The sequence below is a fragment of the Roseburia sp. AM59-24XD genome (genome assembly GCF_003478445.1).
Taxonomy (GTDB): domain Bacteria; phylum Bacillota; class Clostridia; order Lachnospirales; family Lachnospiraceae; genus Jutongia.
Genome location: NZ_QUET01000020.1, coordinates 1 through 57,671, shown reverse-complemented (window position 1 = coordinate 57,671; position 57,671 = coordinate 1). Strand labels below are relative to the sequence as shown.

44 protein-coding genes and 3 pseudogenes (1 of these 47 running past the window's edge) are annotated in these 57,671 nt (G+C 47.7%); 42 read left to right on the top strand and 5 right to left on the bottom strand.

Going from position 1 to position 57,671, the window contains the following annotated elements; all coding sequences use genetic code 11:
• Both DXA20_RS10705 and DXA20_RS10700 read left to right on the top strand, forming a co-directional pair.
• Nucleotides 1-1,486, top strand: partial view of a GH36-type glycosyl hydrolase domain-containing protein gene (locus tag DXA20_RS10705; RefSeq protein WP_118560701.1) — the 3' portion only. Its footprint begins 917 nt before the window's first position; 1,486 of the gene's 2,403 nt are visible here — the last part of the coding sequence; the start codon falls outside the window, past its left edge; its stop codon occupies nt 1,484-1,486.
• Nucleotides 1,487-1,610: 124 nt separating this feature from the next.
• A complete protein-coding gene (locus DXA20_RS10700; protein ID WP_147403740.1) occupies nt 1,611-2,123 on the top strand; it encodes a hypothetical protein in 513 nt (170 codons plus the stop codon).
• Between the two features lie 231 nt (nt 2,124-2,354).
• Here the strand turns inward: DXA20_RS10700 and DXA20_RS10695 are convergent, their stop codons facing one another.
• On the bottom strand, nt 2,355-3,137 hold the full coding sequence (locus tag DXA20_RS10695) for a PocR ligand-binding domain-containing protein (protein WP_118560697.1): 783 nt from the start codon (nt 3,135-3,137) through the stop codon (nt 2,355-2,357).
• Between the two features lie 186 nt (nt 3,138-3,323).
• On the opposite strand from DXA20_RS10695, the gene galA reads away from it, so the two are divergent.
• The 16 genes and pseudogenes from galA to DXA20_RS10615 all read left to right on the top strand — a co-directional run bounded on the left by galA (nt 3,324) and on the right by DXA20_RS10615 (nt 24,405).
• Complete coding sequence (galA, locus tag DXA20_RS10690; protein ID WP_158577211.1) at nt 3,324-6,080, top strand: beta-galactosidase GalA; 2,757 nt, start codon at nt 3,324-3,326, stop codon at nt 6,078-6,080.
• 17 nt (nt 6,081-6,097) lie between these two features.
• Nucleotides 6,098-7,416: pseudogene (locus DXA20_RS18435) on the top strand (L-aspartate oxidase).
• Complete coding sequence (nadC, locus tag DXA20_RS10680; RefSeq protein ID WP_022305545.1) at nt 7,409-8,263, top strand: carboxylating nicotinate-nucleotide diphosphorylase; 855 nt, start codon at nt 7,409-7,411, stop codon at nt 8,261-8,263. Before DXA20_RS18435 ends, nadC begins: the two are co-directional and overlap by 8 nt.
• A 65-nt stretch (nt 8,264-8,328) precedes the next feature.
• Nucleotides 8,329-9,285 (top strand): quinolinate synthase NadA, encoded by a 957-nt coding sequence (gene nadA / locus DXA20_RS10675; protein WP_022305544.1) that lies wholly within the window; start codon nt 8,329-8,331, stop codon nt 9,283-9,285.
• 22 nt (nt 9,286-9,307) lie between these two features.
• Nucleotides 9,308-10,353: pseudogene (gene hydE, locus DXA20_RS10670) on the top strand ([FeFe] hydrogenase H-cluster radical SAM maturase HydE).
• Between the two features lie 173 nt (nt 10,354-10,526).
• Nucleotides 10,527-13,379, top strand: coding sequence for an excinuclease ABC subunit UvrA (uvrA, locus tag DXA20_RS10665; RefSeq protein WP_022305542.1), 2,853 nt, complete (start codon nt 10,527-10,529; stop codon nt 13,377-13,379).
• Nucleotides 13,380-13,409: 30 nt separating this feature from the next.
• The gene (yfbR, locus tag DXA20_RS10660) at nt 13,410-13,994 is read left to right on the top strand and encodes a 5'-deoxynucleotidase (protein ID WP_022305541.1); all 585 of its coding nucleotides are present in this window, start codon (nt 13,410-13,412) and stop codon (nt 13,992-13,994) included.
• Nucleotides 13,995-14,080: 86 nt separating this feature from the next.
• Nucleotides 14,081-14,845: a class I SAM-dependent DNA methyltransferase gene (locus tag DXA20_RS10655; RefSeq protein ID WP_022305540.1), complete on the top strand. Its 765-nt coding sequence runs from the start codon at nt 14,081-14,083 to the stop codon at nt 14,843-14,845.
• A 113-nt stretch (nt 14,846-14,958) separates the two neighbouring features.
• Complete coding sequence (gene hslO, locus DXA20_RS10650; protein ID WP_022305539.1) at nt 14,959-15,837, top strand: Hsp33 family molecular chaperone HslO; 879 nt, start codon at nt 14,959-14,961, stop codon at nt 15,835-15,837.
• A gap of 15 nt (nt 15,838-15,852) precedes the next feature.
• The gene (locus DXA20_RS10645; protein ID WP_118560693.1) at nt 15,853-18,114 is read left to right on the top strand and encodes a hypothetical protein; all 2,262 of its coding nucleotides are present in this window, start codon (nt 15,853-15,855) and stop codon (nt 18,112-18,114) included.
• Between the two features lie 44 nt (nt 18,115-18,158).
• Entirely contained in the window at nt 18,159-19,148 is a 990-nt protein-coding gene (locus DXA20_RS10640; protein ID WP_118560691.1) for a hypothetical protein, read from the top strand.
• A 17-nt stretch (nt 19,149-19,165) separates the two neighbouring features.
• Nucleotides 19,166-21,607 carry an ATP-dependent Clp protease ATP-binding subunit gene (locus DXA20_RS10635; protein WP_118560689.1) on the top strand — a complete coding sequence of 814 codons (2,442 nt, stop codon included), beginning with the start codon at nt 19,166-19,168 and terminating at the stop codon, nt 21,605-21,607.
• A gap of 72 nt (nt 21,608-21,679) precedes the next feature.
• Complete coding sequence (locus tag DXA20_RS10630) at nt 21,680-22,093, top strand: hypothetical protein (RefSeq protein ID WP_022305535.1); 414 nt, start codon at nt 21,680-21,682, stop codon at nt 22,091-22,093.
• 3 nt (nt 22,094-22,096) lie between these two features.
• Nucleotides 22,097-23,466: pseudogene (radA, locus tag DXA20_RS10625) on the top strand (DNA repair protein RadA).
• A gap of 66 nt (nt 23,467-23,532) precedes the next feature.
• Nucleotides 23,533-23,892: a hypothetical protein gene (locus DXA20_RS10620; protein WP_118560687.1), complete on the top strand. Its 360-nt coding sequence runs from the start codon at nt 23,533-23,535 to the stop codon at nt 23,890-23,892.
• A 36-nt stretch (nt 23,893-23,928) separates the two neighbouring features.
• Complete coding sequence (locus DXA20_RS10615) at nt 23,929-24,405, top strand: pyridoxamine 5'-phosphate oxidase family protein (protein ID WP_118560685.1); 477 nt, start codon at nt 23,929-23,931, stop codon at nt 24,403-24,405.
• A 158-nt stretch (nt 24,406-24,563) separates the two neighbouring features.
• Here DXA20_RS10615 and DXA20_RS10610 read toward each other — a convergent pair whose 3' ends face one another.
• Complete coding sequence (locus DXA20_RS10610; RefSeq protein ID WP_118560683.1) at nt 24,564-25,721, bottom strand: THUMP domain-containing class I SAM-dependent RNA methyltransferase; 1,158 nt, start codon at nt 25,719-25,721, stop codon at nt 24,564-24,566.
• Between the two features lie 140 nt (nt 25,722-25,861).
• Between DXA20_RS10610 and DXA20_RS10605 the strand changes: the two genes are divergently transcribed.
• The 5 genes from DXA20_RS10605 (at nt 25,862) to DXA20_RS10585 (ending at nt 31,350) form a co-directional block, all read left to right on the top strand.
• Complete coding sequence (locus DXA20_RS10605) at nt 25,862-26,527, top strand: response regulator transcription factor (protein WP_022305530.1); 666 nt, start codon at nt 25,862-25,864, stop codon at nt 26,525-26,527.
• Entirely contained in the window at nt 26,524-27,555 is a 1,032-nt protein-coding gene (locus DXA20_RS10600; protein WP_118560681.1) for a sensor histidine kinase, read from the top strand. Before DXA20_RS10605 ends, DXA20_RS10600 begins: the two co-directional genes overlap by 4 nt.
• Before the next feature lie 195 nt (nt 27,556-27,750).
• Complete coding sequence (locus tag DXA20_RS10595; protein WP_118560679.1) at nt 27,751-28,506, top strand: CPBP family intramembrane glutamic endopeptidase; 756 nt, start codon at nt 27,751-27,753, stop codon at nt 28,504-28,506.
• A 5-nt stretch (nt 28,507-28,511) separates the two neighbouring features.
• Nucleotides 28,512-29,294, top strand: a complete 783-nt coding sequence (locus tag DXA20_RS10590) for an ABC transporter ATP-binding protein (RefSeq protein WP_118560740.1) — start codon at nt 28,512-28,514, stop codon at nt 29,292-29,294.
• Nucleotides 29,269-31,350 carry an ABC transporter permease gene (locus DXA20_RS10585; protein ID WP_118560677.1) on the top strand — a complete coding sequence of 694 codons (2,082 nt, stop codon included), beginning with the start codon at nt 29,269-29,271 and terminating at the stop codon, nt 31,348-31,350. Before DXA20_RS10590 ends, DXA20_RS10585 begins: the two co-directional genes overlap by 26 nt.
• 4 nt (nt 31,351-31,354) lie before the next feature.
• Here the strand turns inward: DXA20_RS10585 and rsmH are convergent, their stop codons facing one another.
• The gene (rsmH, locus tag DXA20_RS10580; protein ID WP_118560675.1) at nt 31,355-32,413 is read right to left on the bottom strand and encodes a 16S rRNA (cytosine(1402)-N(4))-methyltransferase RsmH; all 1,059 of its coding nucleotides are present in this window, start codon (nt 32,411-32,413) and stop codon (nt 31,355-31,357) included.
• A gap of 317 nt (nt 32,414-32,730) precedes the next feature.
• On the opposite strand from rsmH, the gene DXA20_RS10575 reads away from it, so the two are divergent.
• From DXA20_RS10575 to DXA20_RS10560, 4 genes are all read left to right on the top strand, one after another.
• Entirely contained in the window at nt 32,731-34,491 is a 1,761-nt protein-coding gene (locus DXA20_RS10575) for an ABC transporter ATP-binding protein (RefSeq protein ID WP_118560673.1), read from the top strand.
• 3 nt (nt 34,492-34,494) lie between these two features.
• Nucleotides 34,495-36,255 carry an ABC transporter ATP-binding protein gene (locus tag DXA20_RS10570; RefSeq protein WP_118560671.1) on the top strand — a complete coding sequence of 587 codons (1,761 nt, stop codon included), beginning with the start codon at nt 34,495-34,497 and terminating at the stop codon, nt 36,253-36,255.
• Nucleotides 36,256-36,287: 32 nt separating this feature from the next.
• The gene (locus DXA20_RS10565) at nt 36,288-37,130 is read left to right on the top strand and encodes a Cof-type HAD-IIB family hydrolase (RefSeq protein WP_118560669.1); all 843 of its coding nucleotides are present in this window, start codon (nt 36,288-36,290) and stop codon (nt 37,128-37,130) included.
• 73 nt (nt 37,131-37,203) lie between these two features.
• On the top strand, nt 37,204-38,049 hold the full coding sequence (locus DXA20_RS10560) for a glycosyl hydrolase (protein WP_243100620.1): 846 nt from the start codon (nt 37,204-37,206) through the stop codon (nt 38,047-38,049).
• Between the two features lie 201 nt (nt 38,050-38,250).
• On the opposite strand, the gene DXA20_RS10555 is transcribed toward DXA20_RS10560, so the two are convergent.
• Nucleotides 38,251-38,991: an AraC family transcriptional regulator gene (locus DXA20_RS10555; RefSeq protein ID WP_118560667.1), complete on the bottom strand. Its 741-nt coding sequence runs from the start codon at nt 38,989-38,991 to the stop codon at nt 38,251-38,253.
• 168 nt (nt 38,992-39,159) lie between these two features.
• Here DXA20_RS10555 and DXA20_RS10550 point away from each other — a divergent pair, with 168 nt between their 5' ends.
• The 3 genes from DXA20_RS10550 to DXA20_RS10540 all read left to right on the top strand — a co-directional run bounded on the left by DXA20_RS10550 (nt 39,160) and on the right by DXA20_RS10540 (nt 41,237).
• On the top strand, nt 39,160-40,191 hold the full coding sequence (locus DXA20_RS10550) for a glycoside hydrolase family 5 protein (protein ID WP_118560665.1): 1,032 nt from the start codon (nt 39,160-39,162) through the stop codon (nt 40,189-40,191).
• Nucleotides 40,192-40,380: 189 nt separating this feature from the next.
• Complete coding sequence (locus tag DXA20_RS10545; protein ID WP_118560663.1) at nt 40,381-41,046, top strand: helix-turn-helix domain-containing protein; 666 nt, start codon at nt 40,381-40,383, stop codon at nt 41,044-41,046.
• Nucleotides 41,043-41,237, top strand: a complete 195-nt coding sequence (locus DXA20_RS10540; RefSeq protein ID WP_118560661.1) for a hypothetical protein — start codon at nt 41,043-41,045, stop codon at nt 41,235-41,237. Before DXA20_RS10545 ends, DXA20_RS10540 begins: the two co-directional genes overlap by 4 nt.
• Nucleotides 41,238-41,448: 211 nt before the next feature.
• Here the strand turns inward: DXA20_RS10540 and DXA20_RS10535 are convergent, their stop codons facing one another.
• Nucleotides 41,449-44,418, bottom strand: a complete 2,970-nt coding sequence (locus tag DXA20_RS10535) for a sugar-binding domain-containing protein (protein WP_118560659.1) — start codon at nt 44,416-44,418, stop codon at nt 41,449-41,451.
• Nucleotides 44,419-44,654: 236 nt separating this feature from the next.
• Here DXA20_RS10535 and DXA20_RS10530 point away from each other — a divergent pair, with 236 nt between their 5' ends.
• The 12 genes from DXA20_RS10530 to proB all read left to right on the top strand — a co-directional run bounded on the left by DXA20_RS10530 (nt 44,655) and on the right by proB (nt 57,280).
• A complete protein-coding gene (locus DXA20_RS10530; protein WP_118560657.1) occupies nt 44,655-45,452 on the top strand; it encodes an N-acetylmuramoyl-L-alanine amidase in 798 nt (265 codons plus the stop codon).
• 55 nt (nt 45,453-45,507) lie between these two features.
• Nucleotides 45,508-46,068, top strand: a complete 561-nt coding sequence (rdgB, locus tag DXA20_RS10525) for an RdgB/HAM1 family non-canonical purine NTP pyrophosphatase (protein WP_199877071.1) — start codon at nt 45,508-45,510, stop codon at nt 46,066-46,068.
• A 79-nt stretch (nt 46,069-46,147) separates the two neighbouring features.
• Nucleotides 46,148-46,657 (top strand): metallophosphoesterase family protein, encoded by a 510-nt coding sequence (locus DXA20_RS10520; protein WP_158577210.1) that lies wholly within the window; start codon nt 46,148-46,150, stop codon nt 46,655-46,657.
• Nucleotides 46,658-46,750: 93 nt separating this feature from the next.
• On the top strand, nt 46,751-47,143 hold the full coding sequence (locus DXA20_RS10515; RefSeq protein WP_158577209.1) for a MarR family transcriptional regulator: 393 nt from the start codon (nt 46,751-46,753) through the stop codon (nt 47,141-47,143).
• A gap of 124 nt (nt 47,144-47,267) precedes the next feature.
• A complete protein-coding gene (locus tag DXA20_RS10510) occupies nt 47,268-48,677 on the top strand; it encodes a citrate/2-methylcitrate synthase (RefSeq protein ID WP_022305411.1) in 1,410 nt (469 codons plus the stop codon).
• A 15-nt stretch (nt 48,678-48,692) separates the two neighbouring features.
• Nucleotides 48,693-49,523, top strand: coding sequence for a deoxyribonuclease IV (locus tag DXA20_RS10505; protein WP_118560649.1), 831 nt, complete (start codon nt 48,693-48,695; stop codon nt 49,521-49,523).
• Between the two features lie 149 nt (nt 49,524-49,672).
• Nucleotides 49,673-50,365 carry a response regulator transcription factor gene (locus DXA20_RS10500; protein ID WP_330420811.1) on the top strand — a complete coding sequence of 231 codons (693 nt, stop codon included), beginning with the start codon at nt 49,673-49,675 and terminating at the stop codon, nt 50,363-50,365.
• Nucleotides 50,355-51,539, top strand: a complete 1,185-nt coding sequence (locus tag DXA20_RS10495; protein ID WP_118560645.1) for a sensor histidine kinase — start codon at nt 50,355-50,357, stop codon at nt 51,537-51,539. The genes DXA20_RS10500 and DXA20_RS10495 overlap by 11 nt, the downstream gene beginning before the upstream one ends.
• Nucleotides 51,536-53,890 (top strand): DUF4350 domain-containing protein, encoded by a 2,355-nt coding sequence (locus tag DXA20_RS10490; RefSeq protein ID WP_147403739.1) that lies wholly within the window; start codon nt 51,536-51,538, stop codon nt 53,888-53,890. Before DXA20_RS10495 ends, DXA20_RS10490 begins: the two co-directional genes overlap by 4 nt.
• A 2-nt stretch (nt 53,891-53,892) precedes the next feature.
• Nucleotides 53,893-54,813 carry an ATP-binding cassette domain-containing protein gene (locus DXA20_RS10485; protein WP_118560641.1) on the top strand — a complete coding sequence of 307 codons (921 nt, stop codon included), beginning with the start codon at nt 53,893-53,895 and terminating at the stop codon, nt 54,811-54,813.
• Nucleotides 54,814-54,869: 56 nt separating this feature from the next.
• Nucleotides 54,870-55,832: an ABC transporter permease gene (locus tag DXA20_RS10480; RefSeq protein WP_158577208.1), complete on the top strand. Its 963-nt coding sequence runs from the start codon at nt 54,870-54,872 to the stop codon at nt 55,830-55,832.
• 659 nt (nt 55,833-56,491) lie between these two features.
• Nucleotides 56,492-57,280, top strand: coding sequence for a glutamate 5-kinase (gene proB, locus DXA20_RS10475; protein ID WP_118560637.1), 789 nt, complete (start codon nt 56,492-56,494; stop codon nt 57,278-57,280).
• Nucleotides 57,281-57,671 lie beyond the last annotated feature (391 nt).

Genomic DNA, 57,671 nt, shown 5'->3' with positions numbered 1-57,671 from the left:
AAAGCTGGACAACTTCAAAATCAATACACCAAGCCCTGCTTTTAACAGCATGGTTAATACATGGAATGCATATCAGTGCTTCCTGACATTTACATGGTCAAGAGCAGCATCCTTCATCTACTGCGGTGAGCGTAACGGATATGGTTACAGAGATACCGTTCAGGATATTCAGGGTGTCATTCATACGGATCCGGAGGCTGCACTGGACAAGATCCGTTTCATGCTGTCTGCACAGGTAGACAACGGTGGCGGACTTCCACTGGTACGTTTCGATCACGATGAGCGTGCCGGTCATGAGGGGACACCGGATGATCCGGATTATGTAAAGGAGACAGGACATCCTGCATATCGTGCAGATGATGCACTGTGGCTCTTCCCTACTGTATTTAAGTATGTTTCAGAGACAGGTAATCTTGCATTTATGGATGAGGAGATCACCTGGTCTAACGTGCCGGAGAAGGCAACCGTATATGAGCATTTACAGAGAGCGATCGACTTCTCTATGAATCATCTGGGACCACACGGTCTGCCGGCCGGTCTTCATGCTGACTGGAATGACTGTCTGCGTCTTGGTGCACAGGGTGAGTCATCCTTCGTTGCGATGCAGTTATACTATGCATTCTCTATTATGCGTCTCTTCGCACAGAAGAAGAACGATACCGATTATATCGCTTATCTGGACAAGACCCAGAAGGAGATCGGGGACAAGATCAATGAGCTGTGGTGGGAGGATGACCGTTTCAACCGTGGCTTTAAGGATACAGGAGAACTGATCGGTTCCAAGAAGGATCCGGAGGCAAGTATGTGGCTGAATCCACAGTCATGGGCTGTTATTTCCGGTCTTGCTACAAAGGATCAGGCAGAGAAGGCTCTGGAATCTGTTGACCGCGAGCTGAACACAGCATATGGTGCAAAGGTAATGGCTCCATCTTATGTGGATCATTATTTCGATGGCGCACTGGCTGGTCTGTTCCCTCCATCAACAAAGGAGAACGGTGGTATCTTCTCTCAGACACAGGGATGGATCATTCTTGCAGAGTCTCTGATGGGACATGGTAATAAGGCATTCCAGTATTTTGAGGAGAGTTCACCATCCTCTCAGAATGATAAGGCTGAGATCCGTAAGCTGGAGCCATATGTACACGGACAGTACACAGAGGGTGATGAGAGCCCATTCCATGGACGTTCTCATGTACACTGGCTGACCGGTACAGCATCTACCTGTATGGTAGGCTGCGTAGAGGGTATTTGTGGTATCCGTCCTGATCTGGATGGTATCCGTATTGCACCTTCTATTCCAAGCGATTGGAAGGAATTTACCATGGAGAAGAATTTCCGTGGAAGCAAGCTTGAGATCAAGGTTGAGAATCCAAACGGCGCAGAGAGCGGTTTCAAGGAGTTCTATGTAAACGGCGAGAAGTTCGAGGATAATTATATCCCGGCTGACAAGCTGACTCCTGTTACCGAGGTTCGTCTGGTAATGTAATTGATATATTTGAGTGATAGAGACTTCACACATGGCATCTGTTGTGTGTGAAGTTTTTCGTTATTTAGGAAAATGTTCGAAATGAGGAGAGATATTTTGCTATATAATATTGAGGAGAAAGTGTATGAAACAACCTAAGATACAAATGTGGGAGCATGTGATCTGGACCGGCTATCCATTATTGCTGCTTGGAATGTTCTTCCTGCCGGTGCTGAGCCTGCAAGGCTGCTTTTCATGTATCCTTTGGACCGGGTTTAAGCTGGCAGCAGGACTTCTACAACGGAAGAATGTTCCTTCGCAGTTTATTGCTGTCGTATGTCAGGGGATGATCGTGGTTCTTTTCATGCTGGTGACCCTTCAGATCCGGAATATATTCCGGTGCAGAAAAGGGAAATATCAGTGTAAAGGGACTCTGGCTGTTCGCGGTGGTTTGGTGATGATCTATCTGATATTGTCCGTTATCTGTGTTTGGCGTGTAAAATATATGCAGAATACTTATACGATAGATCTGCAGACCTGCCATAGCGGAAAATGGTGTAGTATTGCTCCTGCTAGTGGAGGGATTTTTCTTTTGTTATATGTGTGTTCGCTGTTTGCTTATCGGAGAGTCAGGAAACGGTCGGAGAACAGTGAATAAAGAACGCACACTTCGCATATCAACGGTTCAAATGCAATGAGCGCATCTACATATTATTGAATACATGAAGCTTGGGGAATAAAAAAGGGATGCCTGTATCGTCTCAACGGGTTCGTTATAAAATCGAACGATCGGAGCGGTACAGACGTCCCTGTTTGTTTTGAATATTTAATGATGTGCGCCAAGAATTTACGGAAGCGTTGCAAATTCCGAAACTCTTACCGGAATGATCTACTCTTCGAATAATGCGGCAACTTCGTTGATCGACTTGGTTACCTCGGCAACGGACTTCTCGATGTCGCCGTAGATCGTAGCAGACTGGGAAGAAAGTTCACCCATGCTTTTTGCAACAACGGCAAAACCAACGCCGGCTTCGCCACTGCGGGCAGCTTCGATGGATGCGTTGAGTGAAAGCATCTTCTGCTTGTTAGCGATGGACTTCAGAGAATGTGTGTTGGAGTTGATATCCTGAATGATCTCTGTGGTATGCATTACTTCAGTGTGTAACTGTGAAAAACGGTCTCCGTTGATGTGACGGAAATATTCCAGATTAACAAGCTGGTTGACGATGTCACCAAGAAGCTCTGCTGCGGCACGAATCCGCTTCTCGGAACTGATCGGAACCTGATGGAGTGCGGCAACATAAGCGTCCTCGTCAATGCCAAGCTCTCTTGCCGTCTGACGGAACTGCTCATCGTCCGGCTCGGAAGGAAGTACCTGACCACCGATGATCGCACCGACCTTCTCATCGTTTAACATAATGTCGAAGGCGAAATCCATAAGACCGGCATGACAGTAATAGGTGCCGGTACATTCGTTGTCACACTTTACACAACGACGGTTGCCCTCAACGGAGTTGCGGGTATATTTCATGCAGAAATCCGTGAAATTGCTTCCTTCCGTGATGTATTCCCCGTTCTTGCCGACTGCGATCGCAGCGAGTCCGGTGGCATCGGAAAAAGCATCCTGAATCTTCTGCAGCTTGCTTAAATCCATAAAATCTTTTAATTCCATATGTATTCTCCTTTTCTCATTTATTTGCCGGTTACGGGCATTCAATGATAATTTAGATCACTAAATCTATTCTACTACAAATGGAGGATAAATGCAATTATTTACTGTCCGGAATCCTCTGTTTTCCTTGACGTTACAGTGGTGGTATGTTTTAATGATTAGAAGAAGATGCGGAGGTGTTTTTATATGAGTACAAGAGTTGCTTTGTCGATGGACAAGGACTGGAGTTTCCATCTGGGAGACGTGGATGAACCGGTCGAAAAAACTCATAGTTATATATATAATACTTCGAAAGCAGGAGCTTGTCCGGGTGTTCCGCAGGAGGACTTTGACGCAAGAGACTGGGAGACGGTCAATGTGCCTCATGACTGGGCGATCCGTCAGCCTTTCTCAGAGGACGGTGCTGCCAACTGGGGATATAAGCCGGGAGGAAAGGCGTGGTACCGAAAGGTGTTTGCAATTCCGGAGAAGTACAGGGACAAGGAGCTTACGATCGAATTTGAGGGGATTGCCTCACATGCAGTCGTGTATTTTAACGGATCTGTGATCCATCGCAGTTTTTCCGCATACACACCTTTTCAGATCGATATTTCGGACCGGGCGCATTTTGGGACGAGACCGAATGTGCTTGCGGTATTTGTAGATGCTGATGTCTGGGAGGGCTGGTGGTATGAAGGTGCCGGAATATACCGGCATGTATGGCTCAACATCAAGAATCCGATCCATATTCCGCAGTATGGTCTGTCGATCCGGATGGAGGAGATCGAGGAGAATACATGGAAGGTGAATCTGTTTACCAATATCTGCAACCAGACAGAGAAGGATACCGAGGTGCGGATTTCCACAACGCTGGTTGACCCGGATCAGGAATTAGAGGTCAATATCAATAACGAAGGCGTTGTCTGCGAAGCCGGGGAGGAGTCACAGGTTGAGACGGAATTTACGATTGAGGATCCGAAGGTATGGGATATCGAGGAACCTAATATATATGAAGTGATCACGAAGGTGTTTGTGGAGGATGAACTGGTTGATTCGGACAAGACGATCTGCGGCTTCCGCACGATCGCAATGGATACGAAAAAGGGTTTTCTGCTGAACGGACGTCCGGTGAAGCTGTTTGGAACCTGCAACCATCAGGATTTTGGAGGAATCGGTGTTGCAGTGCCGGATGCACTTCATGAATATCGGATCGAACGGTTGAAGGCGATGGGTTCCAACGCATATCGCTGCGCCCATGGCATGCCTCACAAAGAGTTGCTTGACGCGTGTGATAGAATGGGAATGTTAGTGATTGATGAGAACAGAAATTTTGAGACATCGGAGGAGGGGCTGACACAGCTTCGTACAATGGTTTTAAGAGACCGGAATCATCCGTCAGTGATCATGTATTCGATCTTTAACGAGGAGCCGCTGCAGGGAACAGAGGAAGGCAGGAGAATGGCACAGACCATGCGGGATGAGATCCGTGCGCTGGATGATACCCGTTTTGTGACCGGTGCGATGCATGGCGGGCTGGACGCGGAGGAAAGCGCCGTGGATTCTCTGGATGTGTGTGGCATCAATTACCAGACAGATCAGTATGACTCGTTTCATGAGAAGCACCCGGACATGCCGGTGTTTGCAAGTGAATCGACATCTGCTTTTTCCGTGCGCAGCTGTTATGAGGAGGATGATGAACGCCACCTGATCAGCTGCTATGATGAGCGGTGTGCAGACTGGGGAAGTACCGTGCGTCAGACCTGGAAGGATATCATGGCGCGTGATTTTATGGCGGGGGCATTTATGTGGACCGGTTTTGATTACCTGGGAGAGCCGACACCGTATACATGGCCGTCCGTATCTTCCTATTTTGGCATGATGGATACCTGTGGCTATGCGAAGGATGCGTTTTACATGGCGAAGGCGATCTTTTCCAGAAAACCCGTGTGTCATGTGCTGCCGCACTGGAATCACCGGGGCAGAGAGGGTGAAATGATCCGTGTGATGTCTCACACTAACTGTGATGAGGCGGAACTGATCGTGAACCGTAAGTCCTACGGCCGCAAGAAGATCGATCTGTACGAGCAGGCAGAGTGGGAGGTTCCATATCAGCCGGGCTACATTGAATTGATCGGTTATAAAGATGGCGTGAAAGCTGCCCATGATGTGAAGATCACAACCGGGGAGCCGGTGCGTCTGAAGATCGTGCCATGGCACAGAGGCATGTATAATGATGGAAGAGATGCCATGCCGGTTAATATTTATGCAGTGGATGAGAAGGGCAGAGGAGTGCCGGATGCTTCCTTTGAGATAGATATCTCGGTGGAGGGCGGTGTGATCCTTGGAACCTGCAATGGAGATCCGACCTGTCATGAAGATTTTGGATCCGGTCACAGAAGCTTGTTTAACGGACGGTGTCAGGCAATTGTGCAGGCGGAGGAGGGAGCCGGTCAGATGGTGATCTCTGCAGTTGCGCCGGAGGTTGAGTTTGGAAGCTTGATGATCCCTCTTTCCACAAGGAAAACGGAGCCGTTTGTAGAGAGCATCCGTCAGCAGTATCTGACCGGTTGGAAGATGACCTCAGAGTTGTTTGCCGAGAAGCCGGATGTCAATATGCATGTGGATGAGTTTGATATGAATACCTGGATGGATGTGCAGGTCGATGAGAAGTCGGGAACACCTGCAATCTTTGAGGATCAGGAAGGCAAATACGGCATTTACCGGATCCGCACGAAGATCCCGGAATCGATCAACGGAAGACTCCCGGTGCTGCATTTTGAGAGTGTCTGGGGGGAATGCAGTGTGTATATCAATGGTGAGCTTCGTGGGGAAACGGCACGGGAATGGCCGGGACCGCTGGATGTGGAGCTTAGGGAAAAGGATACCGGAACAGCAGAGATACGTGTTCTGGTCAAGAGCCTGAATTTTAATGCAGGGCTGCATTCCATGGTAGTATTTCGATAGAGAAGAATGAAAAAGAAATGAACCTGAGAAAGGAATATTTAATAAAAATGAACAGACAGACAGATGTTGTGATAGTTGGAACAGGTGCGGCAGGATTATTCTGTGCACTTAAGCTGCCGGTGGAGTATCAGATCCTGATGATCACCAAGGATGACGTGGATCAGAGCGATTCCTTTCTGGCACAGGGCGGTATGTGCATGCTGCGCGGCGAGGAGGACTATAACAGCTATTTTGAAGATACTATGAAAGCAGGACACTATGAGAATAATAAGGCATCCGTCGATGTCATGATCCGTTCCTCCAACCGGATCGCAGAGGATCTGCTGGGCTATGGTGTGGATTTTGAACGGAATGGCGATGAGCTTGCATTTACAAGAGAGGGTGGTCATTCCAGACCGCGTATCCTGTTTCATGAAGATATCACCGGCAAGGAGATTACAAGCAAGCTTCTTGCGAGAGCACAGGAGAGGGACAATATTACGATATTGGATCATACGATGATGCTCGATATCATTGACGGAGAAAACGGCTGCGAGGGACTTGTGATCCGCGAGGCGGACGGCAGCCTCGGCACGGTACAGGCGGGCTATACGGTTCTGGCGTGCGGAGGTCTTGGCGGACTGTATCAGCACTCGACGAATTTTCGGCATATCACGGGAGATGCGCTGCGATCGCAATTCGTCACGGGATTGAGATGGAGCATATCGATTATATTCAGATCCACCCGACGACATTATATTCGGAGAAACCGGGACGACGTTTTCTGATCTCTGAGTCTGTGAGAGGCGAGGGGGCGATCCTTCTGAATAAGAACGGAGAGCGGTTTGTGGATGAGCTTTTGCCGAGAGATGTTGTTACGGCGGCAATCCATAAGCAGATGGCGGAGGATGATATGCCGTATGTGAGACTTTCGCTGGAGCGTATTCCGGAGGAGGAGATCCGCAGTCATTTTCCGAATATTTGCCAGAGATGTCTGGAGGAAGGCTATGATGTAACGAAGGAGCCGGTTCCTGTAGTGCCGGCACAGCATTATTTCATGGGAGGTATCAAAGTTAATCTTTCGAGCAGAACCTCCATGGATCGGTTGTACGCCGTCGGGGAGACCTCCTGCAACGGTGTTCACGGAGCAAACCGTCTGGCAAGCAATTCCCTGCTTGAGTCGATGGTATTTGCAGACCGCTGTGCGAGTGAGATCACGTCGTCTGAGCTTCCGGTGGCAAAGGATGTTACGGACCGTGTTGACTGGAGCCTGTATCAGAATTTGGAGCAGTTAAAGGAACAATACAAGAACATTGTTTTAGAGGAAATAGAAAAGGAGAAAAAGAGACATGAGTGATACAACATTTATGAAGATGAATGCGGACAGATATATCCGTATGGCGTTGGAGGAGGACATCACCAGCGAGGACATTTCTACGAACTGTGTCATGCCCGAATATCAGAAGGGACAGGTTGATCTGATCTGCAAGCAGGACGGAGTGATCTGTGGTCTGTGGGTATTCCAGCGTGTTTTTGAACTTCTGGATGATACGGTGACATTTGATATGAAGGTAAAGGAGGGCGATTTCGTTCACGCAGGAGATCTGATGGCAGTCGTGACAGGAGATATCCGCACTCTGTTATCCGGTGAGAGAACAGCACTGAATTATCTTCAGAGAATGAGTGGTATCGCTACTTATACTCATGAGATCGCACAGCTTTTAGAGGGCAGTCACACAACACTTCTGGATACCAGAAAGACGACGCCGAATATGCGTCTGTTTGAGAAATATGCTGTTAAGGTTGGCGGAGGAAGCAACCACCGTTACAATCTGTCGGATGGTGTGATGCTCAAGGACAATCATATCGGTGCAGCAGGAAGTATTACAAAGGCAGTCAGAATGGCGAAAGAGTATGCGTCCTTTGTACACAAGATTGAGGTCGAGGTGGAGACACTGGAGCAGGTTAAGGAAGCGTGCGAGGCGGGTGCGGATATTATCATGCTGGATAACATGACACCGGATAAGATGAAGGAAGCGGTCAAGCTGATCGCTGGACGAGCGCTGACGGAGTGCTCCGGGAATGTGACAAGAGAGAATATCAAGAACATGATCGATGTGGGAGTGGATTATGTATCCAGCGGTGCGCTGACACATTCCGCACCGATCATGGATATTTCCCTGAAGAATCTTCATGCGGTTTAAGGAGACGGCATGAAAGGCATATGTTAATGGAGAGGCTTAAGATAAGCGTGTAGAGCAGGAGACGAATGACAGCATTCGGCCGGAAAGAGGAAAAGATGCAGGAGACAAATGTAGAACAGTTAAAAAAAGAGATACTTGAGTTAAAGGAAAAGCAGGATGCAGTTATCCTTGCGCATTATTATGTGGATGGGGAAGTACAGGCGATTGCGGATTATGTGGGAGATTCTTATTTCCTAAGCAAGCTGGCGATCGAGCTGAAGGAGCAGACGATCATTTTCTGCGGCGTATCCTTTATGGGAGAGAGTGCCAAGGTTTTAAATCCGGGCAAAAAGGTCGTTATGGCAGATGAATTTGCAGACTGTCCGATGGCGCATATGGCAGAGGTGGCAAAGATCGAGCAGGTCCGCAGTGAGTGGGATGATGTGGCAGTTGTATGTTATGTCAATTCAACCTCGGAGTTAAAGGCACATTCGGATGTCTGCGTAACCTCCTCCAATGCGATCAAGGTGGTAAGCAATCTCAAAGAGAAGAATATTTATTTCATTCCGGATGAGAATCTGGGACGTTATGTGGCAAAGCAGCTTCCGGAGAAGAATTTTATTTTCAATGACGGCTTCTGTCATGTACACAAGAGCATTCATGCTGATGAGCTTTTGAAGGCGAAGGCAGCACATCCTAAGGCGGAGGTGTTGACACATCCGGAGTGTACCGGAGATGTTCTGGAGCTTTCTGATTTTATCGGAAGCACTTCTCAGATCATTGATTATGCAACGCAGAGCGAGGCGCAGGAATTTATTATCTGTACCGAGATGGGTGTTTTCTATGAGCTGGGTCAGAAGAATCCGCAGAAGCGTTTTTATTCCGTGGGACACCGTCAGTTCTGTCCGAATATGAAGAAGATTACACTCGAAAAGGTCAAAAAGGCACTGGAGACATTGCAGCCGGAGATGATCGTGGATCCGGATATTGCAGAAAAGTCCTGCAGACCACTTGAGAAGATGTTGGAATTGGCAGCAAAGTAAAGGGACAGTGGAGGTTTCCGATATGTTTGATCTGATTGATAAGCTGGAAGATAAGGAGACTTTGGAGCGTGAGGAATGGATCACGCTCCTTTCTGCGTATCAGGACGATGCGCTCAGAGATTATGCCGCACAGAAGGCGAGAGCCGTGGCGCAGTCTGTTTACGGGCATGATGTATATGTCCGTGGACTGATTGAGTTTACCAATTACTGCAGGAACGACTGTTATTACTGCGGGATCCGCCGCAGTAATCCGGATGCGGACCGGTACCGTCTGACGAAGGAGGATATTCTTGCCTGCTGTGAGGAGGGCTGGGAGCTTGGTTTCCGGACCTTTGTCCTGCAGGGAGGCGAGGATGGATATTTCCGGGATGAATGGTATGAGGAGTTGATTCATGAGATTAAGCAGCGTTATCCGAAGTGTGCGGTGACGCTGTCAGTGGGAGAGCGTTCCGGGGAGACATACCGCAGATGGTATGAGGCGGGGGCAGACCGTTATCTGCTGCGCCATGAGACGGCGGACGATGTGCATTACCGTTCCATGCATCCGCAGGAAATGTCGCCGGAGCATCGGAAGAAATGTCTGTATACGCTGCGTGAGATCGGTTATCAGGTGGGCTGTGGCTTTATGGTAGGCTCGCCGGGACAGGGACCGGAGCAGCTTGCACAGGATATGGAGTTTATTTATGAACTGAAACCGCATATGGTGGGGATCGGACCGTTTGTGCCGGCGGCGGGGACACCGTTTGCCGATAAGGCGCAGGGAAGTCTGGAACTGACACTGTTTCTGTTAAGTTTGCTGCGTTTACAGGAGAAGAAGGTACTTCTTCCGGCGACAACAGCACTTGGAACAATCCATCCGCTGGGACGTGAGATGGGGATCCGGGCGGGTGCTAATGTTGTAATGCCGAACCTCTCTCCGGTTGCCGTACGAAAGAAATATGCGCTGTATGATCACAAGATCTGTACCGGCGAGGAGGCGGCAGAGTGCCGTGCTGCCTGAACCGCCGTATGGAATCGATCGGATACCGGATCGTGACGGACAGGGGCGACTCTCCGTATATCAGATAATGTGTGCGAAGGCAAAATGAAGCTTTTTCGATTTTTGCCGAAGCGTTGTGATGTTTTGATTGACAAAATATACCGGATTTGGAAAATCGAACATATGTACTTGAAAAACGATTTAAAACATGCTATCATCGGCTTATGCAAAATGTGATGGATATAGAAAGGCATGGTTTATTATGGCAAAGCATGAACAGTTAAAGAAATATATAAAGATACGAAAGGCAGCAGAGCACAATCTGAAGGAGATCGATCTGGACGTGCCGAGAGACGAGTTTGTTGTATTTACCGGACTCAGTGGTTCCGGGAAGTCTTCTCTGGCATTTGATACGATCTACGCAGAGGGGCAGAGACGTTATATGGAGTCACTGTCTTCTTATGCCCGCCAGTTTCTGGGACAGATGGAGAAGCCGAATGTGGATGCCATTGAGGGACTGCCGCCGGCGATCTCGATCGATCAGAAGTCGACGAACCGTAACCCGCGTTCCACGGTTGGTACGGTGACGGAGATTTACGACTATTTCCGCCTTCTGTATGCGAGGATTGGTATTCCGCATTGTCCGAAGTGTGGGAAGGAGATCTATGCGCAGACGGTCGATCAGATGGCAGATGAGATCATGGAGCTGCCGGAGGGGACGAGGCTTCAGCTTCTGGCTCCGGTTGTGCGTGGGCGCAAGGGACAGCATGTCAAGGTGTTCGAGTCTGCCCGCAAAAGCGGCTATGTCCGTGTTGTTGTCGATGGTCATTTGTATGAGTTATCTGAGGAGATTTCCCTCGAAAAGAATAAAAAACACAATATCGAAGTGATGGTGGATCGTCTTGTGGTTCGCGATGGTATTCAGAAGCGTCTGGTGGATTCCATCGAGAATGTACTGAAGCTGTCTGACGGGCTGATGATCGTGGATATCCCGGGAGGGGAGCAGATGAGCTTCAGCCAGAGCTTTTCCTGCCCGGACTGCGGAATCAGCGTTGACGAGCTGGAACCGCGTACCTTTTCATTTAATAATCCGTTTGGTGCCTGTCCGGTCTGTCACGGTATCGGTGTGAAGATGGAGTTTGATGAGGCGCTGATGATACCGGATCCATCGCTGAGTCTGGCGGATGGTGCGCTGACAGTGCTTGGCTGGCAGTCGGCAAAGGATACGACAAGCTACTGCAGATGTATTCTGGATGCGCTGGCAGATTCCTATGGATTTGACATCAATACGCCGTATGAGGAACTGCCGAAGGAGATACGCCACATGCTCATGCATGGAACCGATGGACGTGTTGTCAAGGTTAAGTACCGCGGTCAGCGTGGTGTCGGTGTTTATGATGTCGCATTCGAGGGCGTGATCAAGAATGTGCAGAGACGTTACCGCGAGTGTGGTTCCGAACGTATGAAGAAGGAGTACGAGAGCTATATGCGTATCACTCCGTGTGCAGAGTGCGGCGGTAAGAGACTGAAGCCGGAGGCTCTGGCAGTGACGGTCGGAGATAAGAATATTGCAGAGGTAACAGAGCTGTCGATCAGCCGTCTGATGGAGTTTATGCAGGGGCTGGAGCTGACACCGCATCAGCTTGCGATCGGTAAGCTTGTTCTCAGAGAGATCAAGGCACGTTTGCAGTTCCTGCTGGATGTCGGTCTGGAATATCTGACACTGGCGAGAGCGACCGGCACCCTGTCTGGTGGTGAAGCACAGAGAATACGTCTGGCGACACAGATCGGCTCCGGTCTGGTCGGTGTTGCATATATATTGGACGAGCCTAGTATCGGTCTGCATCAGAGAGATAATGACAAGCTGATCCAGACACTCAAGAAGCTAAAGGATCTTGGCAATACCCTGATCGTGGTAGAGCATGATGAGGATACGATGTTTGCGGCAGATTATATCGTGGATATCGGACCGGGAGCCGGAACGCACGGTGGTGAGGTGGTTGCTGCCGGCAGCGTAAAGGATATTATGAAATGCAAGGATTCCGTGACCGGTGCTTATCTGAGCGGACGGATCCGGATTCCGGTACCATCTGAGAGAAGAGAGCCGACCGGCTGGATCACAGTGCGGGGAGCAAGAGAGAATAATCTGAAGAATATTGACGTGTCCTTCCCGTTAGGTGTCATGACGTGTGTGACCGGTGTTTCCGGCTCCGGTAAGAGTTCGCTTGTCAATGAGATCCTGTATAAGGAGCTGGCAAGAAAGTTAAACCGCGCCCGCTTTGTGCCGGGCAAGCATGACTGCGTGGAGGGGCTCGCACAGTTAGACAAGGTTATCAATATTGATCAGTCACCGATCGGCAGAACGCCGCGTTCCAATCCGGCAACTTATACCGGTGTGTTTGATATGATCCGTGATCTTTTTGCATCCACCCCGGAGGCGAAGGCACGCGGTTACAAGAAAGGTCGTTTCAGCTTCAATGTCAAGGGTGGTCGCTGCGAGGCATGTCAGGGCGATGGTATCATCAAGATCGAGATGAACTTCCTGCCGGACATCTATGTGCCATGCGAGGTCTGCAATGGCAAGAGGTATAACAGAGAGACGCTCGATGTGAAGTATAAAGGGAAGAGTATCTTTGAGGTGCTCGACATGACGGTGGAGGAGGCACTTGGCTTTTTCGAGCCGATTCCGTCTATCTATCGTAAGATCAAGACGTTGTATGATGTCGGACTTTCTTATGTGAAGCTGGGACAGCCATCGACAACTCTGTCCGGTGGTGAGGCACAGCGTATCAAGCTGGCAACCGAGCTGAGCCGCAGAAGCACAGGTAAGACCGTGTATGTGCTGGACGAGCCGACGACAGGACTTCATTTTGCGGATGTCCATAAGCTGATCGATATTCTGCATCGTCTGGCAGAGGGCGGCAATACCGTGATCGTGATCGAACACAATCTGGATGTGATCAAGACGGCAGATTATATCATTGATATCGGTCCGGAGGGCGGTGACCGCGGAGGTACTGTGATCGCACAGGGGACGCCGGAGGAGGTGGCAAAGATGCCGCAGTCCTACACCGGAATCTACATTCAGAAGATGTTAGATAAAGCTCGGGAATGATCGAAGGATACAAAGAAGGGGGAGGAGACAATGGGATTGGAGAATACGTTTTTTGCAATTGTCACACGAATGAAGTTTATCAGCCGATGGTCTGTGATGCGTAATTCCTACACGCAGAATGATAGTGAGCATTCGATGGAGGTGGCGATGATCGCCCATGCGCTTGCCATCATAGGCAATAAGAGACTTGGAAGGGACTATCATCCGGAGCGGATCGCCGTGATGGGGCTGTATCATGATTTTACAGAGATCATCACCGGCGATCTGCCAACACCGGTCAAGTACCGCAATGATAAGATCAAGTCAGCTTTCAAGGAGATCGAGGAGGAGGCTGCTCAGGAGCTTTTGGAGCGTTTGCCGGAGGATTTGCGCGGAGAGTATGCCCCTTATCTGCAGGAATCTGAGTGGACACCGGAGGAGTACAAGTTAGTCAAGGCTGCTGATAAACTGTCGGCACTGATCAAGTGCATTGAGGAGCAGAAGGCAGGCAATCAGGAGTTTCAGAAGGCGAAGGAGGCGTCAGAGGCATATCTGAGGGATATGAACTGTCCGGAAGCAGATATTTTCTGTCAGGAATTTCTGCCGCATTATTATAAGACTTTGGACGAATTGTAGGTTGCGGGAACCATGCATGTATGCTAAAATTAAATTAACTATCTGGAATTTCAGGTGAAACAGCGACAGTGAGTGGAGACGAGAAGATGAGTGATAATTCATACAACGAAAATGCCTATAACGGATTTGCTTATTGTTATGATCTGTTTATGGATAATATTCCGTATGACATGTGGGCAGAGTATCTGTATAGCATCCTTACGGAATATGGTATTACCGAAGGAACACTTCTGGAGCTGGGCTGTGGTACGGGAAGCATGACGGAATGCATGATAGCAAAGGGCTACGATAGTATCATAGGTCTGGATTCTTCTGAGGACATGCTGATGATGGCGAGAGAGAAGAATCTGCCGGGTGTATTGTTGATACAGCAGGACATGAGAGAACTGGAGCTGCCTGACGAAGTTGATGCCGTTTACTGTGTGTGTGACGGAATGAATTATTTATTGGAACCACAGGATCTGCAGAGAGTGTTTACACGGGTGAAGCGCTTTTTGAAAGCCGGTGGTGTTTTTGTATTTGATATGAAAACAGACTATTTCTACCGGGAGATATTAGGAGACCGTATGATCGCAGAGAACCGGGACGATGCCAGCTTTCTCTGGGAGAATGAATATCATCAGGATACCGGTATTAATGAGTATCTTCTGACGGTATATCAGTTGGAGGATCCGGACAACGATCTGTTCTCAAGATGTGATGAACTGCATTATCAGAGAGCATATGCTACGGAGCTGGTTCAGAGCTTGGCAGAGGAGGCAGGTCTTACCTGCAAGGCAGTGTATCAGGCATTTACACGGGAACCGGTGAAACCGGACAACGAAAGGATTTACTATATTTTTCAAAATTAACCATATGATGCGTGGATCAAAAGCAGACAGCAGTGATGTGATCCGGGGCATCCGTTGGGGAGAAATAATATCATTTGCCCCAATACATTATATAAACAGGAGTGACTAAAGAGATGACAGAATCAAAGGATTATATTGTTAGAGCGACAGCGGCGGATCAGCAGCTTCGTGTGTTTGCCTGTACAACAGGCAATCTGGTCGAGGAGGCAAGAAAGATTCATGACCTGAGTCCGGTGGCGACAGCCGCTTTGGGAAGACTTCTGACAGCCGGCAGCATGATGGGCTGTATGATGAAGGGAGATAAGGACGTTCTGACACTTCAGATCGAATGTGGGGGACCGATCGGTGGAATTACAGTGACGGCAGATTCAGCAGCCAATGTAAAGGGCTATGTCAAGAATCCGCAGGTAATGCTTCCTCCGAACAGCAAGGGTAAGCTTGATGTGTCAGGGGCAGTCGGACCGGGATTTCTGAATGTAATCCGTGATATCGGACTCAAGGAGCCATATAATGGACAGACCCATCTGGTGTCCGGTGAGATTGCAGAGGATCTGACTTATTACTATGCAGCCAGTGAGCAGGTGCCGTCTTCGGTAGGACTTGGCGTGCTGATGAATAAGGACAATCATGTCAGACAGGCGGGAGGATTTATTATTCAGGTTCTTCCGAATGCGGAGGATGCGGTGATCGATCGTCTGGAGAAGCGTCTGGGCGAGGTTGACTCCGTGACGAAGCTTTTGGAGGACGGAATGTCTCCGGAGGATATTGTACGATATCTGATGGACGGCATGGATGTGGATTTTCTGGATACGATACCAACCCAGTATCATTGTAACTGCTCCAGAGAGAGGGTATCCCGTGCAATTGCAAGTATTGGACGTAAGGATCTTGAGGAGATGATAAAGGATGGGGAGCCGGTAGAGGTCAACTGTGATTTCTGCGGCTCACACTATCTGTTTGATACAGAGGATTTAAAGCAGATGCTGAAATAAGAAATGAGGGAGAACATGGACAGAAGGTATAAGGGACTGATTATTGCCGGTGTGTTTTTGTTGGGCGTTGTCACATTCTGCAAGATACAGCAGAGAGGAGATATCACATATGCCACAGCAGTGGGAACCGTGCGCACGGGAAAGACTCTGGATGTCCGGAAAGGACCGGGAACTAAGTATGCCTGTGTCAAGAGTGGCAGTACAAAGGTCAGCCTGAAGAATGAAGAGCGGGTGACGATTCTTGCACAAAACAAAACCTGGTATAAGATACGCGTGAAAAAGGGCAGCCGGAAGACAACCGGTTATGTGCCGATGAAGAATCTGGCAGTCATGAGCGGTGACATGGAGACAGAGGTATACGGTAAGGCATATCCTTCGGCTGTGCTGGTCAGAAGCCGGGCAGTGAAAAGCGGCAGTCTGATGCGTGTGAATGGGGCAGCAGTCCGTCTGTCCAAGAATAAAAAGGTTCGGATCCAATCTGAATCTGTGATGTACGGCGTGAAGTATTACAAGGTATCCTTCAGCTATGATGGAGATCAGATGCAGGGCTATGTGCCGGCGGATTCGATCCGTGCCGAGTACAAGTCTGCTATGCAGGGAGTGATCACCACATCCAGACAGGTTACACTCCGCCGTAAAGCAGGATCTACAGAGATCGTGAAGGCAGTAGACGGCACTTCGATCGTTATGACGAATGGAACAGAGGTGCTAATGCTTTCCGAGAAGATCATTTCCGGTGTGAAGTACATATGCGTTGACGTGACCTACAACAAGAAGACGTACCGCGGCTATGTGACAGCGAATCTGGTGCGTTTCCTGACGATCAAGAGAGAAGATGTCGTAAATGGCGAGCAGGAGAATCTGTTTGTTGAGAAGACGACGCCGACTCCGGCAACAGCAGCTCCGGCAACAGCAGCTCCGTCAGGAGAGTCCTCTTCAGATTCCTCCTCCGGAAGCACCAAGGTGCTGACTGATACCGAGTTTAAGAAGGAGATGGTTAAGCAGGGCTTCCCAAGCAGTTATATTACGGCACTGCAGGCATTGCATGACAAGTATCCGAAGTGGTCGTTTAAGGCTTATCAGACAGGAATTGACTGGTCTACTGCTGTAGACAATGAAGGAAAGGTCGGACTGAATCTGATCTCTAACAGTAAGTCCGGTGCATGGAAGTCTCAGGAGGAAGGGGCGTATGATGCATCCACCGGTACTTATATTCCGTTTGATGGCTCAACATGGGTGACAGCATCCGAGAAGGCGGTCCGTTACTATATGGATCCGAGAAACTTCCTGACAGAGAGCGGGATCTTCCAGTTCGAGAGTCTGGAATACCAGAAGGATGTACAGAACCAGAGTGGTGTTGAAAATGTATTAAAGAATACACCAATGTACAAGGCATCCTACGAATATACCGATGATGCCGGTAAGGCTTCAACGATTACATATTCCAGAACCTTTATGGATGCAGCGACACTCTCCGGAGTCAGTCCGTATCATCTTGCATCCCGCGTGAAGCAGGAGGTTGTTACCGGTCCGACAAGCATGAGTTCTTCGGTATCCGGTACCGTCAAGGGATATGAAGGTATTTACAATTTCTACAACATTGGTGCCAACAACAGCACAAAGGCCGGCGGAGCCGTGGCAAACGGCCTGTCATGGGCTAATAAGGACACGACATATATGCGTCCATGGACCACAAAGTATAAAGCGATTGTTGGTGGAGCACAGTATTTAGGCAGTAATTATATCAATATTGGACAGAATACATTGTATCTGCAGAAGTTCAATGTAACTGCCAATAACACATATAACCATCAGTATATGGCAAACATCGAGGCACCGTGGAGTGAAGCATTAAAGACAGCGGAAGCATATGGCAGTGATAAGGCAGATATGAGTCTTGTATTTTCAATTCCGGTATATTCCGGTATGCCATCTGAGATTTGTGCAATCCCATCCGGGGAGACACAGCAGAGTACGCAGACGGTTCAGACCGTCAGCAGCAACAATTATCTGAAGACACTATCCGTTAAGGGATATGCATTCAGTTCTCCGTTTAAATCCGGAGATGACGGGCATCAGACTTACAGTCTCAAGATTGGCAAAACAGTCGGATCGATCCGGATTGACGCAAGTCCGGTCAGCACGACAGCAAAGGTGTCCGGTCAAGGCAAAAAGAAATTAAGCAAAAAGAAAAAGACAAAGACATATGTTGTGAAGGTAAAGGCTCAGAGCGGCGATATCAGAAAATATAAGATCAAGGTAAACCGTAAGAAATAGACCATAACATATAGCATGGTTCCGGAGAGGTAAGAGGTGCAGCAATGAGTGGCAGATTCCGAAGATGGGGGATGATAGCATTTGTGGTATTTGCAGGTTTCATCTGCCGTGAGAATACCGCACAGGCCGCGATGGCACAGATCAGTCTTCAGAAGTCGGCGGATGAGATCGTAAAGTCGGATATCTTTTATGTTGTTATTACGGTGGCGGCAGATGAGGAGATCACTGGCTTTGATGGATATTTTTCCTACGATCAGGATATCATGCAGTATATTACCGGAGGCAGTGTTTCAAGCGGGAATGACGATGAGATCCATGTGAAGGATCTTGACAGGGAGACGGGGACGAAGAAAATCAAGTATTCTCTGCAGTTTCGGGCAAGAAAAGCAGGAAGCTGTACAGTGGCATTGAAGAAGTGCAGGAAGATACAGGCTGCGGATGGCAGTGCAAAGATGTCGATCGGTTCCGCTTCTCTTGGAATACAGGTGTTAAGCAGAAAGGAATATAAGGCACGTCATACAGAGGCACCGTTTCCGGCGGATGCTTCGGACAATCCGGAATCACCGGCTTCGGATACAGATGCGTCGATACAGACAGGAGATATCGGGGGAGATGAACCGACAGCCGAAGCAGCAGGTACGCAGGAACCGCCGAATCTGGGAATAACATCGGAAACCGGCATGGCAACAGGGCAGCCGGATCAGGGAATGATGCAGGGAAACAGTTCGACAACAGAGCCACCGGCGGCGACAGCAAGTGCATTGCCGGGGGATGCCCGGAATACACAGGGCTTTCTGGGCTTGACAAAGGGAATCTGTATTGTGATCCTGTGTCTGGCACTGGCTGGCTTTGTGATGGTCATGATACTCCTAAGGAGTGCATTAAAGCCTGTCGATGACTGGAGAGAAGATATGGAAGATGACAGCACTGTGGAGAGCGAGCCGGAGGAAGATATTCCTGAAGAGACGGAGCTTTCTATGGAAGAGATAGAGAAGCGGCTGGAAGAGAAACGCCGCTGGTTGAGAAAAGAGTAACAGGAGGATTTGAGAGGATGCAAAACCGTTTTACGAAAAAGGCACAGAAGGTGCTTCGTGATGCAGGAAAGGTTGCGCAGGAGCTGGGGCATAATTATGTGGGGACAGAACATCTGCTGGTGGCATTGATCCGCAATCCCGGTGTGGCATCAGAGGTGCTTAAGGCAAATGGTGTGGAAGAGCAGAAGATCTTGGATCTCATTGACGAGTCCATTTCCGCACAGAGCAGTGTGCTTGTGGCAGACGAAGGGGAGTTTACCCCGAGAACCCAGAAGGTTTTAGAAATAGCGCAGGAAGAGGCTTCAAGAATGGGGATTGCCGATGCAGGAACAGAGCATCTGCTGATCGCATTACTAAAGGAATCGGACTGTATTGCTGTTCGTCTGCTCAACACAAAGGGAATCAATGTACAGAAGCTTTATGTGGAAGCACTGACTGCGTCCGGACAGGACATGAACACCGCCAAGAACGAATACATGAAGCAGAAGAACAGAAAGAATAAATCAACAACGCCGATACTGGATCAGTACAGCCGTGATCTGACGGCACTGGCAAGAGAGGGAAAGCTGGATCCGGTGATCGGAAGAGAGCGTGAGATTGAGAGAATTGTTCAGATCCTAAGCCGCCGTACGAAGAACAATCCGTGTCTGATCGGTGAGCCTGGTGTCGGCAAGACGGCAGTTGTGGAAGGTCTTGCACGGAAGATCATCGAGGAGGATATTCCGGAGATCCTGCACAATAAACGTGTACTGACGCTTGATCTGGCAGGCATGGTAGCCGGTTCGAAATACCGCGGTGAGTTTGAGGAGAGAATCAAGCGTTCCCTCAAGGAAGTGATGCAGAGCGGTAATATTCTGCTGTTCATCGATGAGATCCACACGATCATCGGTGCAGGCGGTGCGGAGGGCGCGATCGATGCCGCCAATATTCTGAAGCCTTCGCTTGCGAGAGGAGAACTTCAGCTCATCGGAGCAACGACCAGAGAGGAATATCGTAAATATATCGAGAAGGATGCTGCGCTGGAACGCCGTTTCCAGTCTGTTGTGGTAGAGGAGCCGACCGAGGAGGAGGCAATCAAGATCCTTCGCGGACTGGCACCGCGCTATGAGGAACATCATCATGTAAAGCTGACGGATGGTGCGGTGACAGGGGCAGTCAGACTGGCAGCCCGCTATGTCAATGACCGTTTTCTGCCGGACAAGGCGATCGATGCGATTGATGAGGCATGTGCCAGAGCCGGCTTGAAGAGATATATGATATCACCGGAGCTTCGTGGTCTCGAGGAGGAGCAGGTTCAGCTCGAGAAGGAGAAGGAGCAGGCAATCCGCAGCAAGGACTACACACATGCCGGTGAGGTCAAACGCCGGCAGGAGCAGTTAGAGCACAAGATTGACAAGATACGTAAGGAGCAGGAGAAGCACAGAGGTGCGAAGGAGCTTCAGGTGACAGAGAACGAGATTGCCGCAGTGATCGCTGACTGGACGAAGATACCGGTACAGAAGCTTCAGGAAGAGGAGATGGAACGTCTGCGTCATCTCGAGGAGATCCTTCATGAGAGAGTGGTCGGACAGGAGGAAGCCGTTTCGGCAGTTTCCAAGGCAGTCCGCCGTGGCAGGGTCGGTCTGAAGGATCCGCGTCGTCCGATCGGATCTTTCTTGTTCCTGGGACCAACCGGTGTTGGCAAGACAGAGCTTTCCAAGGCTCTGGCAGAGGCTGTTTTTGGCAAGGAGAATGACATTATCCGTGTAGACATGTCTGAATATATGGAAAAGCACAGCGTCTCCAAGATGATCGGATCGCCGCCGGGATATGTCGGTTATGAGGATGGAGGACAACTCAGTGAAAAAGTACGCCGTCATCCATATTCCGTTATCCTATTTGATGAGATCGAGAAGGCGCATGCAGACGTATTTAATATTCTGCTGCAGATCCTGGAGGATGGTCATGTGACCGATGCACAGGGACGTAAGGTCAGCTTCAAGAACACGATCATTATCATGACATCCAATGCCGGAGCACAGCGGATCATTGAGCCGAGACATTTGGGCTTTGGAGTGCAGGAGGATGCAGAAGCCGACTATCACAAGATGAAGGACGGCGTGATGGAGGAGGTCAAGAAGATCTTCAAGCCGGAGTTTATCAACCGAATTGATGAGATCCTTGTGTTCCACACATTGACGAAGGAGAATATCGAACAGATCGTCCGTATTATGCTTAATACACTGAATAAAAGGACGACTGCGCAGATGAATCTTACCATGGAAGTTACAGAGGAAGCGGTTGCGCATCTGGCGGAGAGCGGCTTTGATAAAAATTACGGAGCGCGTCCGGTACGAAGAGCAATCCAGACACAGCTTGAGGATGCACTGGCAGATGCACTGCTTGATGGAACGATCGCAGCAGGAGACAAGATAAAGGTAGACTGTAAGGATAAAAAGATCATATTTTCAAAACTTTAGCAGTAGAAAAAATACGCGAATTATGGTATGCTAGACATACGATAAAAGCACAAAATACGGAGGGATAACAAAATGGCAGTGATTACAGAATTGATCCGCAAGGAAGCAGATGGCACACTCAGCTTTGGCAACTTCGACTTTGATACCAAGCAGAAGAAGTCTGATTTTGAGTACGAGGGCGATATGTACAAGATCAAGACCTTCAAGGAGATTACCAAGCTTGAGAAAAACGGAATGTTTGTCTATGAGTCCGTACCGGGTACTGTTGTTACGAACATGAAGAGCACAGAGAACGAAGTGGTATTTAATGTAGAGGGCTGGGAAGATTCTTCAATTACACTGGAGCTTGAGCCGGAGCAGGAGTATAAGGTATTGGTTGACAATGCCGATATCGGAAGAATGAAGACAAATCTGGGCGGCAAGCTGAATATCAGCGTAGAACTCAATCCGGGACAGACCTCACAGGTAAAGGTGGAAAAGTTATAATATATGGCAAAAGCGAAAAAGACAGCGTATTTCTGTAAGGAATGTGGGATGGAATCCTCGAAATGGCTGGGACAGTGTCCGGGCTGTGGTGCATGGGGAAGCTTTGTTGAGGAGCCGGTGGTGCGCACATCGACCGGAAAGGCGGTGGCACACAAGGAGAGCAGACAGCCGTCGAAGCTTTCGGAGGTTGAGTTTTCCGAGGATACAAGGATTGCCAGTGGTATTGAGGAGCTGGATCGTGTACTGGGCGGAGGGATCGTTGTGGGATCCCTCGTTCTGGTAGGCGGTGATCCGGGTATCGGTAAGTCCACACTTCTTCTGCAGATGTGTCAGAAACTGGTACAGCAGAGGAAGAAAGTCCTCTACGTGTCCGGAGAGGAGTCTGAGAAGCAGATTAAGATGAGGGCAGATCGGCTGGGGGTGTTTCAGTCGGATCTGCTGGTGATGAGCGAGACGGATCTGGATATTGTAGCGGAGACGATTACCAGAAGTACGCCGGATGTTGTCATTATTGATTCGATACAGACCATGTACCGCGAAGAGATCGGTTCGGCACCGGGAAGCGTGGGACAGGTTAGAGAGACGACAAGTACTCTTCTGCGTCTTGCCAAGGGCATGTCGATCTCCATTTTCATTGTGGGTCATGTGACCAAGGAGGGTGTCGTTGCAGGACCGAGAGTGTTAGAGCATATGGTGGATACCGTGCTTTATTTTGAGGGGGACGGAGGAGCGTCCTATCGTTTTCTGCGCGGCGTCAAGAACCGTTTTGGGTCAACCAATGAGGTGGGCGTTTTTGAGATGCGTGGTTCCGGTCTTGCTGAAGTGGCGAATCCATCTGAGTTTATGCTGCAGGGTAAGCCGGAGGATGCACCGGGCTCTGTCGTGGCATGTTCTATGGAGGGAACCAGACCGATCCTTGTGGAAGTACAGGGCTGGTATGCCAGACGAATTTCAATTATCCGAAACGAACAGCGGCAGGGATTGATTTTAACCGTGTGAATCTGTTGCTGGCAGTTCTGGAGAAGCGCCTCGGAGTGCGCATGAGTGACATGGATGCTTATATCAATGTGGCTGGCGGTATGCGGTTGAATGAGCCGGCGGTTGATATGGGAATTGTGCTGGCAATCTTATCCAGCTATCGCAATCAGGTCATTGACGGACGGACGATCTGTTTCGGAGAGATCGGTCTAGTCGGAGAGGTTCGTGCAGTCAGCATGGCAGAGGCAAGAGTGCAGGAGGCGGCAAAGCTTGGTTTTGAACGCTGTATTCTCCCGGAGGTCAACAGACGCCAGCTTGATCTGGATCAGATGGATCTAAAGGGACTGAAGCTTGTTGGAATTTCCAATGTGTATGAGCTTCTGGAGATCCTTTAATGTAGAATCAACGAGACAAAACATCATGCTTTGTCTCGTTTTCCTATTTAAGAAATGAGGAGAAGTATGGAAGAAATGAAATGGAAGGACACGGAATCGACGACAGAGCGGGTCGTGGAACGCATGGAGACCTCGATGTGTTCCATGGAGCAGATGTCGTTTGATGCCATCAACATCACTGATTCTCTGGTAACATTGACCAGTAAGGCGAGAGAGTATGCTGCCACGATGAAGAATGGGGATGTCAGCGAACGCGAGGAATCGTTCGAGCAGATCGGCAGGATTCTTGATCAGGTGCTTGAGAATGCATTTCAGGTCAATAATGTGTCCCACGAACTGGAAAAGGAAGTATTATATCAGAGAGATACCACAGACAGCATCCGTCAGATCATTGAATTTTTATATGCGGTGAACAATGATCAGTAGAACGGCGGAGGCAGGATCAGACAACAGGAGGAGAATATGTTTCGTCCAATGAGAAGATTTAAACAGCAGATTTCCGAGAAAGAGTGCATTGAGGTGCTGACACAGGAGCCGAGAGGCGTGTTATCCTTTGTTGGTGATGACGGTTATCCGTGTAGAATGCCAATGGATCACTGGTACAACAAGGAGGACGGAAAACTGTACTTTCATGGCACGAAGGAGGGCTACAAGGTAGACTCTCTGAAGAAATGCGATAAGGTTTCTTACTGCGTATATGATCAGGGCTACCGTGAGGAAGGAGATTGGCCTCTTCATATCAGAAGCGTGATCGTATTCGGCAGAATGCATTTCGTGGAGGATCCGGTGCAAATGGAGAAGATATGTCGGACATTGTGTACGAAGTTCTCGGATGATCCGTCCTATCCGGAGAAGGAATGGTCGCGAGGAAAGGACCGGGTATTATGTCTGGAGCTGGATGTGGAGCATATGACCGGTAAAATGGTCAAGGAGTCATAAACGTATAAAAGGCAAAAGCGGGGAATCCGCTTTTGCCTTTTGGTTATTTATATCGAAAAATGCTCGTAACGAAGTATGATGCTCTTTTTATTGCATCGGAAAATGCTCGTAACGTAGCGAAAAAGGGCAAAACGTTTGGTTTTGCCTCTTATATTTCATTACTGTGATTCACGGTTTCTGCGCGGCGGCTTCGGACCCATATACTGATAGAAATAGGTCTTCATCATGCCGTTATAGATCTTGCGGTTCTTGTCTGCCTTGCGTCCGAGATAACGCTCTGCCTGATCAAATGCAGTGATCAGATAGAAGGACCAGCTGTCCAGATGAGAGAATGCTTCGCCGATCTCACGGTAGAGGGCTGGCATGTCCTCTTCTTCCTCAAGACGTTTGCCGTAAGGCGGGTTTGTGATAACAAAGCCGTATTTCTTGCGGTGGCTCAGCTTAGAGACAGGGCGCTGCTGGAAATGGATCAGATGATCGACCTCAGCAAGTCTTGCGTTCTCCATAGCCGCCTTGATCGCACCCGGATCAATATCATAGCCCTGGATATCCATCTCGACATCCCGGCGGATTTGATCCTCCGCCTCACCGGCAGCATCGTACCAGATCTTTTTCGGGATAATGTGTGTCCAGTTCTCGGCGGAGAAGGAACGGTTCATGCCCGGAGCGATATTCGCGCCGATCATGGCTGCCTCGATCGGGAAGGTTCCGCTGCCGCAGAACGGATCGACAAGAATGCGGTCCCATTTCCATGGGGTCAGCATGATCAGGGCTGCCGCAAGCGTTTCTGTGATCGGAGCCTTTACGGTTGCCTGACGGTATCCACGCTTGTGCAGGGAGTCACCGGAGGTATCCAGACCGACGGTGACGACATCCTTTATGATCGTCACACGCAGCGGAAAGCTGGCGCCGTCCTCAGGAAACCAGTTGACATTATAGTTCTTTTTCAGGCGGTCTACCATCGCCTTCTTCATGATTGACTGAATGTCGGAGGGACTGAAAAGCTTACTTTTGATAGAGGTTGCCTTTGCAACCCAGAACTTTCCGTTCTCTGGAATAAATTGTTCCCACGGGAGAGCCTTTGTTCCCTCGAAGAGCTCATCAAAGGTGGTTGCCTTAAAGCTTCCGATCTTGATCAGGATACGCTCTGTGGTGCGCAGGAAGATGTTGGCACGCACAATTGCAGACTCATCTCCGGCGAAGGTGACCTTTCCGTCCTCCACCTGAATAATCTTGTATCCGAGATTCTGTATTTCACGTTTTAATACCGCCTCAAGTCCAAAATGACAAGGGGCAATCAGTTCATAGTCAGCCATAATAATCTCCTTTTCTGAGTAGATACTGGATTTCGGTGATATCTTATCATATAATGGGGTTTAGTACAATGATTTTCAGGCAATAAAGATTGAAAATATACTACAGCAGTAGAAAAAAGTAACAGAAAAGAGGTTGCGGGATGCATATTTTTGTGGCAGAGGATGAGAAAACAATTCGCAGAGAATTGACTATATTATTGGAAAATGCAATGTATCAGGTTACGGCTCCGGAGAATTTTGAAAATATACCGGATTGGATCACAGAGGCGTCACCGGATCTGATCCTGCTGGATGTGAACCTTCCGGGAATGTCCGGGTTTGATATCTGCACCTCGCTCCGGCAAAGGGAAAATACCTGTCCGGTAATCTTTTTGACCAGCAGGACTGATTCTATGGATGAATTAAACGGGATGCTCCGGGGCGGCGACGATTATATTACAAAGCCGTATCAGGCACCAATCCTTCTGGCAAGGATTGCTGCGGTATTAAAGAGAACCCGGGGCAATACAGAAAAGACAAGCTATTCTTATGAAAATGTGCGGCTGGATCTCTTGAAATGTACGATCTCCTGTGATGAGAAGGAGGTGGAACTGACCAAAAATGAAATGAAGATATTACACCTTCTTTTTATGCATGCCGGAAACTATGTGGCAAGACAGGATCTGATCGAATCTTTATGGGATAATCAGATCTTTATTGATGATAATACCCTCAGTGTTCATGTGACCCGGATACGGGAAAAGCTTCGGGAGCTTGGTCGTGATAATTTTATACAGACGAAACGAGGGATGGGGTATCGTATATGAGATGGAGAGATTATTGGAAAGATAAGGCGCTTTTTCTGATCTTTGAGGGCTGTTGTATGGCGGTTACCTGCATTTTTCTGAGGCTTACCGGTTATGAAAAGGGTAATGTTATCCTATTACTGTTGTTTTGGACATTACTCTTGCTGCTTTGGATGTGTCGGGAATATATGGAACGCAGGAAATATTTCAAAAAGACAGCAGAAATTCTGGAGAAAATGGATCAGAGGTATTTGCTGGGAGAGCTGATGCCGCCGTCATGGCGTCTGGAGGACAGGATCTATCAGAATATGATCCGCAGATCCAACAAATCCGTCATTGAGAAAATAAGAAAACTGGAGGCGGAACAACAGGAATATAAAGAGTATATAGAAAGCTGGGTTCATGAGATCAAGGCACCAATCACAGGCATCAGTTTGCTCTGTGAAAATGGCAGGAAAGAGGAGACCGGTGCCCCGGAGAGATTCCGGCAGATCAGCATGGAGAATGCAAAGCTTGAAAATTATGTGGATATGGTGCTTTATTATGCGAGGTCGGAGCAGGTCTATAAGGATTATCTGATTCAAAGCTGCCATTTGCAGGAGATGGTGTACGACGTTTTAGAGCGGAACCGCTTTCTGTTGATCCGGAATGGAATCCGGGCAGAAGTGAATTGTGATGAGGATGTTTTTACCGATAAGAAATGGTTGGGTTTTATTGTCAATCAGATCGTATTAAACAGTGTCAAATATAAAAGAGAGAACTCACCCTGCATTTCCTTTTTGGCGCAAAAGACAACAGATCATACCTGCCTGATCATTGAGGATAATGGGATGGGGATACAGGAAAAGGATCTTCCCCGCATTTTTGAAAAGGGATTTACCGGGGAAAATGGGAGAAACCAAAAAAAATCCACGGGCATTGGTCTGTATCTGTGTAAAAAGCTTTGTGACCAGCTTGGGCTGGAAATAGAGGCACAGTCAAAGGCGGGCAGCTATACCAAAATCATTTTACAATTTCCACAAAATAATTATATTTCAGAGGTGCGTTAAAGTCTTAGAGAAATCTTTCGAAATCGTAAGATTTCTTTAAGCTTTTTTTATATGAACACCGGCGGGGATGAAGTATACTTTTGGAAAGAAAAGAGATACAATTGGAAAGGCAGGTTGATAAAACGTGGAAAGAAAAAATAGTTTGATCAGTGATTTTCTTATTCCGGTGGGGTATACTGTTCTGGTTTATGCAATATGGGAAGGAATTGGATTTTTGTATCTTTTGTTGTTGGAAAAAAGATAGAAAATTGGACGAACTCTTTAAATAATACATACGTTGTTATGCTGCTACAGGAAATTTCGGTATTTCTTATAATGTATGTATTATTTCACAAAAAAGTGGATTTTGTGAGGGACGGCAAAAGTAGTGTTTCTCTGCTGTCAGTATTTGTAATGCTTATTTTCCCTCTGATTCAGATCGGCGATGATCTGATGGCAATTTTTTATGGAAAAAGAGTATTTTCTCTATTCTCCGGGAAAGGAATCCAATTTTTTGTGATTTGCTGTATCGCGAGTTTAAGCATTGGACTGATGGAGGAATTTGTCTGGAGAGGAATCATCTTAAATGGATTTTTATCCGCTTGGAAAGATAAGAAAAAAGGAATTTATTTTGCGGTATTGATATCTTCCCTTTGCTTTGGGCTTTGTCATTATATGAATCTGCTGGCAGGACAGGAATTTTTGAGTACCACAAAACAGGCAATATCCGCAGTGTGTATGGGCGTGTTTTTATCAGCGCTTTATTTGCAGACAAACCATTTGATATTTTCGATTCTGGTACACGGATTATGTGATTTTTCCAACTTCCTAATGAATGAAATCCTTGGGTGGGACTATTCTGTCTGGAAATATGATGATATATTACAATGGATATTAGCCGGAGGATATCTCCTTACGGGAATGTATTTTGTTTATCGTTATATAAAAAAACCAACAGGAAAAGGATGGTGAGACATTTGAAGGATTGTATCAGAGTATGTGATGTGGAAAAATATTACGGCAATGGTCAGAATATTACAAAGGCTGTGGACCGGGTAAGCTTTCAGGTGGAAAAGGGAGAATTTGTGGGTATTATGGGAGCGTCCGGTTCCGGAAAGACCACCTTATTAAACATGATGGCAGCGATTGATCATGTGACATCGGGGCATATTTATTATGATGATCTGGACATTACAGAAATGTCTGCAGATCAGTTGTCGGAATTTCGCAAGGAAAACCTCGGCTTTGTTTTTCAGGAGTACAATTTATTGGACACACTGACATTGGAGGAAAATATTATCCTTGCTTTGACGGTACAGGGAAAAAGGAGAAAAGAGATTCAAAAAATCTGTCAGGATATGATGGAACTTCTGGAGATTGAGGATGTAAAGGATCAATTTCCGTATGAGGTATCCGGCGGTCAGAAGCAAAGATGTGCCTGTGCCAGAGCTATGGCAAATGACCCCTCTCTTCTTCTTGCCGATGAGCCTACCGGAGCGTTGGATTCCCATGCTTCCCAGGTACTTTTAGAGACCTTTTGCCGTTTAAATGAAATGCAGAAGGCAACGATCCTGATGGTAACTCACGATGCATTTTCTGCAAGCTATTGCAGCAGGATACTTTTCTTGCGGGATGGGAAGATTTTTCATGAACTGATCCGCGGAGAAAGGAACCGCAGAGCATTTCTTCAGGAGATTCTGGATGTATTGTCGTTGATGGGAGGTGAATCGTCTCATGATACGAAGACTGGCTTATCGTAATATGAAGCGTTTTGCCGGAGATTACCAGATCTATATGATCACGCTGGTGGTTGTGGCAGCGCTTCTGTATGCATTTGACAGCTTATTCTGGGATAAGGAGCTGGGAAGGTTTGACCAGATGAATCAGATGATGATGATTATGGTGGGGCTTGCTACAGGCTTTGTTGTGATCATTACGGCGTGGTTGATTTACTATATTATCCATTTTATGATGGAAAGACGTAGCAGGGAGTTTGGAATTTATCTGCTGTTAGGAATGAAAAAAGGACAGGTTGCCCGTGTTTATATCCGGGAGAATCTGATGCTGGGAGGTATCGCATTTTTTGTGGGATCTGTCCTGGGAGTGTTTTTTCAGCAGATCTTACGATCTGTGATTGATTCTATGGTACGGATTCCCTATTCCTTCCGGCTTTCGTGGGATTATCGTACATGGCTTATGACCTTTGGATGTTATGCGGGCTGTTATCTGCTGGCATTTTTCCGATGCGGTTTTTCTTTCCGCAAAATGAACATTAATGAGCTGATGAAACAGGACCGGAAAAATGAGGAGATCGTGGAAAAGCATGAAGAATGGAAACGGATTATACTGCCCTTGGCAGTGATATTTCTGATCCTGTTCTGCATGATATTTACCCATTTGAACTCGACGGGAGAGGTTGTGTTGTTTCTGATCGGCCTGGTTCTGACGATCTATCTGTTTTATACAGGAGTGTCTGCCTGGATCATCTGCTATGTGAGAAGGCATGGAAAGGGGATTTATCATGGACAGCGATTATTTTTGCTGCGCCAGTTTGCATCAAAGATCAGGACAATGCAGTTTACTCTTGGAACTTTGACATCATTGTTTACTCTGGCACTTTTGGGGGCGAGTGTGGCATTTATGTTCTGCGATTTTGAAAATACGGCGTTAAAGGCGAAGTTTCCGTTTGATGTGCTGATCTACAGTGATCAGGTTCAGGATGATTTTCAGGATGAAAAGGAGGTACTGCAGCAGGAAGCGGATGTAAAAGAAATGCTTCGGTATCATATATATACGGATCAGAAGGATCAGATAAATACCTGGATGCTGACGCATCTGGAGCAGTATGGTACCATGTATCAGAATAAAAATGGGAAACCTGACCGGAAACGGGTTACCAAAATGTTAGAAAATGATGGAACCTATTGCCGGTATGATACTTATATGGGACAGACGGATTATAACCGTTTAAGGAAAATGCTGGGATATGAGCCGGTACATTTTGAATCTGACCAATATATCGTACAGACCAAGAAACGTTTACAAAAGGACGTTGCTTCTATAGGAAAAGATCTTCATTTAACAGCGGCAGATGAAAAAACAGAGCTGACCTTTGCGGGAGTTCAGGCAGAGCCGTTCGCACAGGATGGTCATAACGGAGGAGATTATATCGTCGTGGTGGGAGACAAGGTGCTTCAGAGAATGAAGCCGTATTATTCTGAGCTTGCGGTGGATCTGAAGGGAGAGACGCCACAAGGGCTGGAGCAGAAGCTGGATGCCCTGGCAGATCCCGATGACCGTGATTTTTCCGGACATACTGTATCATCCTTATCCGGAAATAGCTGCAGCGGTTCCGATACGGTACTGGTTTATACTGCTACCAATCTGGTACGGGATAATCTGATACCGGAGTTAAAGATGCTTCTTGCGTCCATGATCGTTCCGTTGTTTTATATGGGTCTTGTCTTTGTCTGTGTGGCATTAACGGTATTGTCCGTGCAGCAACTTAGCGATTCGTCGAAATATAAATTCCGGTATGATGTGTTGGAAAAAATCGGTCTGTCCCCAAAACAGGTCAGATCACTCCTGCTGCGGCAGATGGCGGGTTACTATTTGTGCCCGGCACTACTGGCATTGGTGATCAGTGGAAAAATGGTTTTGTATATCAGTGGAATTTTTGTCCGTGGGACAGGCGTGTCAAGCCGTGTGTCTACCTATTTTGTAGAGGGAACCCTGCTGTTTATGGGAATCTATTTGGTTTATTTTGCGGTGACATTTCTCTGTTTCCAGAGATCAATATTTTTAAAAGAACGGTGAGCAGCTAGGCCTTAACCGCCCAGCGCATTTTGGTAGAGCGTGCCCGTGGGTTCTGTGCACATTCCTGTGCAGAAGGGCGTACCACATCCTTGGAGTATTCACTGTAGATACCTGCCTTATAACCGGTCTTGAGCGCCTTTTTTACCAGTTTGTCCTCTCCGGAGTGGAAGGTCAGGATGGCAGCTCTGCCGCCGGGCTTTAAGGCGTCCGGCAGCTTTTCCATAAATTCATAGAGAACCTCGAATTCATTGTTGACATCGATCCGAAGTGCCTGAAAAACACGCTGGCATGTCTTTTTGACCGTGTCCTTTCGATCCTTTTCCGGAAGGAAGGACAACGTTTCTTCGATGATCTGACGCAGCTTTGTGGTTGTATCCACATGATTGCCGCGGCGGATGTATTCGGTGATCGCTTTTGCAATCTCATCGCTGTAGGGCTCGTCGGAGTTTTCGTAAAACATGCCCGCAAGCTCCTCGCGGCTGATATGCTCCAGACGCTCGGCGGCGCTGATGCCTTCTTTTTGATTCAGACGTAGATCAAGAGGTCCGTCAATTTTAAAAGAAAATCCGCGCTTTGGATTATCGATCTGCATGGAGGAGACACCGAGATCCGCCAGCAGAAAATCGAAGCCGCCGGCTTCCCTTGCAATCTCATCAATCGTACAGAAATTCTGCAGCTTGATTGTCAGTATGTCCTCGCCAAAGCCAAGGTCTGCCAGACGCTTTCTTGTCCTAGCGGACTCCTCGGGATCGACATCGGTGGCGTACATATGACCTTCACCGTTTAACTGCTCCAGCATAGCGCGTGTGTGACCGCCATAGCCGAGTGTGGCATCAAAGCCGGTCTGACCGGGCTTGATCTGCAGAAAATCAAGAATTTCAGGCACCATGATCGAAATGTGCATTCCCGCAGGCGTATTTCCCTTGCGGATCACATGCTGGATCGTATCCTGATATTTTTCCGGATTTAATTCTTTATATTTCTCTTCAAAACGTTTTGGATATTTTCCTTTATAGCGGACACGGCGTTTGTGCGGTGTCTGCTGTTTATTTTCATTTTCCATGGTGATCTCCATTTCTGATCGTTTATCCCAAAGGGGCGAAGTGAAAACGCCCTCCGGAATGCAATAGTTGACTTTTGTTGCAAGCATAACACGGTGGTCATGGGATGTCAAATGGGAGGATATGTGTATTTTACCCCGCCCCTTTTTGAAGATACTGCTGTTTTGATCGGTGTTCTGGCAATTTCCAATTCCATGAATACAGCAGGAATGCAGCCAGGGTGTGACTGTCTTTTTTGTGCAGAGTATTGTTTTTTTCAAAGATACACGATACAATAAAAGTTGTGTCTTTTGGGCAAATTACTTTTAGGAGGCATCTGATGAAAAAATTATTGAAGTATATTACGGAGTACCGGAAGGAATGTATTCTGGGACCGTTGTTTAAATTGCTGGAAGCATGCTTTGACCTGACTGTGCCATTGGTAATGTCATGGCTGATCGACCGTGGTATTTCCCAGAATGATGTACCGTATATCTGGAAGATGGGCGGACTTTTGCTGATTCTGGCAGCGATTGGTCTGACCTGTTCGATCACGGCGCAGTATTTTGCCGCAAAGGCAGCTGTTGGCTTTGCAACGAAGCTTCGCCATGCGGTATTTAAACACATTGAATCCTTATCCTTTACGGAGATGGATGAGGCGGGAACTTCGATGATGATCACGCGAATGACGAGCGACATCAATCAGGTACAGTCGGGAACCAATCTGGCTCTTCGGCTGTTTCTGCGCTCCCCGTTTATCGTATTTGGTGCGGCAGTGATGGCATTTACCATTGACGTGAAGGCGGCACTTGTATTTGCGGTTGTGATTCCGTTGCTGGCGCTGGTTGTATTTGGTATCATGTTGATCACCATGCCGATGTATCAGAAGGTACAGGGGCATCTGGACCGTCTGCTTGGTGTGACGAGACAGAACTTAAGCGGTGTCCGCGTGATCCGGGCATTCAACAAGGAGCAGGCAGAGCGGGAAAGCTTTGGCAGAGAAAATGACCTTCTGACAAGAATGCAGCTTTTCGTGGGACGTATTTCCGCACTGATGAACCCGGTCACCTACATTATGATCAATGGTGCGCTGGTTGCACTGATCTGGACAGGTGCCGTCCGCATTGATATGGGTACGCTCAAACAGGGACAGATCGTTGCGCTGATCAATTATATGTCCCAGATCCTTGTCGAGCTTGTCAAAATGGCAAATACGATCATTATGTCTACCAAGTGCGTGGCATGCGGAAACCGTATACAGGCACTGCTTGAGGTAGAAAGCAGTCTGGAGGACGGCAGTCAGTCCTTTGAGGAAAACGGACAGGAGGTGACGCCGGCACGCGTTGAGTTTGACCATGTTTCCCTGACATATAAGGGGGCCGGCGGAGAATCCCTCGAGGATATTACATTTACGGCGGAGCCGGGAAAGACGATCGGCATCATCGGAGGAACCGGTTCCGGAAAGAGTTCTCTGGTGCATATGATTCCGAGATTTTATGATGCGACAGAGGGAAGTGTCCGAATTAACGGACAGGATGTAAAATCCTACCGAATGGATGATTTAAGACAGCACATCGGTATTGTTATGCAGAAGGCGGTTCTGTTCCATGGAACGATCCGCGAGAATATCCGCTGGGGAGCACCGGAGGCGACCGATGAACAGATCAACGAAGCACTTGAGCTTGCACAGGCGGCAGAGGTCGTTGCCGGAAAGCCGGAGGGGCTTGACTATGAGATCGAACAGGGAGGACGCAACCTTTCCGGAGGACAAAGACAGCGATTTACCATTGCGAGAGCTCTGGTGCGCAAGCCTTCAGTTCTGATCCTTGATGACAGTGCATCGGCACTGGATTTTGCGACCGATGCCAAGCTTCGAAAAGCACTGGCAGGTCTGAAAAGTACTTCAACGATCTTTATTGTTTCGCAGAGAACCTCTTCCATCCAGCAGGCGGACAAGATTCTGGTGTTAGACGATGGAAAGCTTGTTGGCATGGGTACGCATGAGGAATTGTTAGAAAACTGCAGTGTATATAAGGAAATCTATGATTCCCAGTTTAAGAAACCGGAGGAGACAACACCTTCGCAGGGAAAGGAGCGATAATATATGGCAGGGAAAAATGAACTGAGCAGAGATGACCAGAAGAAAACGCTCGTTAAGGTAATGAAATATATTAAAAAGTACAGAATGCTTGTGGTACTGTCTCTGATATTTGCGGCAGTGACTGTAGTAACTACCTTGTATCTGCCGATCCTGACCGGTAATGCCGTGGATCTGATGGTGAAGAAGGGAAAGGTAGATTTTGTCGGTTTAAAACCGATCGTGAGGACGATGCTGATCGTTCTTGTGATCACAGGAGTCGCGCAGTGGATCATGAATATCTGTAACAACTACATCACCTATCATGTGGTGCAGGATATCCGAAAGGATGCCATGGACCGGATTCAGATCGTACCGTTAAAATATCTGGATGGTCATGCAGCAGGTGATATTGTCAGCCGTGTGATCGCAGATGCCGATCAGTTTGCGGATGGTCTGCTGATGGGGTTTACGCAGGCATTTACCGGTGTTATGACGATCATCGGAACTCTCGGCTTCATGCTCTGGATCAATGGATGGATTACACTTGTCGTTATTCTTGTTACGCCGTTGTCCTTTTTTGTGGCGGGCTTTATTGCAAAGAAATCCTACAGCATGTTCCAGCTCCAGTCCAAGGCGAGAGGTGAGCAGACCGCGCTGATCGATGAGATGATCGGTAATCAGAGAGTTGTGCAGGCATATGGTCATGAAAAGCGTTCGCTGGAGCAGTTTGATGAGATCAACGGCAGACTGGAGAAGTATTCGCTCAAAGCCACTTTTTTCTCCTCAATTACAAATCCGGCAACCCGTTTTGTCAACAATCTGGTATATGCCGGAGTCGGTATTGTAGGCGCGTTCTTCGCAATTCACGGTATGCTGTCCGTTGGACGCCTGAGCAGCTTCTTAAGCTATGCCAATCAGTACACAAAGCCGTTTAACGAGATCTCCGGCGTCATCACAGAGCTGCAGAATGCGATCGCCTGTGCCGCCAGAGTATTTGAACTGATGGAGGCTGAGCCGCAGGAACCGGACAGCCCGGATGCGATCGAGCTTACGCAGGTAAAGGGAGCGGTAGAACTGAAAAATGTATCCTTCTCCTATGTGCCGGAGCAGAAGCTGATCCAGAATTTTAATCTTTCCGTAAAACCGGGACAGCGTGTTGCGATTGTCGGACCGACCGGCTGTGGAAAGACGACTGTGATCAATCTTCTGATGCGCTTCTACGATGTCAATAAGGGCGTGATCGCCGTAGATGGAACAGATATCCGTAATATGACGAGAGCCAGTCTGCGAAGCAGCATCGGAATGGTGCTGCAGGAGACATGGTTGAAGAATGGAACGATCCGTGACAACATTATCATGGGAAAACCGGACGCAACAGAGGAAGAGATCATTGCGGCTGCAAAGGCAACGCATGCACACAGCTTTATCAAGCGTCTGCCACAGGGCTATGACACGGTGGTGCGTGAGGATGGTGATAACCTATCCCAGGGACAGAAGCAGCTTTTGTGTATCACAAGAGTAATGCTGTGCCAGCCGCCAATGCTGATTTTGGATGAGGCGACCTCATCTATCGATACCCGTACGGAGATCCGTATTCAGAGAGCGTTTGAGAAGCTGATGAAGGGTAGAACAAGCTTTATTGTGGCGCATCGTTTATCGACGATTAAAAATGCCGATATCATTCTTGTCATGAAGGATGGCAATATTATAGAACAGGGCAACCATGAAAGTCTGCTGGCACAGAACGGCTTCTATGCAAATCTGTACAACAGCCAGTTTGCGTAAAGAATTTGAAATCACAAAAAGGAATTGGTAAAATGGACAAAAAAGTATTGGTACTTGATCTGGATGGTACACTGACAAATTCAGAAAAGAAAATAACACCGGAGACGAAAAAAGCACTGATGGAAATACAGGAACAGGGACACACGGTTGTGTTGGCGTCCGGGCGCCCGACTGCCGGCATTGAGCCTTTGGCAGAGGAATTAAAGCTCAAGGAAAACGGAGGATATATTCTTTCGTTTAACGGGGGAAAGATCACGGACTGCAGTACGGATGAGGTGATCTATCAGAAGACACTTCCGCCGGAGCTTGTGCCGGATCTGTTCCGGCTTGCAAGGAAGCTGGATATCGGACTTCTTTCCTATGATGAGGACAATAATATTATCACCGGCATGCATTATGATGAATATATCGATGTGGAGAAAAATATCAATCATCTTCCGGTAAAACAGATGGAGCGTGTGGAGGATTATGTGGACTTCCCGCTGAATAAATGTCTGGGAACAGCGGAGCCATCCGTGGCGGCAGAGGCCGAGAAGATTTATGAGGAAAAGTTTGGGGACAAGCTCTGCATCAGCCGCAGTGAGCCGTTTTTTTTGGAGATCACGCCGAAGGGAATTGACAAGGCAGCATCACTGGAGCGTTTCTGTCAGATGACAGGGCACAAGAGGGAGGATATGATTGCCTGTGGGGATGGATTTAATGACCTGTCGATGATCAAATATGCAGGACTTGGTGTTGCGATGGAGAATGCACAGCCGGTTGTCAAGGAAGCTGCCGATTATGTGACGGCATCCAATGACGAGGATGGTGTGGCGAAGGTGATCCACAAGTTTATTTTGAAGGATAACGTGTCCGAAAATACGGACAGAATGTAACAGGAAATAATGTGTTGATGCCATAAATGCAGACTTACGGGTGTGGTCTGTATGGGAAAGGGGATGTAGTGATATGCAGAAACCGGTAAATAAGAATGCGTCGAAGGAAGCGGCAGAGCTTCTTCGCTATCTGGAGAAAACAGCCGGACATGGAATCATTACAGGACAGCATACGCAGACGAATCCGATGGAGGAGATTTTTTATATCAAAGAGGTAACCGGAAAGACACCGAAGCTTCGCGGCTTTGAGCTGCTGGCATATTCGCCGAATATCAATGAAAAGGATGCCGGGGAGGCATGTCTTACCGAGGTGTACGAAAACAGGGACACATTAAAGACGGCAATGAAGTGGGCGAAGGAATCCGATGGGATTCTGACATTTTCATTTCACTGGTTCTCGCCACTTGGCGGAAGAGACAAAAGCTTTTATGCGGAGCATACGGATTTTGATCCGGAGAAGGTACTTGAGGAAGGCTCGCCGGAGCGGAAAGCGTTTTATCATGATATGGCAGTGATCGCCGGATATCTGAAGGAATTTTGCGATGAGGGCATCCCAATTTTATGGAGACCGTTTCATGAGTCGGACGGGACATGGTTCTGGTGGGGTTCAAAGGGACCGGAGGTTGCCAGAGAATTATATCTTCTGATGTATGATTATTATGTCAATGAGTGGCATCTCGATAATCTGTTGTGGGTATGGAACTGCCGTCTGCCGGAGGGATATCCGGGGGATGCGTATGTCGATGTGGTTTCGGTGGACATTTACCTGCCGGAATATAAGCCGACAGACTATGCAGACGCATACGGGGAACTGATCAAAGCGACAAGCAGCGATAAGGTTGTGGCACTTGCGGAGGTCGGTTATATGCCAGATGTGGACTGCTTGCGCAGTCACATACACCATGGGCATATTACATGACCTGGTCCAAGGAGTTTTGTATCGGTGAGCAGTACAACAGTAAGGAGAATCTTCGCCGGATGTATGACAGTGATTATACGGTGACCTAATAATGTATCCGAAAATGCTCGTAATGTGGTGGGAAACAAGGGCAAAACGCCGGTTTTCCCTCTTTATTACAGAGTGCCTGAAGTACAGGATGCCGGAAAAACAGTGGAAATTCTAGTGCCTGGAATAATCCGTAAGATCCTCATTGCGCCGGTATTGTCTCGGAGTGACATCGTATTCCCGGTGGAAGCAGCGGATGTAATGGCTGCAGGAGGCAAAGCCCAGAAAGGAACTGATATCGGTGCAGCTGATGGTACTGTTTTTCAGCATGTAGCAGGAGGTTTCACATTTTTTATGCAGGATATACTGTTGCAGGGTATATCCTGTTTCTTTTTTGAAAAGCTTTGACAAGTACTCAGGGTGAAGTCCCAGAGCTTTAGCTACCTCCCGGCTCGAAAGAGGGTGGGACATATGTCTGACAATGTAATCCACGCCATGCTGGACATGATAGGAAAGAGCTTTGCCCTTGCGAAGCTCATGCATGGCATTGGTAAAAGCGGTGACAGCCTCGACCTTGATCCCGGTGAGCTCTTCCTTGCCGGTGCATTGATCGACCTTTCGGATCAAAAGATCACTGAGGGTAAAGGACTGCTCCGGATCCAGTCCCCCTTCAATACAAAAGCGGGTGATCATGGCGATCAGGATCACATGATGATATTTCATATTCTGCAGAAAATTTGCAGATAGTGTCCCCATATGCTCCCAGTTCTGGGCGGCGATATCTCCCTTTAAAATATCCAGATTGCCGGAAGCAATCTCACGGTAGAAGGCAAATTCCTCCTCCATGGAGGTATGAAAATATTCTTCCTCCTGCTGTTTGACAAGGAGCTTTTGGAGTTCTTTTTTGACGTTCATGGGTATGAGAGCCTCCTTCAATAGAAAATGAATATTATATCTGTATCGTGATATATTTATCTGTTTTATTGTATCATATCCGGCAAAATAATACTATGATGAAGTTGTAAAAAAGAAAACAGATTACGCTTATATAAATGCAGGAAAAAGAAAGGAAAGGTGATCACGATGAGAAAATGGATCGGATATGAAAAGGGTGTCAATCTTGGTGGCTGGCTGTCACAGTGTGATTACAGCAAAGAACGGCTGGAACATTTTATTGAGGAGGAAGATATCAAGCGTCTCAGTACATGGGGGTTAGACCATCTTCGTCTGCCAATGGATTACAATGTCCTGCGGGAGGAAAACGGAACATTTAAGAAGGACGGTTTTGAGTATGTAAAGCGTGCTGTAGAGTGGTGTCGCAAATATGGGTTGAATGTCATTCTGGATCTTCATAAAACTGCAGGTTATTCCTTTGATAAGGGCGAGCAGGAGCATGGATTTTTTGCGGAAGAGAGCTATCAGGAATATTTCTATACACTGTGGGAGGAAATTGCCCGGAAATTTGCCGGATATGGAGATCAGGTTGCCTTTGAGCTTCTTAATGAAGTGACGGACGAAAAGACCATGGATGCGTGGAATGGCATTTCACAGGAATGCATCCGCCGTATCCGCAAGATTACACCGACGGTAAAGATCCTTGTGGGCGGTTATTGGAATAACAGTGTGGCAGCTGTGAAGGATCTGGCAATGCCTGCCGATGAGAACATTGTCTATAATTTTCACTGCTATGAACCGTTGATCTTTACGCATCAGGGAGCAGGTTGGATAGATACCATGCCTTCAGATTACCGGATGTCCTTTGATAATGACATGTCTGTATTTTTGGACAGTACAAAGAAGTATCTGCCGGATAATATGATAATGCTGGAGCCGGCAAAGGACATTGCCCATGCTCTGGACAGTGAATTTTTTGAAAAGCTGTTTGCAGAGGCGGTCTCTGTGGCAGAGGAGAGAAATGTACCATTATATTGTGGGGAATATGGAGTGATCAATCTGGCATCCCCGGAGGATACTTTGAAATGGTATCAAAGCATTCATGCTGTATTTGAAAAATATGGTATTGGAAGAGCAGCATGGAGTTACAAGGAGATGGACTTTGGTCTTATTGACGGGCATATGGATCCGGTACGAAAGGAAGTAATCCGGGAGCTTTGATGGTATTTCCTCTCTTTCAATTTACGATAAACTGTGATAGAGTGTTAGAAAGTGTGGAGGAAAGAATCATGGAAACTTTATAGCGGATGTAAAAGGATTTTGACATGTATTTTTGGCGCTGTCAAAGTCGTTTGATAGACGGTAAGAAATATTGTCCCTATACTAAAAGAGCCAGGGAGGTGAGGCAGTATGGAGTATGATATCGGAAGTAAAATAAAGAATGCCCGGCTTGAGAAAAAGATAACGCAGGAACAGGTTGCTGAATTATTGGGAGTAAGTCGTCAAACAATATCAAACTGGGAAAATGCAAAATCTTATCCGGATATTATCAGCGTCATAAAAATGAGCGAGTGTTACGATGTTTCTCTCGATTATTTGTTAAAGGGAGAACAGAAAATGGACTCCTATTATGATTATCTTGAAGAAAGTACAAATGTCGTAAAAAGCAACATTAAAAGAAATAAAATGATTACCATCTTGTCTTATCTGCTGATTTGGGCGATTGCAATGATCGCGTTCTGGTTTTTTAAAGACGATAGTAGTGCGATGGGGTATAGTTTATTATACCTTTGGGTTCTTCTTCCTGTAACAACATTTTTTGTTTCTGTTATTATCGGGATTAATGACTTTTGGGGAATAAAAAAATGGGCCTTTACTGTCTTTTTTGGTATAATGTATATGCTTGCTGAATACGGTACATTCAAAATGGCAAATAATATTGCTTTTAACAAGCTGAATGCACCGGATTGGGGAATGATTGCAGGCGGAACAATAATTTCCGCAACGGGTATGCTAATAGGGTTTTTGTTTCATTTAATTGGAAGTGCTGAAAACAAAAAGAGGAGGCCTGTATGACAAATATTTTCAGTGCAAAGAGCGAAAAAGAAATTATTAATGATGACAATTATGTTTCATTGAGTTCAAGCAACGAGGACGGTGATAAAAAATCATCGTATGTTTATAATCAGTTTTTCAAAAAATTTATTGATTGCTCGAAAGTAGATAAAGTTGTATGTAATGGACATACTTATTCGGTTGCTGATTAAAATTATTACTCTTAAAGCAATAAATATTTGCCCCGGTTCAAAATGAAGATATTTTACAAGACTTTCTGTATTATAGCGGTTATTATGCGTATTACTCTTAGGAAAATAAAATGCCGAAAAGCTTTGAAACATAAGGCTTTTCGGCATTTAAGTTTTTTAAGAATATAGTCGGTTTTTATATATAGATTTTAATAAATAATATAAAAAGTCATCATTCCCCTATAAATGTTTTCCGCAGCTTCTTCATATCCAGTGTCTGGCTTGGCTTAAACGCATCGGAGCTGACATAGGATATGATGGAGCGGATAAACTGATCGACCTCCGGAAGCTTTGTGACATCGCGGTATGTGATCACTTCGTCTGTTGCGGTGATTGATTCATCGCGGGTCGGTTCTGTCAGGTTGACAAGCTCGCTGAGACGGATCGTACAAACCATCAGAGAACCGTTTCCGACCTGTCCCTCAAACAGGATGCCAAGCTTGTGGTTGCGGTCGAAGTTATCGATCATCTGAACGATCGGACGGAAGCTTTTGTCTGTCGTATCATCCAGAATCGCACAGTCACAGTGTGAAACAAGCTGATACCACTGTGGTGTTGCGTAGGAGTGGGATGGAAACTGCTTTAATGCAGCATGTTCATTCTGGATCAGCAGGCCCATTGTGCCGACTGCGACCGGTTTTTTCATCCACTCGCAGATATCGCGGAACATCGGGTAGCACCAGAACTCTGTACAGTAGAAGCCCTTGAGGCTTTCTTTTGTCTCCTCCGGCAGGTAGAGAACACGGCTTCCCTTGGCAAGAAGTGCATCTGCCTGATCGAAATTGTTGGTGATATATGTGGTATGTTCGCCCTCGCCTACGGTTGCAACGGTCGCAGGATCGATCCGGTCGGTAGCGGCAGGATACAGGAACAGTTCGTATTCGTTATGAATATCTGTGCCATCAATGTCCAGAGTCAGTGTTGCCGTTCCTGCTTCAGAAACAGCCGGAACATCGATCGTGACCGCTCCGAGTTCGTTAAGACCAAGGAGCTCGTCCGGCAGGGCAACTGTATTTTCGCTTGACACCGTACCGTCTGCTAATGTGAAGCGGCAGGTTACGGACTTACCGGCAAGGCTTTCCTGACGGTAGTAGCGGATGGCGAGTGAAACATTAAAGGATGTTCCTGCGGTTAAAACATAGCTGTCAAATTCGGCAAGCAGGATCGCATCGGAACAGTACTGTGCCCACTCCTTGGTTGTGACAAGTCCTTTGCTGTCCATAAATGCATCAAGAATACCGACAAGAGCGGTGCCCTGACCGGAGAAATCCTGAATGTCGAGAATCTGATATCCGGCAAGGCTTTTGGTGCGGGCAGCAGCCTCCAGCTCTTCTTTATAACATTGAACGGCAAGCTTACCACTGTTGTAGAAAAAGTCGTCTGCCTGATCTGCCATACCCTTCTCGGTAAGGCGCTCACGGAATACCTCAAAGTTGCGTGCCTTGAGAACACCGGTGTATTTGTCGATCTCATGGAAATCCGGATAAACACAGTACTGACCGATCTCATGGGAGATAACCGGTATCTCCGGCATGAGAACCTCTGTGTTCTCGGCTGCCTTTACCTTCTTGACACCGGTACCGTACTGGATCTCAATCTCTGCTGCGTCATCACTGCTGTCTGTGCTTGTGTGTGTTGGCAGAATTGCTTCATCGTAATTCTTGCGGGTGGACGGCTCGGCACTTTGAACATGACCGAGCGGTGCATCGCACATGCCATAGGAACCACGGAAAAGACGGTTCTTGCTCAGACGGACACCAACAAAGAAATCTTCCTCCGGAAGAATGACCGGTGTATGTTGGAAGTTGTTGGAACCCTGTGTATATAAGTGGCGTGTATCCACAGCCTTGTAAGCGGCGAGAATCTCGGAAATACGCTCCTTGCTTCCCCAGAGCTCGTTACCAAGGGACATCATACAGTAGGAAGCGTGGTTTCCAAAATATTTCATCATGCGGAAGCCTTCCTCGATGAGGTATGACTGTTCTGTGTCGTTGTGCCCCTCCTCACCCGGCGCGGTCATTGTGCCCCAGAACGGAAGCTGTGGCTCCATATAGATGCCGACCAGATCAGCAGCCGTAAATGCGGCATCCGGCGGACAGCAGGTGTGGAAACGATAGTGGTTGATACCATAGCTCTTTGAGATAGAAAGAACACGGATCCATTCCTCAACGGTAGCAGGAACTGCTCCGGTCAGAGGAAAAATCAGACCGTCATGCTTTCCTCGCAGGAATGTCTTGCGTCCGTTGATCGTAAAATCAAGACCGTCTGCTTTAAAATCACGGAAGCCGAACGTTGTGACAGAAGTTTCTTCGCTGTCTGCAAAGGAGGCAGTCAGCTCATAGATCACCGGTGAATACTCACTCCAGTAAACCGGCTCCTCATTCAGTTCATATGTAATGCTTGTCACAGCCTCTCCTGCCGGAAATGGCACGTCAAAGCTCTGTGCTGCTGTTGCATGATCCTTCAGCCCGTCACGGTCACGAAGTCTGGTTTCAACCCGGATCTGCTTTGTGGCATCGGTGCCGGAGATGTTTACGGTAGTAAGCTCCAGAGTCACGGAAGCCTTTGCAGTATCCGGATACGTCTTAATATGTGAGATAAAACAGGTATCATGAATATGGAGAGAGATCTCTCCGATGATACCGTTCCAGTTGGTCTGAGTGTCAGGCGATGTCAGGTGACCGCCCTTTGTCGGATATGCCAGTGGATCTGCTTCGCCCTCTTCCGGTTTCTGGAGATTGGCAACAAGGATCGTCAGACGAAAATCCGGTTTGGTGACCGCCCCAGTCAGGTCATAGATGTGCGGTGTGTTCAGACTGTCATAGCTGCCGATCGGAACATCATCCACCCATACCTTTGTCACACGCGTGCGCTCCAGATAAAGGAAAATATTTTTGGAAAGATCGGCCTGCTCGAGATGAACCTCTTTGGAATACCAGGCGTAGCCCTCGAACAGATAAGGATCGGTCAGAGTACCGGTTTCGCGCTTGTCGGAAAATGTTCCCTTCTGTGCCATGGAGGTTGTCCCCGGCAGTGTGATCGTATCGCCAAGCGGTGTTGTATAAAATGCGTCATGAATGCCGGTGCAGCCGGCGTCAAGCCGGAAGTCCCAGACACCCTGTAAACTGATATTTTTAGTCATTCTTGTTCTCCTATTAGTGTTAAATTTCGACAGGAAAAATCCCTGCTTATGATTATACATGTTGTATCCGGCTCTTTCAATAAAAAGATGCAGGATTGCCGAAATTGCGCAATAAAGGTGTAATTGTTGGAAACATAATAATACTGCATAAAATCGAAGACATATTTGAGGTTTTGAATGAGCTGTGATATACTGCAAAACAGAGGGTGAATACAGATGAGAAGAGGGATTGCTTCGTGAAGATACAGGAATGGCGCAGACTGGCGTTTTGCAGTGTCGGTCTGTTGGCGGCTGTACTGCTTGTCAGTCTGACCGGAATGCTTCATCCACTGGCAGGTAACAATCTGCCCGGAGAAGAAAACGGAACCGGGACGGCATCAGAACGGCTGCAGGATATTGCGCATGTGGAAGCGCATGGCAGAAATGAAAACAGGTCTGCGGTCACGCAGGAGCCGAGGCGGCAGTATGTGGTAGTCATTGATGCCGGACACGGCGGCGATGATGAAGGAACCGGATCGACGGACTGGAAGTACCTGGAGAAGGATTATGCACTGAAGGTGTCAGACTGTCTGAAGGAAATATTAGACGGAACGGACATTCAGGCGTATTACACAAGAACCGATGACAGGGAAGTATCCAAGGAGGATCGCGTTCGTCTGGCGAAGAAGGTCGGGGCAGATGCACTGATCAGCATTCACTGTAATGCATCGGATCCGGATGAGACAACGGCGAAGGGAGTGGAGACGCTTTATTCTTCCAGAAAGGCAGCAGCGAAGAATGGACTTTCCAGTAAAGAACTGGCGCGCAATATGCTGGAGTGTGTCTGTGAAACGACAGGCAGACAGAAGAGAAAGGTGATCCGCAGAGACCGCCTGTATCTGATGCATCATGCGGACATGCCGGTGACGATCGTTGAGATCGGCTTTATGACCAACCGGTCGGATATGGAGTATATGAAGTCCGAAGAGAACCAGAAGGCAATTGCGCAGGGAATTTATCGGGGAATCTGCACAAGCTTTCATATCTCCGAATAGAAAACAGACGATATGTCCGTGAAATGGAACATAATAAAAGGAAAAGAGGATAATCATGAAAAAAATAATCGTAGCAACCGGCAATGAAGGTAAAATGAAAGAGTTTCGTCAGATCCTGCAGGGGGAGGATATCGTATTTTCTTCTCTGAAGGATGAGAATCTGCAGGATGTAGAGATCGTTGAGGATGGCAGCACATTTGAAGAGAATGCACTGATCAAGGCACGTAAGATCTCGGAACTGACCGGACAGATCGTTCTGGCGGATGACTCCGGACTTGAGGTGGATGCACTGGATAAGGCACCGGGAATCTACTCCGCAAGATATATGGGAGAGGATACTCCGTATACAGTGAAAAATAATCATATCATCGAGCTTTTAAAGGATGTGGAGAGCGACGACCGCAGTGCCAGATTCGTCTGTGTGATCGCCTGTGTATTTCCGGACGGAAGAAGTTTCACCTGCCGCGGCGTGGTAGAAGGTCAGATCGGCTACAGTGAGAAGGGTGAGAACGGCTTTGGTTATGACCCGATCTTTTATGTGCCGGAGCTTGGCTGCACAACGGCAGAGCTTAAGCCGGAGGATAAAAATCAGATCAGCACAGAGGGCGGGCTCTGACAGAGATGTACCGGAAAATGAAAGAATATGGTATTGTCTGATCAGAAAGCGGAAACAGAGAAAGGAATGTCAGATTAGTATGGAGAATAACGCAGCAGAACAGATCAAGGTGCTTGTGGTAAGCGATTCCCACGGAAGAAATGAGAATCTCAAAAAGGCAGTTGCAAATATGCGGGGAACTCATTGCAGGATGTTTCATCTGGGCGATTTTCAGTGCGATCCGGATGATATCTATGATCTGGCAGGCGTGCCGGTTGATATGGTGCGCGGCAATTGCGACAGCAGTCTTTGTGGTGTGCCGCTCTCAAAGATTGTGGAGATTGGCGGTTATCGGATCCTGCTGACACATGGTCATCAGTATGCAGGCTTTGACAGCATTGGAAGCATGAGTGAACTGGCGCGTGCCAATGACGTTTCCATCGTGATGTGCGGTCATACACATATTCCGCATGTGGAGCAGAGAAACGGTGTCTATGTGGTCAATCCGGGAAGTATTTCCAGACCGAGACAGGAGGGGCATCAGCCATCGTATCTTGTCATGAATATTGAACAGGGACGAGTAGATTTTGTGCCGGTGTATTTGACGTAAAAGCAGATTTCTGATATAATAGTTCTAAAATGAACTGTCTGATGCAAGGGAAAGCATCGTGTCCTGTCAATGTCAGACAATGGGGAGGGCTTCATGGATGACAGAATGGAACAATTATTAAGTGGTCAGTATTTCAAAAAGTATCAGGAAGTTATGTATTCCGAAATTACTGAAAAATTTAATATGACGATTATGGAAGTGCGTGTGCTGCTTTTTTTTGATAATCATGGAAGCCGCAACACGGCGAAGGATCTTGTGAAGATCTTTCATTTTACCAAGTCGAACGTGTCCAAAGCGATTGACAGTCTGCTGCTTCGCGGGTATTTAAAAAAGCAGTATGATGATCAGGACAGACGGTATATTCATTTGACGGTACAGCCGGAAGCAGCCTGTGTGCTGGAGATGGCAAGGCAGTGCAGAGGGAGATGTTTCAGGAAATATTCCGGGGGATCAGCGAGGAGGAGCTTCTGGTTGTTCAGAACGTAGCGCAGAAGATTCACCAGAATATATCCGATGCATTGCAGTAATTGGGGGATGTGCATCGGAGCACGGGAAACCCGAAGGCATTTTTGAAAGGAAAGGTGATATTGTGCAGGATAATTTTGAAAAGATGATGAGCGATTTTACACACAAGTACAAGGATGTCTGTATTCAGAACAATTCCATTGACAGCAGTCTTTTTGCAGAATATGGGGTGAAGCGCGGGCTTCGTGACAAGAACGGTAAGGGCGTACTTTCCGGTATTACCAATATTTCTCTGATCAAGGCGAGTGACATTGTGGACGGTAAGGTTATTCCGTGTGATGGTCAGTTGTTCTATCGTGGATACAATATTTACGATCTGACGAACGGCATGAGAAAGGATAAACGTTTTGGGTTTGAGGAGATCACATATCTTCTGCTGTTTGGCAACCTTCCGACGAAGAGTGAGCTCGAGGAATTCCGTGGGATCCTTGCAAAGAACAGAAGACTCCCTACGAACTTTGTCCGTGACGTTATCATGAAGGCGCCGAGCCAGGATATCATGAATTCCCTGACGAAAAGTGTACTGACACTTTCTTCCTATGACGATAAGGTATCCGACATCAGTCTGGAGAATGTACTGTCACAGTGTCTGATGCTGATCAGTGTATTCCCGATGCTGTCTGTATATGGATATCATGCATATAATCATTATGAGAGAGACGAGAGCTTCTACATCCATCGTCCGGATGACAATCTGTCCGCAGCAGAGAATATCTTAAGAATGCTGCGTCCGGATAAGAAGTATACGGATCTGGAGGCAAAGGTACTCGATATGGCTCTGGTGCTTCATATGGAGCATGGTGGCGGCAACAACTCCACATTTACGACAAGAGTAGTTACCTCTGCAGGCTCCGACACCTACTCTGTTATTGCAGCCGCTCTTTCTTCCCTGAAGGGACCAAAGCATGGCGGAGCCAATATCAAGGTTGTTGAGATGATGCACGACATTAAGGAGCATGTCCGCGATACCGAGGATGAGGATGAGGTACGTGCATACCTTAAGAAGATCCTTCATAAGGAGGCATTTGACCGTCGTGGTCTGATCTATGGCATGGGTCATGCCGTATATTCCATTTCTGATCCGCGTGCCGTGGCATTCCGTGGCTTTGTGGAGAGCCTTGCACAGGAGAAACATGAGAATAAGGATTATGCACTTTATTCTATGATCGAGAGGATCGCTCCGGAGGTTATCGGCGAGGAGTGTGCGATCTACAAAGGCGTCAGCGCAAACGTCGATTTCTACAGCGGATTTGTATACACAATGCTTGGAATCCCAACAGAGCTGTTTACACCGATCTTTGCGATGGCTCGTATCGTTGGATGGAGCGCACACCGTATGGAAGAGCTTATCAATGTAGATAAGATCATTCGTCCTGCATATCAGAGTATTATGGTGCAGAAACCATATGAGAGTCTTGCGGACCGCAGTACACCAAAGTTAGACCGTAAGGGCAAGGAGCCTCTGAAGATTTCCATGAAGGATGAGAGCTGTTGATAAAGGAGGCTGACAATGTATATTGGTTCACATATTTCTGCATCAAAGGGCTTTGAGGCAATGGGAAAGCAGGCGTTAAAGCTTGGTGCCAACACATTTGCCTTTTTCACAAGGAATCCCCGTGGCGGTAAGGCAAAGGAGATTGATCCGGCAGATGTGGATAAGCTGCTCGCACTGATGGAGGAGCATCATTTTGGTAAACTGGTCGCACATGCACCGTACACGATGAATCTCTGCGCTGCCAAGGAGAATGTCAGAAGCTTTTCGATGGAGATGTTTCAGGACGATCTGAAGAGAATGGATTACCTGCCGGGCAATTATTATAATTTCCATCCGGGTTCTCATGTGGGACAGGGTGCAGAGCAGGGGATCGAAATGATCGCGGAGGCGCTCAACGGAGCACTGTTTGAGGAGCAGACCACGACGGTGCTGCTGGAGACGATGGCAGGGAAGGGCAGCGAGGTCGGAAGAAGCTTTGAGGAGCTTCGCCGGATCATCGACCTGGTTGACCTTGATGATAAGCTGGGTGTCTGTCTGGATACCTGTCATATCTGGGATGGCGGCTATGATGTTGTCGATCATCTGGATGATGTATTAAATGAGTTTGATCAGGTGATCGGACTGGACCGCTTAAAGGCAATTCATTTAAATGACAGCATGAACCCGCTCGGTGCACACAAGGACCGTCACGAGAAGATCGGTCAGGGACATCTGGGACTTGAGGCGATCACAAGGATCATCAATCATCCGGCACTTAAGGAGCTTCCGTTTATTCTGGAGACGCCAAACGATGATGAGGGATATACCAATGAGATTGCCATGCTCCGCAAGCTTCGGAAGGAGTAAGGAGCCGGGGAAGAATCTTAATAAATTTGTAATTTATGATACCTGCAGGATGTGGTATTCTATAATAGAATATATCCTGTGGGTATTTTGATTTTGTGGCGCTGATTTCGTGAGACAGTGCAGAAGGAGGAACAAGTATGGGGGAAGGCATGGCAACGATCCTTGTGGCGGACGATGATCCGGATATCGCAGAGCTTGTGGAGATCCATCTTGCCGAGGAAGGCTTTCGTGTTTATAAAGCATATGATGGAAGGGAAGCACTGCAGGTTTTTGCGAGGGAGAAGATCGATCTGGCGATTCTTGATATTATGATGCCGGGCATTGACGGAATCCATGTCTGTGAGAAGATCCGCGAGGTCAGTATGATCCCGGTGATCATGCTGAGCGCGAAGGATTCCGAGGCAGACAAGGTGGCAGGTCTTGGGATCGGAGCGGATGATTATGTGACAAAGCCATTTCAGACGGGAGAGCTTGCCGCCCGTGTAAAGTCCCAGTTACGGCGTTATCAGAAGTTCGGTGTACAGGATCCGGCGGAGCGCACCGATGAGATCCGCCTGGAAAATTTACACATTGACAAAAGCCTTCATGCGGTGGAAGCCTTTGGAAGGCAGGTACATCTGACGCATCTGGAGTTTGAGATACTGTATCTGTTAGCATCCCATCCGGGTCAGATATTCAGTACCGATGAGATTTTTGAAAAGGTATGGAAAGAGAAAAGCTACGACATGAGTAACACGGTGATGGTGCATATCCGGAGACTCCGGGAGAAGCTGGAGGGAAGACAGAGAAAGGCTCAGATCATCAAAACGGTCTGGGGAGTGGGATATAAGATTGAAGCATAGTATTTGGAAGAGCCTGAGACTGAAGCTTGTATTGTATGGGGCGGCGAGTCTGCTGCTTGCCGGAGTGACAGAGAGTATTCTCGCGATGCTTCTGTATCTGATGTCTACGGTGCTTGGGGTATCCAGACAGGATGCAGTCTATACACAGGACAGTCTTTCACATGGACAGGGTGCGGGGAACACAATGTCAGGGGTTTTTCGTCATCTGGAGCAGCTTGGAAGCGACAGTTTTTATACGATAGCTGTAGTGGGTATTCTTGCGGGACTGTTTCTTTTTGTGATCTATTTTCTGTTTCTGACAAGAGGACTGACCGGTGACCTTTCGGATCTGGCGGCGGGCATTTCATCCATGACCATGGAACAACCGCGAAGACTTCCGGTGAAACGACAGGATGAGATCGGGGAGATCGCCCGCTCCGTCAATGAGATGACGGAGGAACTTACCAGGCTGATGGATGCGGAGAGAGAGGCACTGCAGACCAATAAGGAGATGATCGCCTGTCTGGCACATGATTTAAGGACACCTCTTACCTCTTTAAGCGGCTATCTGAATCTGATGATGGATACCGACAAATATGACGCTGCGCAGAGACAGCATTTTACGGAGGTTGCCCTTCGAAAGGCTGACCGGCTGGAGGGACTGATACAGGATCTTTTTGATTATACGAAGCTGATGAGCGGGGAGATCACGCTGCACCGTAAGCAGGTTGATTTTGTAAAGCTGATCGAGCAGATGGTCGAAGAATTTTATCCGCTCATGGAGGATAATGAGCTGCATTGCAGCTTTGACAGTGCATGGAAAAGTCTGGAACTTGCGGTGGATCCGGACCTGATGGCGCGGGCAGTGCAGAATCTTTTAAGCAATGCCGTCAAGTACGGAAAGGATGGCAAGCAGATCCGGATCTGTCTGCAGGAGAGAGATGGGATCGTGTTGTCTGTAACGAATTATGGACTGATCATTCCGGAGGAAAGTCTGGATATGATCTTTGAACGTTTTTACCGGGTAGAAGGAGCAAGGTCACCTCAGACAGGAGGAACCGGACTGGGACTGAATATTGCGAGGGAGATCATTGTGCTGCATGGCGGCAGTATCACGGCACAAAGCAGTCTGCAGGGAACTATATTTGAGATATTCCTTCCATGGCAGAATGAGACGGAGGATGCAGAATTTTGAGAAAACGTTTAATGCATATAGGAAAAGTTCTTTTGATCGCGGCGATGGTCATTCTCTGTCTTGTGTTTCTGGACAGGCTTGGCAGCAGGAGGGTGGGACAGAGAAACGATAATGTGATCTCCTCCAATAAAATGGCTGTGTTTACCAGAGGAAATGTCCATGCGGAGATTCAGATCGGTGCAGCGACAAAGATACGGTACGGCAGGTATACACAGCTTACGGCCAATGTCCGGAATCTGGGGGATAGATTTTCAGGAGTGCTGCGTGTAAAGCCTGTCGGCATCAAAAACGGCACCGTCTATGAAAAGCAATTTGAACTGGCGCATTCCGGCAGCAAATCGCTGAAGCTTTATCTGCCGGTACAGACGGAAAAGGGATCCTTTAAGCTTACCTTTTTGGGGGAAGACGGTCAGGTGTTATATTCCGGTGTGATATGGACGGATGTTGACATGGAAACCGATGGAAAATATGTCGGTATCTGCAGCCGGAAGAAGGACAGGATGCGTTACATGGAGGAGAGCGGTACGAATGTAACATATCTGTCCGGGGAGGAGCTGCCGGAGGATTTTCGCGGTCTGGACTGGCTGGACGTACTGATCGCCAGTGATATAGATCTTCAGACGCTGCAGGAAGCGCAGGTGCGTGCGATCATCAACTGGGTTCGAAACGGAGGTATATTGGTGTTAGCAGACTCCGGTCAGGCAAGAGAAATCTCCCCGTTTCGCGGGAAGCTGTTTGAGTGGAAAAAGCAGGGCAGCTATGACATTGCTACGGCATTTGGCGTGACGGAAAAGGATATGAAGCAGATACGGGAGGAAGCAGTGCGGGAGGCTGCAAAACAGAAGCAGCAGGAGGTCAAGAGGTTCCTTAAAAAGAACCTTTCGGGTGCAATATATAAGAAATGGAAAAATGACATTTCGGATTTGGAGAAATCTGACGAATGTATCCGGCCGGAGGGAGAGATCTATCACTATCTGAGTGGTTATTTTACACAGAGTATGCTGGATGATTTCCTGTCGATGAAGCTGACGGATGTGGAGAAAGCTGCAGTCAGGGAGAATGTTTTTTTCAAAAGAGTTCACAGGGAACTGCAGGAGCTGGAGGTGACCGGTGGCAAAGCACTTTTGAAAACAAGGAAGGGAAAGGTGATACTTCAGGAGAAAAAAACAGGAAGAGGACGTGTGATCATAAGCGGTGTATCGTTAGGTCTTTCCTCACAGTATTGGGATGTGCAGGGAAGCCGGATCCGCAACATTATATGGAAGGATTTTAGTGAGCAGGAGGGACGGCTGAGAGAATATAAAAGGGATGGCGGAGAGACAGAACAGATCTATGAAGACGGGCTGGCCGTGACCGACTGGAACAAGTTGCCGAATCTGCGGTTTTATATTGTTTTTCTGATTGTCTATATTGTGCTTACGAGTCCGGTATTTTATTATCTGATGAAACGGTCGAGACATCGTATGGCAGTCTGGGGGATGATCCCGGCGGCATCGGGGTTGTTTGCGGTACTGATCTACCTGATCGGCACGAGCACGAGACTGGAGGGGCAATGCATTAATTACCTGAATCAGATCGAGGTGGACAGTGAGGGAACCGGCATGCTGGAATGTCATTTCCGGCTGATCCATGATGAGACAGGAAGCTATGAGCTTTCCGTGGATGGAGGTCCGGTTATGGAAAGCTCACAGGAACAGGCAGATGGACAGAAGAAAACGCGTCTGAGCCAGGGAGAAGGAAAGACAACGCTTCAGGTGGAACAGGCACCGTCGTTTGAGGGAACCAATCTCCTGAGTCAGGATTCGGTGCGGCTTGACGGCTCGATCAAGGTGGATCTGTCCGTGTTAAATATGCACCTTCTTGGCAGACTGGAAAACCGCTCGGGCAGTGACCTCGAGGATTGTATGATCTACCACAATGGAGTGATTTATCAGCTTGGGGATATTGCGGATCAGAAGACGTATCTGTTAAAGGAAAATCATTACCTGAAACGTTACTGGGTCAATGATTACAGCGGCAACTACGAGCGTCTGGCAGATAAGTTATTTACGGATACGGCGAAAAGAACGCTGACCGGTGAGCAGAAGAAGAGACGATGGGCTCTTCTGGAAGTGTGCATGAAGAAAATGGGAACGACCGAGACGTTTTTTTATGGATTTGTCCCGGAGGAACAGGAGATATCCGGGTGGTATGATGTCCGGAAAGCAAAACAGCAGAATATGCTGGGAGGCATTGAGAATATTGGCTGCCCGAAATACGGAGAAACCGGTATTATGCTGCGTATTTCCATTGGCGGACAGACGGTGTTAAACGAAGGAGACGCAAGGAATATTCTGGTCGGAGGTGACTAAGTATGCTGAAGATACATCAGGTATCAAAAATCTATCAGAGGAAATATTTGCTGGAGGATCTGAATCTGGAGGTGGCAAATGGTGAGATATTTGGCGTGATCGGTGCACACGGCGCTGGGAAGACAACACTTTGCCGGATGGTTGCGGGGCTTATTCCGTTTGAGGGAGGAGAAATCCTGGCAGGAACCCCGGAGGTGCGGATCGACGGAGAGGGTGCTGCGGGGCTGGTCGGCTATGTCCCTGCAGAGTTTGGAAGATATCGTGATATGACCGTGGCGGAGTATCTGGAATATTATGGCGGACTGTATGGAATATCCGGATACCGGATCGACCGGCGAATGCAGGAATTGCTTCCGGCGTACAGAATGGACGGGATGGAGGTGGTGCCGGTGGCGGAACTGGCACCACACGAAAAGAAACAGCTGGCCTTAGTGAGATGCATGCTGAGAGAACCGGATGTACTTGTTTTGGATGATTTCTATCATGGCATTGACGCAGGGAAGAGACCGGTGTTGGATGAACTGCTTCATCTGCTTCAGGATACAGGGAAAGCCGTTCTGGTTACCTCTGCCGGTTTCTCGCCTCTGGCGGGGAGTGGTGCGTTTCTGGGAATTCTCCAGAATGGGGCAATTGCCGTGCAGGGATCGTTAGAGGAAATCTCGGAACAGATCAATCAGACGAATCCGCTGGAGCTTCTGGTGGCAGAAAACTGTGCCGGAGCCGTAGAGGTGCTGAAGCAGGAGGAGACGGTGACAAGGATCTCGATTGATGGCGGCAGGATCCTCGCGGGCTTTCGGGGAACGCAGGAGGATCAGACAAGGATATTGCGGCGTCTTGTGGAAAATGATGTCGAACTGATCTCGTTTCAGCGAAGGAAAAGCGATCTGGAGACGTCCTTCTGGAAAATGACAGAGGAGAACTGATCAGGGGGATAGGGAGATGGCCGAAAAGAAGTTTTTGGAAAATGGAGGTGATACGGATGAAGTTTAAGCTTAATCCGATTTTGCGGGAAGAGATGAAACGCTATGCGGGGTCAAGGCGGTTTTATGTCTGGCTGGCAGCGTATGAGCTGCTTCTTCTGGCTGTTTCAGGGACCGGCTATGGGATCGCACTCCGGAACGGCTGGAATCATGTGATGGATTACTCCGGGATCGCCTATGTGTATCTGGTGCTGGCGGGCATTCTTGGCAGCACGGTTCTTTTACTGGTGCCCTCCTTTGCGGCAGCAAGCATTGCCTCGGAATGGGAGGATCGCACGATGGAGCTTCTGATGGCATCGCCTCTGAAGCCGTTTCGGATCGTTGCGGGTAAGATGTTGTCTTCCATCTGTCTGACCCTTTTGTTTATTGTGGCCGGAATGCCGTTTTTGTCTCTGGTATTTGTGATCGGAGGCGTTGAGAAGCGCCATTTGCTGGAGCTTTTACTGGTGCTTGCGGTGGAGTCTGTATTTACCGGAAGCATTGGTGTTTACCTGTCTGCCTTAAGCCGGAAAACAGACACGGCAGGAATCAGGTCGTATCTGGCGGCAATGGGGGCGGGCATCGGCACGATCCTTATTGTGGCGGTTGTTTATATTCTGCGCAAAAGCAGCGGTGGACATCCGGCAGGGGTCAGTCCGGTGAGCACTTTTGTACTTCTTTTGCTGGTAAATCCGCTTGTGACGTTGGCTTCTCTTCTGATGGGCCATATGGGATATACCGTGAAATTTGAACGGCTTCTGAATGTACTTGGAACACTGCCACAGGGGATTTTGACACATTGGTGCATGATCAGTGTTCTCCTGCAGCTTCTTCTTTCGGCAGTTTTTTTTTGTTCTTACAGTACGCCGCCTGCAGCATTATTATCAGTAACTAAGACTTCCCATACCAAGGATAGAAATCCGCCCATAATATTTCTTATGTCAATAACGTTTGAAAGTGATTTTTGCCATATAGATTCTTAAAATCTCTGGGAGATCGTGCCTGAAAATTGACTTGTCGTTCTACGGTTTTCGCAAAATCTAAATGCTTTGCTGTTTCGATGTTTGATGAACGTGTCTTTCCGTACTCGCCTCAGGGTGGGATTCAGGTGTTTCAAAGGGCACTTGCGCTCGCCACTACTTGCACCTTGTTTTTTAAGGTGCTATGTAGTGTTGCGTAGCGCAATGTAGCGAAAGCGTGCCCACTGAAATAGCTGAGCCCACCCATGAGGCTCAGTCGTCCAGACACGTATTTCATCGAAACATTGCAAAGCAAAGATTTTGCAGAAAACCTAACGATCTGCGTCAATTTTCAGGCACGGTCTCCCAGAGTTAGTTAAATTCAGAGGCAAAAATCACAATGAAATTTACAATACATAAGAAATATTATGGGCACACATCAATTTGAGGTATGGGAAGTCTTAGTCAGTAAGACACAAAGGCAGCGTATTTTGTGAAATTGCAGAAGTTCCTGACAGGGGAATGTGAAAATATTTTTCTGTGGAATTTCTATTGACGAGTGTTATTGCAGGGGGTAAGATAGACGGGTGATATTTACCGGAAGATATGCGAGCTGTGCTTCGGAAGATGTACAAGTGATATCAGTGGGGATGTCACAGAACCGATAGAAGAGGAGAACAGACGTGAGAAAAATCAGTGAGAGAAAAAGAGTCGTTGTAAAGGTGGGAACCTCTACATTAACACACCGTACCGGACGATTAAATATCCGCCGTGTGGAGAATCTGGTCAAGACCCTTGCAGATCTTCAGAATGCCGGTCATGAGATTGTGCTGGTGTCCAGCGGAGCGATCGCGCTTGGCATGGGAAAGCTTGGAATGACCAAACGACCGCAGGATACGCCGGGCAAGCAGGCATGCGCTGCGGTGGGACAGTGTGAGCTGATGTATATGTACGATAAATTTTTTGCCGAATACAGTATTGTTGTGGCGCAGGTGCTTCTGACCAAATATGTGCTTCTGGAGGACCGCAGACAGCATGTTGTGAATTCGATGGAACGTCTTTTGTCACAGGGAGTGATCCCGATCGTCAATGAGAATGATACGGTAGCGATCGATGAGCTGGAGCTTGAGGTGGGAGAGAATGATTCTCTTGCAGCCAATGTTGCAACGATCGCCAATGCAGATCTGCTGGTGATCATGTCTGATATTGATGGTCTGTATGATAAGGATCCGCATGTCCATGAGGACGCCAGACTGATCCCGGAGGTCGGCAGGATTACGGACGATATCAGAGATCTTGCGGGAGGTGCCGGATCGGCACTGGGAACCGGTGGAATGGCAACGAAGATAAAGGCGGTTGAGATCGCACATGCTGCCGATATTGACGTGGTGCTTATGAACGGAAAGAATCCGCGCAAGCTGTATGATCTGTTTGAGGATAAACCGGTAGGAACCATATTTGCGAAGCAGTAAATGATAAAGCTCTGTGTTGGATGCATTTTATCCGGCACAGAGCTTTTGTGAAAATAGAGAAAGGACAGTGGTGAACAATTTACACCGCTGTCCTTTTTGTCGTTATAATTTAAACAATATGTAATATCACGGGCAACTTATCATATTACTAAGACTTCCCATACCTCAAATTGATGTATGCCCATAATATTTCTTATGTCCGGTTGCTTGCAATGGCATTTTGCCTGCCAATGCATTAAAAATCCGTGAACTGTGACTAAAAAATTGTCTTGTCACTTACGGATTTCGAAAAGACTAATTGCTTTGCTGCTTTGATTTTTGATAAACACATCCTTCCGTATTCGCCCCAAGGTGGGATTCGGATGTTTCGAGAGGCACTTGCACCCGCCGG

What these genes read in the sequence shown, in the direction of transcription:
- DXA20_RS10700 (WP_147403740.1), top strand. Translation starts at nt 1,611, where the DNA reads ATGAAACAACCTAAGATACAAATGTGGGAGCATGTGATCTGGACCGGC.
- DXA20_RS10695 (WP_118560697.1), bottom strand. Translation starts at nt 3,137, where the DNA reads ATGGAATTAAAAGATTTTATGGATTTAAGCAAGCTGCAGAAGATTCAG.
- galA (WP_158577211.1), top strand. Translation starts at nt 3,324, where the DNA reads ATGAGTACAAGAGTTGCTTTGTCGATGGACAAGGACTGGAGTTTCCAT.
- nadC (WP_022305545.1), top strand. Translation starts at nt 7,409, where the DNA reads ATGAGTGATACAACATTTATGAAGATGAATGCGGACAGATATATCCGT.
- nadA (WP_022305544.1), top strand. Translation starts at nt 8,329, where the DNA reads ATGACAGCATTCGGCCGGAAAGAGGAAAAGATGCAGGAGACAAATGTA.
- uvrA (WP_022305542.1), top strand. Translation starts at nt 10,527, where the DNA reads ATGGCAAAGCATGAACAGTTAAAGAAATATATAAAGATACGAAAGGCA.
- yfbR (WP_022305541.1), top strand. Translation starts at nt 13,410, where the DNA reads ATGGGATTGGAGAATACGTTTTTTGCAATTGTCACACGAATGAAGTTT.
- DXA20_RS10655 (WP_022305540.1), top strand. Translation starts at nt 14,081, where the DNA reads ATGAGTGATAATTCATACAACGAAAATGCCTATAACGGATTTGCTTAT.
- hslO (WP_022305539.1), top strand. Translation starts at nt 14,959, where the DNA reads ATGACAGAATCAAAGGATTATATTGTTAGAGCGACAGCGGCGGATCAG.
- DXA20_RS10645 (WP_118560693.1), top strand. Translation starts at nt 15,853, where the DNA reads ATGGACAGAAGGTATAAGGGACTGATTATTGCCGGTGTGTTTTTGTTG.
- DXA20_RS10640 (WP_118560691.1), top strand. Translation starts at nt 18,159, where the DNA reads ATGAGTGGCAGATTCCGAAGATGGGGGATGATAGCATTTGTGGTATTT.
- DXA20_RS10635 (WP_118560689.1), top strand. Translation starts at nt 19,166, where the DNA reads ATGCAAAACCGTTTTACGAAAAAGGCACAGAAGGTGCTTCGTGATGCA.
- DXA20_RS10630 (WP_022305535.1), top strand. Translation starts at nt 21,680, where the DNA reads ATGGCAGTGATTACAGAATTGATCCGCAAGGAAGCAGATGGCACACTC.
- DXA20_RS10620 (WP_118560687.1), top strand. Translation starts at nt 23,533, where the DNA reads ATGGAAGAAATGAAATGGAAGGACACGGAATCGACGACAGAGCGGGTC.
- DXA20_RS10615 (WP_118560685.1), top strand. Translation starts at nt 23,929, where the DNA reads ATGTTTCGTCCAATGAGAAGATTTAAACAGCAGATTTCCGAGAAAGAG.
- DXA20_RS10610 (WP_118560683.1), bottom strand. Translation starts at nt 25,721, where the DNA reads ATGGCTGACTATGAACTGATTGCCCCTTGTCATTTTGGACTTGAGGCG.
- DXA20_RS10605 (WP_022305530.1), top strand. Translation starts at nt 25,862, where the DNA reads ATGCATATTTTTGTGGCAGAGGATGAGAAAACAATTCGCAGAGAATTG.
- DXA20_RS10600 (WP_118560681.1), top strand. Translation starts at nt 26,524, where the DNA reads ATGAGATGGAGAGATTATTGGAAAGATAAGGCGCTTTTTCTGATCTTT.
- DXA20_RS10595 (WP_118560679.1), top strand. Translation starts at nt 27,751, where the DNA reads ATGGGAAGGAATTGGATTTTTGTATCTTTTGTTGTTGGAAAAAAGATA.
- DXA20_RS10585 (WP_118560677.1), top strand. Translation starts at nt 29,269, where the DNA reads ATGATACGAAGACTGGCTTATCGTAATATGAAGCGTTTTGCCGGAGAT.
- rsmH (WP_118560675.1), bottom strand. Translation starts at nt 32,413, where the DNA reads ATGGAAAATGAAAATAAACAGCAGACACCGCACAAACGCCGTGTCCGC.
- DXA20_RS10575 (WP_118560673.1), top strand. Translation starts at nt 32,731, where the DNA reads ATGAAAAAATTATTGAAGTATATTACGGAGTACCGGAAGGAATGTATT.
- DXA20_RS10570 (WP_118560671.1), top strand. Translation starts at nt 34,495, where the DNA reads ATGGCAGGGAAAAATGAACTGAGCAGAGATGACCAGAAGAAAACGCTC.
- DXA20_RS10565 (WP_118560669.1), top strand. Translation starts at nt 36,288, where the DNA reads ATGGACAAAAAAGTATTGGTACTTGATCTGGATGGTACACTGACAAAT.
- DXA20_RS10560 (WP_243100620.1), top strand. Translation starts at nt 37,204, where the DNA reads ATGCAGAAACCGGTAAATAAGAATGCGTCGAAGGAAGCGGCAGAGCTT.
- DXA20_RS10555 (WP_118560667.1), bottom strand. Translation starts at nt 38,991, where the DNA reads ATGAACGTCAAAAAAGAACTCCAAAAGCTCCTTGTCAAACAGCAGGAG.
- DXA20_RS10550 (WP_118560665.1), top strand. Translation starts at nt 39,160, where the DNA reads ATGAGAAAATGGATCGGATATGAAAAGGGTGTCAATCTTGGTGGCTGG.
- DXA20_RS10545 (WP_118560663.1), top strand. Translation starts at nt 40,381, where the DNA reads ATGGAGTATGATATCGGAAGTAAAATAAAGAATGCCCGGCTTGAGAAA.
- DXA20_RS10540 (WP_118560661.1), top strand. Translation starts at nt 41,043, where the DNA reads ATGACAAATATTTTCAGTGCAAAGAGCGAAAAAGAAATTATTAATGAT.
- DXA20_RS10535 (WP_118560659.1), bottom strand. Translation starts at nt 44,418, where the DNA reads ATGACTAAAAATATCAGTTTACAGGGTGTCTGGGACTTCCGGCTTGAC.
- rdgB (WP_199877071.1), top strand. Translation starts at nt 45,508, where the DNA reads ATGAAAAAAATAATCGTAGCAACCGGCAATGAAGGTAAAATGAAAGAG.
- DXA20_RS10520 (WP_158577210.1), top strand. Translation starts at nt 46,148, where the DNA reads ATGGAGAATAACGCAGCAGAACAGATCAAGGTGCTTGTGGTAAGCGAT.
- DXA20_RS10515 (WP_158577209.1), top strand. Translation starts at nt 46,751, where the DNA reads ATGGATGACAGAATGGAACAATTATTAAGTGGTCAGTATTTCAAAAAG.
- DXA20_RS10510 (WP_022305411.1), top strand. Translation starts at nt 47,268, where the DNA reads ATGATGAGCGATTTTACACACAAGTACAAGGATGTCTGTATTCAGAAC.
- DXA20_RS10505 (WP_118560649.1), top strand. Translation starts at nt 48,693, where the DNA reads ATGTATATTGGTTCACATATTTCTGCATCAAAGGGCTTTGAGGCAATG.
- DXA20_RS10500 (WP_330420811.1), top strand. Translation starts at nt 49,673, where the DNA reads ATGGCAACGATCCTTGTGGCGGACGATGATCCGGATATCGCAGAGCTT.
- DXA20_RS10485 (WP_118560641.1), top strand. Translation starts at nt 53,893, where the DNA reads ATGCTGAAGATACATCAGGTATCAAAAATCTATCAGAGGAAATATTTG.
- DXA20_RS10480 (WP_158577208.1), top strand. Translation starts at nt 54,870, where the DNA reads ATGAAGTTTAAGCTTAATCCGATTTTGCGGGAAGAGATGAAACGCTAT.